55 protein-coding genes (2 of these 55 cut by a window edge) are annotated in these 57,671 nt (G+C 46.9%); 24 read left to right on the top strand and 31 right to left on the bottom strand.

Going from position 1 to position 57,671, the window contains the following annotated elements; all coding sequences use genetic code 11:
* The 9 genes from QZT80_RS21745 to QZT80_RS21705 form a co-directional block, all read right to left on the bottom strand.
* On the bottom strand, window positions 1–501 hold the 5' portion of the coding sequence (locus QZT80_RS21745; protein ID WP_295127183.1) for an HdeD family acid-resistance protein. Its footprint begins 45 nt before the window's first position; only the first 501 of its 546 coding nucleotides appear in the window; it begins with the start codon at window positions 499–501; its stop codon lies beyond the left edge, outside the window.
* Between the two features lie 186 nt (window positions 502–687).
* The gene (locus tag QZT80_RS21740) at window positions 688–1,236 is read right to left on the bottom strand and encodes a DUF4136 domain-containing protein (protein ID WP_295127180.1); all 549 of its coding nucleotides are present in this window, start codon (window positions 1,234–1,236) and stop codon (window positions 688–690) included.
* 116 nt (window positions 1,237–1,352) lie between these two features.
* A complete protein-coding gene (locus QZT80_RS21735) occupies window positions 1,353–2,930 on the bottom strand; it encodes a M28 family peptidase (RefSeq protein WP_295127177.1) in 1,578 nt (525 codons plus the stop codon).
* Between the two features lie 118 nt (window positions 2,931–3,048).
* Window positions 3,049–3,507 carry a ribose 5-phosphate isomerase B gene (gene rpiB / locus QZT80_RS21730; RefSeq protein WP_295127174.1) on the bottom strand — a complete coding sequence of 153 codons (459 nt, stop codon included), beginning with the start codon at window positions 3,505–3,507 and terminating at the stop codon, window positions 3,049–3,051.
* A 36-nt stretch (window positions 3,508–3,543) separates the two neighbouring features.
* Window positions 3,544–4,389, bottom strand: a complete 846-nt coding sequence (gene tatC / locus QZT80_RS21725; protein WP_295127172.1) for a twin-arginine translocase subunit TatC — start codon at window positions 4,387–4,389, stop codon at window positions 3,544–3,546.
* Window positions 4,390–5,108: 719 nt separating this feature from the next.
* Window positions 5,109–6,377 (bottom strand): hemolysin family protein, encoded by a 1,269-nt coding sequence (locus tag QZT80_RS21720; RefSeq protein ID WP_295127169.1) that lies wholly within the window; start codon window positions 6,375–6,377, stop codon window positions 5,109–5,111.
* 90 nt (window positions 6,378–6,467) lie between these two features.
* The gene (gmk, locus tag QZT80_RS21715) at window positions 6,468–7,037 is read right to left on the bottom strand and encodes a guanylate kinase (protein WP_295127166.1); all 570 of its coding nucleotides are present in this window, start codon (window positions 7,035–7,037) and stop codon (window positions 6,468–6,470) included.
* Window positions 7,038–7,115: 78 nt separating this feature from the next.
* Complete coding sequence (gene murA / locus QZT80_RS21710; RefSeq protein WP_295127163.1) at window positions 7,116–8,426, bottom strand: UDP-N-acetylglucosamine 1-carboxyvinyltransferase; 1,311 nt, start codon at window positions 8,424–8,426, stop codon at window positions 7,116–7,118.
* Window positions 8,423–9,157, bottom strand: coding sequence for a DUF4290 domain-containing protein (locus QZT80_RS21705; RefSeq protein ID WP_295127160.1), 735 nt, complete (start codon window positions 9,155–9,157; stop codon window positions 8,423–8,425). The genes murA and QZT80_RS21705 overlap by 4 nt, the downstream gene beginning before the upstream one ends.
* Window positions 9,158–9,396: 239 nt before the next feature.
* On the opposite strand from QZT80_RS21705, the gene QZT80_RS21700 reads away from it, so the two are divergent.
* Window positions 9,397–10,182, top strand: coding sequence for an SDR family oxidoreductase (locus tag QZT80_RS21700; RefSeq protein ID WP_295127157.1), 786 nt, complete (start codon window positions 9,397–9,399; stop codon window positions 10,180–10,182).
* 619 nt (window positions 10,183–10,801) lie between these two features.
* Here QZT80_RS21700 and QZT80_RS21695 read toward each other — a convergent pair.
* The 3 genes from QZT80_RS21695 to QZT80_RS21685 form a co-directional block, all read right to left on the bottom strand.
* A complete protein-coding gene (locus QZT80_RS21695; protein WP_295127154.1) occupies window positions 10,802–11,728 on the bottom strand; it encodes a tryptophan 2,3-dioxygenase family protein in 927 nt (308 codons plus the stop codon).
* Between the two features lie 84 nt (window positions 11,729–11,812).
* Window positions 11,813–12,280 carry an Lrp/AsnC ligand binding domain-containing protein gene (locus QZT80_RS21690; RefSeq protein ID WP_295127151.1) on the bottom strand — a complete coding sequence of 156 codons (468 nt, stop codon included), beginning with the start codon at window positions 12,278–12,280 and terminating at the stop codon, window positions 11,813–11,815.
* A 425-nt stretch (window positions 12,281–12,705) separates the two neighbouring features.
* On the bottom strand, window positions 12,706–14,292 hold the full coding sequence (locus QZT80_RS21685) for a hypothetical protein (RefSeq protein WP_295127148.1): 1,587 nt from the start codon (window positions 14,290–14,292) through the stop codon (window positions 12,706–12,708).
* Between the two features lie 115 nt (window positions 14,293–14,407).
* On the opposite strand from QZT80_RS21685, the gene trmB reads away from it, so the two are divergent.
* The 8 genes from trmB (at window position 14,408) to QZT80_RS21645 (ending at window position 19,628) form a co-directional block, all read left to right on the top strand.
* Entirely contained in the window at window positions 14,408–15,115 is a 708-nt protein-coding gene (gene trmB / locus QZT80_RS21680; protein WP_295127145.1) for a tRNA (guanosine(46)-N7)-methyltransferase TrmB, read from the top strand.
* Entirely contained in the window at window positions 15,087–15,287 is a 201-nt protein-coding gene (locus QZT80_RS21675) for a DUF5522 domain-containing protein (protein WP_367112886.1), read from the top strand. Before trmB ends, QZT80_RS21675 begins: the two co-directional genes overlap by 29 nt.
* Complete coding sequence (locus tag QZT80_RS21670; RefSeq protein ID WP_295127142.1) at window positions 15,217–15,660, top strand: MGMT family protein; 444 nt, start codon at window positions 15,217–15,219, stop codon at window positions 15,658–15,660. Before QZT80_RS21675 ends, QZT80_RS21670 begins: the two co-directional genes overlap by 71 nt.
* Window positions 15,661–15,663: 3 nt before the next feature.
* The gene (locus QZT80_RS21665) at window positions 15,664–16,107 is read left to right on the top strand and encodes an IPExxxVDY family protein (RefSeq protein ID WP_295127139.1); all 444 of its coding nucleotides are present in this window, start codon (window positions 15,664–15,666) and stop codon (window positions 16,105–16,107) included.
* A gap of 121 nt (window positions 16,108–16,228) precedes the next feature.
* Entirely contained in the window at window positions 16,229–16,459 is a 231-nt protein-coding gene (locus QZT80_RS21660) for a 4a-hydroxytetrahydrobiopterin dehydratase (protein ID WP_295127136.1), read from the top strand.
* Between the two features lie 20 nt (window positions 16,460–16,479).
* Entirely contained in the window at window positions 16,480–18,558 is a 2,079-nt protein-coding gene (locus QZT80_RS21655; RefSeq protein ID WP_295127134.1) for a histidine kinase, read from the top strand.
* A 3-nt stretch (window positions 18,559–18,561) separates the two neighbouring features.
* Window positions 18,562–19,305, top strand: a complete 744-nt coding sequence (locus tag QZT80_RS21650) for a response regulator (protein ID WP_295127131.1) — start codon at window positions 18,562–18,564, stop codon at window positions 19,303–19,305.
* Between the two features lie 137 nt (window positions 19,306–19,442).
* A complete protein-coding gene (locus tag QZT80_RS21645; RefSeq protein WP_295127128.1) occupies window positions 19,443–19,628 on the top strand; it encodes a hypothetical protein in 186 nt (61 codons plus the stop codon).
* A gap of 133 nt (window positions 19,629–19,761) precedes the next feature.
* On the opposite strand, the gene rho is transcribed toward QZT80_RS21645, so the two are convergent.
* Window positions 19,762–21,474 carry a transcription termination factor Rho gene (gene rho, locus QZT80_RS21640; protein ID WP_367112888.1) on the bottom strand — a complete coding sequence of 571 codons (1,713 nt, stop codon included), beginning with the start codon at window positions 21,472–21,474 and terminating at the stop codon, window positions 19,762–19,764.
* A gap of 314 nt (window positions 21,475–21,788) precedes the next feature.
* Between rho and asnS the strand changes: the two genes are divergently transcribed.
* The 3 genes from asnS (at window position 21,789) to QZT80_RS21625 (ending at window position 25,057) form a co-directional block, all read left to right on the top strand.
* Window positions 21,789–23,228: an asparagine--tRNA ligase gene (gene asnS / locus QZT80_RS21635; protein ID WP_295127122.1), complete on the top strand. Its 1,440-nt coding sequence runs from the start codon at window positions 21,789–21,791 to the stop codon at window positions 23,226–23,228.
* A gap of 204 nt (window positions 23,229–23,432) precedes the next feature.
* On the top strand, window positions 23,433–23,966 hold the full coding sequence (locus QZT80_RS21630) for a biopolymer transporter ExbD (protein ID WP_295127119.1): 534 nt from the start codon (window positions 23,433–23,435) through the stop codon (window positions 23,964–23,966).
* A 134-nt stretch (window positions 23,967–24,100) separates the two neighbouring features.
* Window positions 24,101–25,057, top strand: a complete 957-nt coding sequence (locus QZT80_RS21625; RefSeq protein ID WP_295127117.1) for a 2-oxoglutarate and iron-dependent oxygenase domain-containing protein — start codon at window positions 24,101–24,103, stop codon at window positions 25,055–25,057.
* Between the two features lie 2 nt (window positions 25,058–25,059).
* Here the strand turns inward: QZT80_RS21625 and QZT80_RS21620 are convergent, their stop codons facing one another.
* Window positions 25,060–26,109: an alpha/beta hydrolase gene (locus tag QZT80_RS21620; RefSeq protein ID WP_295127114.1), complete on the bottom strand. Its 1,050-nt coding sequence runs from the start codon at window positions 26,107–26,109 to the stop codon at window positions 25,060–25,062.
* 207 nt (window positions 26,110–26,316) lie between these two features.
* Here QZT80_RS21620 and chrA point away from each other — a divergent pair, with 207 nt between their 5' ends.
* Entirely contained in the window at window positions 26,317–27,510 is a 1,194-nt protein-coding gene (gene chrA, locus QZT80_RS21615) for a chromate efflux transporter (RefSeq protein ID WP_295127111.1), read from the top strand.
* A gap of 237 nt (window positions 27,511–27,747) precedes the next feature.
* Here the strand turns inward: chrA and QZT80_RS21610 are convergent, their stop codons facing one another.
* The 3 genes from QZT80_RS21610 to QZT80_RS21600 form a co-directional block, all read right to left on the bottom strand.
* The gene (locus QZT80_RS21610; protein ID WP_295127108.1) at window positions 27,748–28,929 is read right to left on the bottom strand and encodes an aldose epimerase family protein; all 1,182 of its coding nucleotides are present in this window, start codon (window positions 28,927–28,929) and stop codon (window positions 27,748–27,750) included.
* A gap of 572 nt (window positions 28,930–29,501) precedes the next feature.
* Window positions 29,502–30,476, bottom strand: coding sequence for a deoxyhypusine synthase family protein (locus tag QZT80_RS21605; protein ID WP_295127106.1), 975 nt, complete (start codon window positions 30,474–30,476; stop codon window positions 29,502–29,504).
* A 158-nt stretch (window positions 30,477–30,634) separates the two neighbouring features.
* Window positions 30,635–31,087, bottom strand: a complete 453-nt coding sequence (locus QZT80_RS21600) for a hypothetical protein (RefSeq protein WP_295127102.1) — start codon at window positions 31,085–31,087, stop codon at window positions 30,635–30,637.
* A 464-nt stretch (window positions 31,088–31,551) separates the two neighbouring features.
* On the opposite strand from QZT80_RS21600, the gene QZT80_RS21595 reads away from it, so the two are divergent.
* The 6 genes from QZT80_RS21595 (at window position 31,552) to QZT80_RS21570 (ending at window position 36,706) form a co-directional block, all read left to right on the top strand.
* Window positions 31,552–32,091: an acyl carrier protein phosphodiesterase gene (locus tag QZT80_RS21595; RefSeq protein ID WP_295127099.1), complete on the top strand. Its 540-nt coding sequence runs from the start codon at window positions 31,552–31,554 to the stop codon at window positions 32,089–32,091.
* 62 nt (window positions 32,092–32,153) lie between these two features.
* Window positions 32,154–32,762, top strand: coding sequence for a DUF2911 domain-containing protein (locus QZT80_RS21590; protein ID WP_295127096.1), 609 nt, complete (start codon window positions 32,154–32,156; stop codon window positions 32,760–32,762).
* A 566-nt stretch (window positions 32,763–33,328) separates the two neighbouring features.
* Window positions 33,329–34,498 (top strand): cystathionine gamma-synthase, encoded by a 1,170-nt coding sequence (locus QZT80_RS21585; RefSeq protein WP_295128105.1) that lies wholly within the window; start codon window positions 33,329–33,331, stop codon window positions 34,496–34,498.
* A gap of 151 nt (window positions 34,499–34,649) precedes the next feature.
* Window positions 34,650–35,420, top strand: a complete 771-nt coding sequence (locus QZT80_RS21580) for a TIGR02757 family protein (protein ID WP_295127094.1) — start codon at window positions 34,650–34,652, stop codon at window positions 35,418–35,420.
* 6 nt (window positions 35,421–35,426) lie between these two features.
* Complete coding sequence (locus QZT80_RS21575; protein ID WP_295127092.1) at window positions 35,427–36,377, top strand: DUF6263 family protein; 951 nt, start codon at window positions 35,427–35,429, stop codon at window positions 36,375–36,377.
* Window positions 36,377–36,706, top strand: a complete 330-nt coding sequence (locus QZT80_RS21570) for a hypothetical protein (protein ID WP_295127089.1) — start codon at window positions 36,377–36,379, stop codon at window positions 36,704–36,706. The genes QZT80_RS21575 and QZT80_RS21570 overlap by 1 nt, the downstream gene beginning before the upstream one ends.
* Window positions 36,707–36,780: 74 nt before the next feature.
* On the opposite strand, the gene QZT80_RS21565 is transcribed toward QZT80_RS21570, so the two are convergent.
* The 4 genes from QZT80_RS21565 to QZT80_RS21550 form a co-directional block, all read right to left on the bottom strand.
* Window positions 36,781–37,446, bottom strand: coding sequence for a sterol desaturase family protein (locus QZT80_RS21565; RefSeq protein WP_295127086.1), 666 nt, complete (start codon window positions 37,444–37,446; stop codon window positions 36,781–36,783).
* A 104-nt stretch (window positions 37,447–37,550) separates the two neighbouring features.
* Window positions 37,551–38,195 carry a polysaccharide deacetylase family protein gene (locus tag QZT80_RS21560; protein ID WP_295127083.1) on the bottom strand — a complete coding sequence of 215 codons (645 nt, stop codon included), beginning with the start codon at window positions 38,193–38,195 and terminating at the stop codon, window positions 37,551–37,553.
* Window positions 38,196–38,251: 56 nt separating this feature from the next.
* The gene (locus QZT80_RS21555) at window positions 38,252–40,030 is read right to left on the bottom strand and encodes a glycoside hydrolase family 9 protein (RefSeq protein WP_295127081.1); all 1,779 of its coding nucleotides are present in this window, start codon (window positions 40,028–40,030) and stop codon (window positions 38,252–38,254) included.
* Window positions 40,027–41,274: a serine hydrolase gene (locus QZT80_RS21550; RefSeq protein ID WP_295127078.1), complete on the bottom strand. Its 1,248-nt coding sequence runs from the start codon at window positions 41,272–41,274 to the stop codon at window positions 40,027–40,029. Before QZT80_RS21550 ends, QZT80_RS21555 begins: the two co-directional genes overlap by 4 nt.
* A 128-nt stretch (window positions 41,275–41,402) precedes the next feature.
* On the opposite strand from QZT80_RS21550, the gene QZT80_RS21545 reads away from it, so the two are divergent.
* Both QZT80_RS21545 and QZT80_RS21540 read left to right on the top strand, forming a co-directional pair.
* Window positions 41,403–42,416: a fumarylacetoacetate hydrolase family protein gene (locus QZT80_RS21545; protein ID WP_295127076.1), complete on the top strand. Its 1,014-nt coding sequence runs from the start codon at window positions 41,403–41,405 to the stop codon at window positions 42,414–42,416.
* Window positions 42,417–42,439: 23 nt separating this feature from the next.
* On the top strand, window positions 42,440–43,321 hold the full coding sequence (locus QZT80_RS21540; protein ID WP_295127073.1) for a flavin reductase family protein: 882 nt from the start codon (window positions 42,440–42,442) through the stop codon (window positions 43,319–43,321).
* Window positions 43,322–43,377: 56 nt separating this feature from the next.
* Here the strand turns inward: QZT80_RS21540 and QZT80_RS21535 are convergent, their stop codons facing one another.
* Window positions 43,378–44,112 carry a DUF4197 domain-containing protein gene (locus QZT80_RS21535; RefSeq protein WP_295127070.1) on the bottom strand — a complete coding sequence of 245 codons (735 nt, stop codon included), beginning with the start codon at window positions 44,110–44,112 and terminating at the stop codon, window positions 43,378–43,380.
* 22 nt (window positions 44,113–44,134) lie between these two features.
* The gene (locus QZT80_RS21530; protein ID WP_295127067.1) at window positions 44,135–44,968 is read right to left on the bottom strand and encodes a universal stress protein; all 834 of its coding nucleotides are present in this window, start codon (window positions 44,966–44,968) and stop codon (window positions 44,135–44,137) included.
* A gap of 716 nt (window positions 44,969–45,684) precedes the next feature.
* Between QZT80_RS21530 and lysS the strand changes: the two genes are divergently transcribed.
* Window positions 45,685–47,208 carry a lysine--tRNA ligase gene (gene lysS, locus QZT80_RS21525; RefSeq protein WP_295127065.1) on the top strand — a complete coding sequence of 508 codons (1,524 nt, stop codon included), beginning with the start codon at window positions 45,685–45,687 and terminating at the stop codon, window positions 47,206–47,208.
* A 65-nt stretch (window positions 47,209–47,273) separates the two neighbouring features.
* Here the strand turns inward: lysS and QZT80_RS21520 are convergent, their stop codons facing one another.
* The 7 genes from QZT80_RS21520 to QZT80_RS21490 all read right to left on the bottom strand — a co-directional run bounded on the left by QZT80_RS21520 (window position 47,274) and on the right by QZT80_RS21490 (window position 55,285).
* Window positions 47,274–49,415 carry a S9 family peptidase gene (locus QZT80_RS21520; protein ID WP_295127062.1) on the bottom strand — a complete coding sequence of 714 codons (2,142 nt, stop codon included), beginning with the start codon at window positions 49,413–49,415 and terminating at the stop codon, window positions 47,274–47,276.
* A gap of 958 nt (window positions 49,416–50,373) precedes the next feature.
* Window positions 50,374–50,712 carry a tRNA-binding protein gene (locus QZT80_RS21515; protein WP_295127059.1) on the bottom strand — a complete coding sequence of 113 codons (339 nt, stop codon included), beginning with the start codon at window positions 50,710–50,712 and terminating at the stop codon, window positions 50,374–50,376.
* A 408-nt stretch (window positions 50,713–51,120) separates the two neighbouring features.
* Window positions 51,121–51,645, bottom strand: coding sequence for an LPS export ABC transporter periplasmic protein LptC (lptC, locus tag QZT80_RS21510; RefSeq protein ID WP_295127056.1), 525 nt, complete (start codon window positions 51,643–51,645; stop codon window positions 51,121–51,123).
* An 81-nt stretch (window positions 51,646–51,726) separates the two neighbouring features.
* A complete protein-coding gene (locus tag QZT80_RS21505) occupies window positions 51,727–52,989 on the bottom strand; it encodes a hypothetical protein (RefSeq protein ID WP_295127053.1) in 1,263 nt (420 codons plus the stop codon).
* Window positions 52,990–53,002: 13 nt separating this feature from the next.
* Window positions 53,003–53,740, bottom strand: coding sequence for a type III pantothenate kinase (locus QZT80_RS21500; protein ID WP_295127050.1), 738 nt, complete (start codon window positions 53,738–53,740; stop codon window positions 53,003–53,005).
* A 7-nt stretch (window positions 53,741–53,747) separates the two neighbouring features.
* Entirely contained in the window at window positions 53,748–54,383 is a 636-nt protein-coding gene (locus tag QZT80_RS21495) for an LON peptidase substrate-binding domain-containing protein (RefSeq protein WP_295127047.1), read from the bottom strand.
* 26 nt (window positions 54,384–54,409) lie between these two features.
* Entirely contained in the window at window positions 54,410–55,285 is an 876-nt protein-coding gene (locus tag QZT80_RS21490) for a glycosyltransferase family 2 protein (RefSeq protein ID WP_295127044.1), read from the bottom strand.
* A gap of 92 nt (window positions 55,286–55,377) precedes the next feature.
* On the opposite strand from QZT80_RS21490, the gene meaB reads away from it, so the two are divergent.
* Entirely contained in the window at window positions 55,378–56,286 is a 909-nt protein-coding gene (meaB, locus tag QZT80_RS21485) for a methylmalonyl Co-A mutase-associated GTPase MeaB (RefSeq protein WP_295127041.1), read from the top strand.
* Between the two features lie 246 nt (window positions 56,287–56,532).
* Complete coding sequence (locus QZT80_RS21480; protein ID WP_295127038.1) at window positions 56,533–56,853, top strand: multidrug efflux SMR transporter; 321 nt, start codon at window positions 56,533–56,535, stop codon at window positions 56,851–56,853.
* Here QZT80_RS21480 and QZT80_RS21475 read toward each other — a convergent pair.
* Window positions 56,825–57,671 carry the 3' portion of a chloride channel protein gene (locus QZT80_RS21475; protein ID WP_295127036.1) on the bottom strand. 503 nt of this gene lie beyond the right edge of the window, so only the last 847 of its 1,350 coding nucleotides appear in the window; its start codon lies off the right edge, out of view; its stop codon occupies window positions 56,825–56,827. The two genes, QZT80_RS21480 and QZT80_RS21475, sit on opposite strands and share 29 nt — an antisense overlap.

The raw sequence follows: 57,671 nt of genomic DNA, 5'->3' as shown, positions 1-57,671 counted from the left end.
TATTAAGAGAATTCCTGCTACGACTGCATAAAATCCAAACATCCAGGTGAGGGTAACTGCTGCCGCAATCGGGTTGATCAGAAACAATACGCCGAAAACTATAGAAATAATACCACCCAGGATGTACCAGCCTTCTCCTTCTATCTTTTTACGGAGGCGTATCGCCACAATAATCTCCATCAACCCCACAAAAATAGCCCAGAAGGCCACCATGTAAATAACGAACTCGCCCAGCGCCAGCGGATTGGTAAACGTGAGAAAGCCCAGTATAATGCCGCAGATGCCGGATAGCAGTATCACCCACCAGTTTTCATTGTACTTACGCGCACCAATCGCACCAAGCACCGAAAAAACGCCATCAATAAAAAGATAAGCGCCCATGAAAATAATGAGCGTAGCGAAAGTAACCACTGGCCAGAACAACGCCATCAGCCCAAAAAAGATGGCCAATACACCCCGCAGGAGAAATACCCACCAATAAGCAGAGAAATAGTTCTTCATATATACCGATGATTTTGGGAATAATCGGGCGCTACTGCCCGGTATACACTCTAACAAGCCTGTTGCGAAAATGTTCGGGCGGCTATTTACAGAACGAGTACCACGTCTTTATAAATATATCTTTGGCTCCAACAACAGAATAAGTATTAAGCCCCCGTTGCGTCGCACACTGCAACAGCAGTAATCCTATTTAATATCTTTAAACAGATTAGCGATAGCGGCAGTTACCTGTTCCTCCCGTTTGGCTTTGCGGGAAGCCACGACCTCTTCCACCACACCGCGCCATACCATTTTGTTCTGCACACGGTCTACCAGGTGTACGGTGGCGGTACCTTCTTTATAGCGGCCTACTTCCACATCTTCGCTCTTCCATGAGTAGTTTCGCTGGCCCACGTAACGGGGCGCATCTGTACGAAAGTCAGTTTGACGGGTTTGTACCTTTTCGGTTACGACCAGCCCAATATTTACCTGTAAATCGGGATTGGCGGCCTGCTGTAAACCATGCAGCGTCAGTTGGCGGGCAATTTCACGCTTTAACAACGTTACCCCCTCCTGGTATGAGTTGCCCGAAATACTAGAATCGCCACTCGTTTCCACATCAAAAAAATTGAAGGTCTTATATTGGGATAACGAAAAACCGTCGGCCGGTTCGCGGTTTACTACGCGCCCGCTGGTACTGCAGCCGGCAACAAATACGATCAGGGTTAGCGCAACACCCAGGAATATTGTCTTCATGTTACGATGGATTGATTATGTATACAGGAACAAACTCTGGGCCTAAATGGTTGGGGATAAAAACAAACAGTCCCGCTTCCTTAAAAAGCGGGACTGTTCAAATATCAATTTATAGCTTATTTCTCGTGCCTGTCTACCTTAATCCGTTCTTCGCGGTTAGCGATTTCCCAGGCGGTATAATACACCAGCCTTGCGCGTTTTTGCAGCATGCCGTATGATATCTTTTCTACGGTATCGGTTGCCTTGTGGTAGTCGGCATGTACACCGTTAAAATAGAAGATGATCGGGATATTATGCTGCGCAAACATGTAATGGTCTGAGCGGTAGTAAAACCTGTTAGGATCGTTAGGATCGTTGTAACGGTAATCCAGCTTCAGGTTTGTGTACTTGTTGTTGGCCTGCTCGCTGATAGGGCGCAGGTCGGAACTAAGTTTATCGTCGCCTATGATGTATACATAGTTAGAATCGGACTGATGCTCGGGATCAATACGGCCTATCATATCGATGTTAAGATCGGTAACAGTGTTGGCCAGCGGGTAAATTGGGTTATCGGTGTAGTACTTAGAACCGAGTAAGCCTTTTTCCTCTCCGCTCACGGTCATAAATACAATGCTCCGGCGGGGACCTTTACCGGCTTTTTTCGCCTTGGTAAACGCCTCAGCTATTTCCATTACCGATACGGTGCCCGAACCATCATCGTCTGCTCCGTAAAATATTTTACCATCATGTTTACCCAGGTGATCGTAATGCGCCGTAATAAAAATGATCTCGTCCTTTTTATCGGTGCCTTCCATATATCCCAGCACGTTGCTCGATTTATTTTCGATAGTGCCTTTTTTGAGACTAAGGTTCACAGGGCCGCTGGTGGCGGAAGTATAAGGACGATTACCTTTTACGGAAGCCGTCATACTGTCTAACACCGCTTTACCGAACACTCCTTCTGCCAATGCAGGCGAAACCAGGTAAGTATTAGGAATGTATTCCATGGTTTGCATGAGGTTCTCCTTCATGTAAAACCGGGTTTTAGACATGCTGGGAGCCATGTATTTTAATACGTCCGGATCGGCCAGGCGGGGCGATATAATAAAAATCGCACGGGCACCTTTACCACCAGCCGTTCTCGCTTTTGCGCGGGCATCGGCGAAGGCAGAAGGGCGTTTGTTTTTGCTCAGTAGGTAATTACCATCTTCACCCATCGGCTCTGCTTCCAGTACCACTACGATTTTATCGTCGAGGTTGCCGAGGTTTTTATAGTCGTCGTACCCTTCGGTGCTGATGCCATATCCTGCAAACACGATCTGTGCATTTTTCACGTCCTGGTCCTTGGCGTCGCGTACACTGATCAGGTAGTCTTTACCGAAAGTAAAGGTCTGTTTGCCTACGCTGAGCGTACTGGCAGTAACAGAATCCTGCACCATGGAAAAGTATTGTTCCCATTGACCATTGGCGCCGGGTTTAAGGCCCAGTTTCTTAAAATGTGCGGCAATATAAGCTGCGGCTACACGCTGACCTTTGGTAGCGGTTTCGCGGCCTTCGGTTTTATCGCCGGCAATAAAGTACAGATGTTTCTTAAGATCGGCAGCGGTAATGCTTTTGCCGTATGTGTCTGCGCCTGACTTTGATGCCGTGGGCGTTTGCGCACAAGCGCAGGTGCTGGCAGCGAGCAGGCTAGTTAACAGGGTAAATGTTCTCATTATGCAGAGATGTTGGTTCAAAAAGATAAGTACCGGTTCAAAAACATACCGGCAATAGTTGCCTATTGCCGGTAAATATCTTGTTCACTGCCGTATTAACGGCCCTAACCGCGGTACGTTAAGCGCAGGCGATCTTGTTCACCCTGTTGGCATGGCGGCCACCTTCGAATGGGGTAGCCATAAAGGTATCCACCATTTGTTGCGCCACCGAAGTGTCTACGAAGCGGGAGGGAATGCTGATAATATTGGCATTATTGTGGCCGCGCGCCAGGCGGGCCAGTTCTTCGCCCCAGCAAATAGCAGCACGTATACCCTGGTGTTTGTTGGCGGTAATCGCCACACCATTGCCGCTTCCGCAAACCAATATACCAAATGCGACTTCGCCCTTCTCCACTGCTTCACTCACCGGGTGAGCATAATCAGGGTAATCTACCGAGTCGGGAGAATTTGTTCCAAAATCTTTAATCTTTATGCCTTTCCCTTCCAGGTAAGAAATGATCTCCTCTTTATATTCATATCCCGCATGATCACTTCCGATAGCTACTGGTAACGACAGATCAAAAGTATTTTGTTCCATATAATGTTCAGTTAAATCTGTTAGTTGATAATGCTGTTACGACCACTCTTCTGCTTCTGCTTCCTCACGTTTGCGGTACACCCTGGCAGAAATGATAATACTGATCTCATACAACATGTACAAAGGTATGAATACAAGTAATTGGTCCAGCACATCGGGCGGCGTAATTACCGCAGCCAGTACCAGCAACACCACAATGGCGTGGCGGCGGTAGGTGCGCATAAAGGTGGGGCCCAGTACGCCGAGTTTTGCGAGGAAATATACCAGTACAGGCAACTCGAACAGTATACCCATACCAAATACTATCTGCGACAGCAAACCAAAGTAATCGTCGAACAGGAATTTGTTTTCTACTTTGTCAGTTACATTATAACCAGCCAGGAAGTTGATGGTGAAAGGCGCTATCAGGAAATAGCTGAAAGCCACACCCAGGAAGAATTGTGAGGATACCCAGAAAATAATGCCTTTGGATCCTTTAAGTTCTCTTTCTTTCAGGGCTGGCTTTACAAATTGCCAGAACTCCCAGAATATATAGGGCAGAGAACCAAGAACACCAACGATGAGGGCTACTTTGAATTGCAACATCACCATACCGGTCATTTTGGTGTTCAGGAAGTCGAACTTCACCGGCGACATACACAGCTTATCGCCCATGCCCAGCAAATTGCTAAGACTGCACAACCAGCGATAGGAAGGGAAGTTGGCATTAGTTGGGCCAAACACCACGTAGTCCAATATCTCTTTGGTATAAATAAAACCTACTATACTCAAGGCTATAATTGCGAAAGCGGATCTAACCAAATGCCAGCGAAGGGCCTCCAGGTGATCAAAAAACGACATTTCGGCCTTATCCTCATTATTGCTGAATAACTTCTTTAACATGTTTCTCCTGATAGTAAAGGACACAAATATAGATGATGGACACCAATATATTGCAACTAAGAAGATGTACGGAAAAAGAAAGGAAATAGTCGGAAACACCGAAAATTAGACAAGCGGACAGTTGTATTGCAAAACCGATTCAGGAAAAGACGGGGAAGGAAGAGTTAGGGCAAAAAAAAGAGCCAGCCCGAGAAGAATCAAGAGCCGGCCTTTCATCCATTGTTTGTTAACCCCAAAAAAGTTGAATTCGAGAATGTCTTTATTGCTTCTTAAATAATCACTTACACATTTAATTGGCAAGCTAAATTTCTGTAAGTCATTACTGTCAGAGAGCGTTCAAATTTCTAAAACAAAAATAGAAAGAAATCTTGTATTATCAATGTTACAACAAAGTTTTTTACAACCTTTTAACAAAAATCAAATCATAGTGTTAGAAAAAAATAGATGAATTAATAATCCGAAGGTTAAATTACTACTACTTTTTAGAAAACCTCTAATCTTTTGAGAATATGATAATTTGAATTAATTCTTAAAAAATAATATCCCTAACGTCTTGAACTACTGAGTCTAAAAGACGGTCGCGGATGGGTCCGTATTTCACTAAAAGATCTATAAAATCACCTGCAACATTATCGCACCTTCATTTTCACCTGCTGTGGGCTTATTTAGTACCATACCTTTCGGCGTAGTAAAAAAATGTGCCTTTCATACGCGTTTTATCAGTTCAGAATCTTCAATTTCACCATTTCGATACGTGTATCAGTGACATTAAGCACGTCAAATTCGTAGTCATCGATGATAATCCGCTCCTTTAACTTGGGGATTGTTTCATGATGAGTGATGATATAACCGCTTAAAGTTTCACTTTCATCCTCCGGAAAATCGAATCCGTACTTCTCATTCAGGTAATCGAGTTCGAGCCTGCCGGAGAAAATGTATTCTTTTTCAGCAATCTGTTTCTCTACAAACTCTTCTACGTCGTGTTCGTCTTTAATATCTCCGAATATCTCTTCCAGCACGTCTTCAATCGTCACAATACCGGCTGTACCGCCAAATTCGTCTACTACCCAGGCAATGCTTCTTCTTTCCTTGTTAAACTTACTCAGCAGGTCGATGGCGCTCATGGTTTCAGGCACCGCCAGTATCGGATGGATCACCGAACGGATATCTGACGGGTTCTTAAACATATCCAGCTGGTGAACATAACCAAGTATGCTGTCGATGTTTTGTTCGTAGATGATAATTTTAGACAATTTAGTTTCCATGAACTTCTTCCGTGCGTCGGAAATCGGACTCGTAATGTCCAGAGCTTCTATTTCCTTGCGGGGAATAAGGCAACCGCGGATTTTAACGTGTACCAGCGACAGCGCGTTTTCGAATAATTCGGTGTTAAGGTCCTGACCTTCGCCCATATGCTGGTGCGACTGGCGGATGTAATGTTCTACGTCTACGCGTGCGAAGGAACTCTTATTTTCAACAATACGTACATTAAACAGGTACTTCAGTATCCATTCTGAAATAGATACCAGCACGTTGCCGAGTATATAAAGTGGTTTGGTAAGCAGGGAAATAGGCAGGGCGAAAAAGCTCAGCAATGCCTCGGGGCGGGAACGGAATACGCTGCGCGGGATAAAAAAGCCAAAAAACAGGATGATGAGCGTAGCCACCACAATTTCTATGAACAACAGGATAGGCAATAACCGCGACGTATCCTGCTGCGGAATGAAATAATCCCACAAAGGATCCAGCAAACCGGCAAACAGCATGCTGTATATTACCGTGGAAATAGTAAGACCAATAAGGCTGGTGGCCAGTATTCTCGCGGGGTTTTCATTGAAGCCGGCCAGTATCTTACCTGTAGCACGTCCCTGTTTTCTCTTCAGTTCTATGCTCAGTTTATTCACGTTGGCAAAGGCTGTTTCCATACCGGCAAAGAAGCCGGCAAGTAAAATGAGGGCCGCTAATAAGATTATAGTATAAATATCCATCCTAACAAAGATAAAGGATTCTTGTTATTTGTACGCAGCCTTAAAACCTTGCCGCTATCCGGCCGGTTAGTCAAAAAATGTACCGTACGTTTAGCTTCGCAGAAATCCTTCCACGATATCCTTTACCTCGTTGTAAGCCGCGTCCAGGTGTTCGTTCACCACAATCCAGTCGAACTCGTGCGAAAAGGACAGTTCGTAGCGGGCTTTACCCAACCGCTCTTCCAGGGATGCCTGGGTTTCTGAACCGCGGCCACCCAGTCTTTCACGAAGCGCATCTATGGAAGGGGGCTGTATAAATATCGTAAGGGCATGACCGTGGTACTTTTCTTTAATGGAAAGCGCCCCTTTTACGTCTATATCCACCATTGGCACCTTTCCGGCAGACCAGATACGTTCCAGTTCGCTCCTGAGGGTACCGTAGTATTTGCCGGCATACACCATTTCGTACTCGGCAAATGCGTTTGCTTCTATTTTTTGCTGAAAGTCATCCGGGGTAAGAAAGTAGTAGTCCCGGCCATGCACTTCCCCTGCGCGGGCTTCGCGGGTAGCGGCGGATACGGAAAAAGCCAGGTCAGGCATTTCGCTCAGTAACTTCTTTACGATGGTGGTTTTTCCTGCGCCGGAGGGGGCGGTAATGATAATGATCTTTCCTGCTGTCATCGTGCAAAAATAACGCAGAAAATAAAAAAGGAGAAAAGGTTGTTGGCCTCTTCTCCTTTTTCTATCAGAATATTTTTATTAGATACGTTTGATATCGGCGCCCAGTGCAGTAAGACGGGTATCGATATATTGATACCCACGGTCAATCTGGTCAATATTGTAGATGGTACTCTTACCTTCGGCGCTTAGTGCAGCGATCAGCAGGGAAACACCGGCACGTATATCGGGTGACGACATTGTTATACCGCGCAGTTTATGCTGACGGCCCAAACCGATAACAGCGGCGCGGTGCGGATCGCAGAGAATGATCTGCGCGCCCATGTCTATCAGTTTATCCACGAAAAACAGGCGGCTTTCGAACATCTTCTGGTGGATCATCACCGAACCTTTCGCCTGCGTGGCTACTACCAGCACAATGCTCAGCAGGTCGGGCGTAAAGCCGGGCCATGGGTGGTCAGAAATAGTGAGAATAGAACCGTCGATGAATGTTTGGATTTCGTACATGTCCTGCTGCGGGATATAAATATCGTCGCCACGGAACTCCATTTGTATGCCCAGTGATCTGAACTTTTCGGGAATGATACCCAGGTTCTCGATACCCGCATTTTTAATGGTGATCTCACTCTGCGTCATGGCAGCGAGACCAATGAAGGAGCCGATCTCGATCATATCGGGCAGCATGCTGTGCGTGGTGCCTTTAAGGCTGGTAACGCCTTCGATAATAAGCATGTTGGAACCAACGCCACTGATCTTGGCACCCATGCGGTTCAGCATTTTGCTCAACTGCTGGAGATAAGGTTCACAGGCTGCGTTATATATGGTAGTAGCACCGCTGGCCATTACCGCTGCCATCAGAATGTTGGCGGTACCGGTTACAGAAGGTTCATCCAGCAACATAAACGTGCCTTTCAAACCATCTGTTTCCAGGCGGAAGTAGTTATCATCATTATCGTACACGAACTTTACACCCAGTTTTTCAAAGCCGATGATGTGTGTATCGAGCCTGCGGCGACCGATTTTGTCGCCACCGGGTTTAGGAATATAAGCTTTTCCGAAACGGGCCAGCAGTGGACCGGCTATCATAACAGAACCGCGCAGGCGACCTGATTTCTTTTTGAACTCGGCGCTCTGGAGGTAAGGAATATCGATGTTATCGGCCTGGAATTCGCATGTATCGCGACTGGTGCGGTTAATCTTTACACCCATATCGCCCAGTAATTCGATCAGCAGATTTACGTCTACAATGTCGGGGATGTTGCTGATAGTAACTTTCTCGGGGGTAAGCAGAACTGCGCTTATAATTTGTAATGCTTCGTTCTTAGCGCCCTGCGGAATAATTTCTCCTTTCAAACGGTTGCCACCGCGTACTTCAAAAGCGTTGCTACTCACTTGTTCCTATTTTTGTATTTGTTGTTGTTGTGTTTGTTGCCTTGCTTGTTGTTATTGCTATTGCCGCCGTTGTTATTGTTCTTGAACTTGTTCTGCTGGTAGTTTTTACGCTTACCGGAGTTACCGCTGGCTTGTGCCGTTTGCTGACGGAACGCTGCCTGCTGTTCAGATGCGCTGGCGCTGAAGTTATCGACAGGCGTTTTGCCGCCACCACCAGGGTGATATTCCAACTGACCTTTACTGATCGTATTCAGTTCGGTGCGGATGGCATCGTCGTGTACACTTTCTTTATGCCAGTTGGTATACGCCAGTTTCATGTAGTTGCCTACGCACTGGGTAAACCCTTCTTTCTTTTCCGGATTTTCTTCTTTAATAGCCTTGTCCATAATCATCTCCAGGTTTTTACCAAAGTGACGGTTACGGGGATATTTTTTCGGATAAGCCAGGCGCTCCGGCTTTCTTTTCAGCGTTTCGCGGGTGGGAATGGGATAGGGCGATTCTACATTCAGTTTAAAATCTGATATGAGGAACAGGTGATCCCATAATTTATGACGGAAATCTTCTACGTTGCGTAAATGCGGGTTAAGTGTGCCCATCAGCTCTATCAACGCCATAGCATTAGCCTGGCGATGTTCATCGTTCTCTATCGTCAACAGGTATTGCACCATTTTCTGGATGTTCCGGCCATACTCCTTCATGATCATATGGCTTCTGGTGGTATTATATTCCATCACGCACTTTTAAGTAATCGAAAATATGTGTTTTGCTTAATAACCGGCATCCTAAACGCGAGGGAACACAGGAGGTTTTCTTTGTGCCTTGGTAGCGGATTGCCGTAAGTGTAAGTTTAAATTGCGGTAAACCTATATATTTTGCAAACGTAGTGAAAAATACCGATAAAAACCGAAATTCCAAATTCGTGCTGCATTTAACGGTTGGCGGAAAGGCCGCAGGGTGTTAATTTTAACAAATGGAACTATCATTAAAAGGAAAAACGGCCGTGATCTGTGGCGGCTCACAAGGGCTGGGACTGGCCTCCGCACGCGAACTGGCCCTGTTGGGCGCTAACTGCATATTGGTTAGCCGTAACGAAACCTCCCTGTTAAATGCCCTGCAAACGCTGGATACTACCCAGGAACAGCAACACAGTTACGCAACAGCCGATTTCACCGACCCGGATAGCGTAAAGGCTGCTATTACAGGTATTACGGCCCAAAAAGCGGTGAATATCCTTGTAAACAATACCGGTGGCCCTGCTGCCGGCCCTATTACCGAAGCCGAGCCCGAGGCCTTCGTCAAAGCCTTTTCCATGCACGTGGTTTGTAACCAGGTACTGGTGCAGACGGTGTTGCCGGGTATGAAAAGCAGTGGCTACGGTCGTATCATCCAGGTAATTTCTACTTCTGTTAAAACGCCCTTAAAAGGCCTGGGCGTGTCCAACACTACCCGTGCCGCTGTAGCTGGCTGGGCCAAAACCCTGGCGACCGAACTGGCGCCCTTCGGCATTACAGTAAACAATGTATTACCCGGCTCCATGACCACCGACCGCCTCTTTTCGCTGTTCGAAACCAATGCGCAGAAGCGTGGGGTTGACAAATCGGTAGTCGAAGCTGAATGGAAAGCGGAGATCCCAATGCAGCGGTTTGGCGATCCGGCTGAGTTTGGCGCAGCGGTGGCATTCCTCGCTTCGCCTGCAGCAGCTTATATTACCGGCATAAGTTTGCCCGTGGATGGAGGGAAGATCCCGGCGCTTTGAGTTGAAAGGTCCATCTGGACGCCGCCACTGCCAGCTAGACATATCCACTGCCATCCAGGCATCGCCAGATGAACAATGGATGTTGACAGATGAACAATAGGTACCGCCAGATGAACAATAGGCCTTGACAGCTGCCATCTAGACATGGTAAGATGAACAAAAGACGTTGACAGATGAACAATAGGCATCGCCAGATGAACAATAGATACCGCCAGCTGCCATCTAGACATGGCAAGATGAACAAAAGACATTGACAGATGAGCAATACGCATCGCCAGATGAACAATAGATACCGCCAGCTGACATCTAGACATGGCAAGATGAGCAAAAGACGTTGACAGATGAACAATAGGCATCGCCAGATGAGCAAAAGACGTTGACAGACGAGCTTTAGCTATTGCAAGACGAACTTTATGCATCGTTAGAGGAGCTTTAGACGCCGGCAGCGCTACTTTTTAATACAAGATGGCTTTCGGGCTTTGACAGCGTGTTTCAAAATCTGCCCATGAGCCATCTACAGATGAGCAGTAATCACGCTGTTTGACACAAAATAACAACGGCAGCCTCTTGCGAAGCTGCCGTTGTCAATCAGGTTATTTTAACGGTTGGTAATGTTGGTTTAGATATCAATTACTTTGCCCCAGTTGGCTATTTCCTCTTCGCTCCAAACGCGGGGGAAGAACAGGATGCGCTTGTTTTTGGGAGGCAGGTATTGCTGCCAGTTTGTACCACCGGTGGCGGCTATATCTTCCGGCTTTTTGTGCAGGTAACGTACAGCAGACTTGTAGTGCATAAGCGGCCAGCGAACGTTGATGTTCAGGTCGTAATCCTTTACCAGCGGGGCCAGACGCTCCCGGGCATCGGCAGGCAGGGAGTAATAACGATCGGCCACCGTGCGGCCTTCGTACTCGGCAGCGAGTTTCAGGAACTGGTCCATGTACTTGCCTTCGAACTGGCGCAGGGTGAGTGTTTTTTTACCGGTAGCCAGCTCTGTTGCGCCGCCACGCCAGTAAATTTTGTCCAACACCCCTTTAAGATCGTTTGCTACCAGGCCTTCGCGATGAGGTTCGTATACCAGGTGCGTAAGTGGAGCGGATGTAATTTCGATCATCCTGAACTGGCCGCTCTGGAAACCGCTGGCAGGCAGCAGCGCCATACGGAACTGCAGGAACTGGTCCTTATCCATCCCATCCACCATGATCTCGAACGACCGGATGAGGTTGCGGAAATAGTTGTTTACACGCCTGATCTGGGTTTCAAACGTTTTCTCATCTACCGTGTCGGGCAGGCACACTTGTGCGATCGCCTGGAGACTGAGCTTAAAATACAGCTCGGTGATCTGGTGGTAGATAATGAAAATGTTCTCGTCCGGTATTGGCGTACGCGGATGCTGCAGGTTAAGCAGCACATCCAGACTGATGTAGTCCCAGTAAGTAAGATAATCTGCATATAGCAGGCCGTCCAGGTAGGAGGACAGGTCCTGGCCCATGGCGGCATACTTCTCTTCCAGCCGCTTGATTTTCTCGGCAATTTCTGTTGTAACCATGCGGCAAGAATAAGAAATTACCCTGACATTTACCAGTGGGCAGGGCCACCGGTAAAATCAGTTCATAACGGGATCATGACAGGGTTATTCTACTACGTTGATCGTACGGGTGAAGCTTTCTTCCAGGGAAATAAAAGTTTCGGTGCGTTCAATGCCTTTGATCTTCTGCAATTCGTCGTGCAATACGTGGCGCAAACCGGAAATGTCTTTACAGATAATTTCCGCGAACATGCTCCAGTCGCCGGTGGTGTAGTTCAACCTTACTATTTCAGGGATTTTTCGCAGTTCTTTAGCCACGGAATCGTACATGGAGCTCTTTTCGAGGTATATGCCGATAAACGCAATTACATCATAGCCGATCATTTTCAGATCTACATGTAATTTTGTACCTTTAACAATACCCAGCTCTTGCAGTTTCTTCATCCTAACATGGATGGTGCCCCCGGAAACAAACAGTTTCTTACCCAGGTCGGCATAAGATATCTCCGCATTGAACATCATCTCACTGATGATCTGTAAGTCCAGTTTGTCAATATTCAAATTGTGGCTCATTTTGACAAAGTGTTTTTGAATGTTTTAAAACTATATGCAAATATTTAAAAAAATTCGAAATTTCAAAAATTTTTATTAAAAAATTTGCAAAAAACTCCACCTCCCTTTAGATTTGCATCATATTACTACGGTAAACGGCTTTGCAAAAGGCAAAATATACAGCCCGTAAACTTTGTGGGATGATGAAACTGGCAGACATGCCCTCTTGTCTCGGGGGTGAGGATCACGGAATAAACACAGCGTAATGGGTTGACCACTAATCTTATTTGTGCTGCGGCTAACCGCCTCGTGGAGGTTCGAATCCTTCTCCTACAGCAAAAAAAGCGCTCAGAAACGAAAGTTTTTGAGCGCTTTTTTATTGCCCCAAAACACCCGGGCCCGCAAACTTCCGTCGCGAGCCCGGGGAGAGATTGCTAAAAATAGCTTTATTCGGTCAATTTACCGCCATATTTCAGTTCATATATCTTTCCAATACCATCCTCACCCGGATTCATTAATACGAGATATTGCCTGTATTTCTGCACGAAAACAGCCGTTTTCTCATACGTTTCGGGATCGCGGAATTTCACCGCCTCATCGCGGTTGATCATATCGTCGGCTATATATACACGGTGACCAGCTGCAATGGTCTTTTCCGCCTCCTGCATACATTTATCAAACACCTGCTCCGGCGAACAGATACTGGCCGGCGTGCTGTATACGATGTACGCCAGCATGCTGCCGGAACCAAGTGACAGTACCAGGTCGCCCGGCTGTGTATTCTTTTGCAACCACGCAGCCCTGTTTACGATGTAGTCACTTTTTTCGGAACGGATGAGCAGGTAACCGCCCACCAGGTTGTGGAAAGCCAGCAGGCCAACGGCCAACCATGGCAGGAACGTCAGTTTTTTCTCGAACAGCGGGGCCACCAGCCATGAATTGAATAACAATACAATAGGTACCAGTAGCATGGTCCACGGTTCGGGAGAATTAGGATCGAGGTAAAGTAATACCATACCGTATATCACAATCCAAAGCACCAATAACCAGTTTTCGCTGCGGAAACCTCTTTTCGTAAAGTGCCTGAGCCCTTTGATAATGAGCCAGAGCAACACGATGCCCGTTATCACAAGGGTAATGCAGGCCACATAGTTCCAGAAACCGTTCGTGTTGGCGGCAAACACCTCCTCCACGATCATATTAGCCGGAAAGTGTCCGCGGATGAACGTTTCAACAGTATCAATGCCGTAAAGGAACCCGGTTGACAATATATTACTCACCAGTACAAAACCAGTAACGAAGATAGAGCCGTACGACTGCGAGGCGCCGTCCATCAGGAAGGCGGTGTAAGTTTGCTGGGGCGACAGGGCGTTGTATACAATATAATATCCGCCGATAACTACCGCTACGCCTACAATTCCATATACGAAAGCGGCTATCCAGTATCTCCGCAGGAAAAAAGCAAACGGGAAACAGAAGAACAGCGGGATAGCATTCGGTTTATACACCAGCACCCCCAATCCCCCGATTAAACCCGCCACAAGCGCGAGCAATAAGGGGTTCATTTCCCTTTTTGACAAGATTAAATAAAGCACGCCTATGCAAAACAGGTTGGAGATGGCGTAAACCTCCGCCTCCACCGAATAACGCCAGTAACCGTAAGCAAATAACAGCAGCGCACATCCGCAAAGGCTGGCACTGCGACCGAGCTTCAGTACGCGTTCCTGAAAACGGAAGGCAAGGATGAGCGTGAGCGCACTGCAGGCGGCGCTCACGGCGCACATCAGCCAATAAGCATCTATCCGGCCGCCAAACAGCTGGTAAAGCGCTTTTGCCAAAGGCAGGAAAAACAGGTATCGTGGCTGAAACAGGTAGGCGTAACCGGAGTTACGGACCAGGTAAGCGTAATGGTAACCATCGTCGGCCTCGCTGCGGTTGCCCGGAAAACTGAGGATAAAAAATAAAGTAAGCGCCACAAAAGCAATGCTGGCATAGATAAGGGACGATCGTTCGGGGTTTGTTTTTGCAGTCATAATTAGCGTTTATCACATGATTTGCGCCCTAAAAGTAAGTTCTATTTTTAAAAAAGGAAACGAAAGAGCAGAGGTACGTAACAGCAACGCAGGCTTTTACTTACTTTTGCAGGGCATGGGACAAAAAAAATTACAACGTTTTGCAGATATAGAAACCTTCCCGAATGTATTGATATACCCGGAAGGCATGCAAGGAAAATGGCAGGAACATTTTGGTAATAACCAACCGGTTACGCTGGAACTGGCCTGCGGTAAAGGCGACTACGCATTGGGACTTGGCCGCATGTTTGCGGAAAGAAACTTTATAGGGGTAGACCTTAAAGGCAACCGCATCTGGAGAGGCGCTAAAACAGCGCTGGACGAAAAGCTGGCGAATGTGGCGTTTTTGCGTACGCAGATCGATCACCTGGAAGATTATTTTTCGCCGGGCGAAGTAGCCGAAATATGGATCACTTTCCCCGACCCATTTTTACGTGCGTCTAAGGCTAAAAAGAGACTTACGCACCCTAAGTTCCTCGCACTTTACCAGAAAGTGCTGGTGCCAGGGGCTACCATCAATTTAAAAACAGATTCGGCAGAACTCTATAAATTTACGCAGAACGTAATAGAAGCCGTAGGCTGCGGGCTGATAGAAGACATTGGAGATGTGTACGCAAACCCGCAAAATATTACGCCGGTGCTTAAAATACAAACCTTCTATGAAGGCATGCACCTGGCCGATCGCCGTACGATCCGTTACCTGAAATTTACCCTGCCTTCGCAACCAATCGACTGGCGAGCTATAAAATTGCCCGATGAAAACACCGTTGATCGAGAAGATTGATTTCTACTATAACGAGCAAGGATTAATGGTGCTCACGGCAAAGTTCCACCTCGACCGGGGAAGATGTTGCGGAAATGGCTGCAAACACTGTCCGTACGATTATGAAAACGTACCCGAAAACAAAAAAGCCCAGCTCCTCACCGAGCGGGAGCAAAACCAAAACGAAAGATGAGAAGGAAAACCCTTCTTTTTTTGATACGGTGTATAAACTGGTAAGAAAGATACCAAGGGGCCGCGCCACCACGTATGGCGCCATTGCAGAATGTGCCGGCATACGCCTGTCGGCCCGCATGGTAGGCTGGGCCATGAATGGCGCGGGCAATATGAAACCGCCTGTTCCCGCACACCGCGTGGTAAACCGGAACGGCATGTTAAGCGGCAAACATCATTTTGAAACACCTACACTAATGCAGGAGTTACTCGAAAGCGAAGGAATTACGGTTAAAGACGATACGATACAGGATTTTTCAAAAGTTTTCTGGGACCCGGCAGGCAACAAAAAGAAACCGGCGACATCAGCAGTTAAGAAAATCAAAAAAGCATAAGCAATGTCCGTACTCAAACTCAAACTCGACCAGGACCAACTGGTAGAAGATTTTTTTGATGAAACATTTCTCGTAGGCATTGCTTCCGCTGCCCGCGATTACCAGCTATGCTGGCAATTGAACAGGCAGTTACACTACGACTTCAGGGTGAATAATTCGCTGGAAATAAAGCTCACGAAAGGGGCACGCTCCTTCTATTTCCCGATATTCGACTTTATGGAGCCCACCAAAACCATCGAACATTACCTGTATAATAATCACTGTAAAGGAGAATTCCTGTTGCCGGAACTCAAACACATCCATTACATATGGCTAATTAAGGGAAATTACTATCAGCAGGACGATATAAAAAAATTAATTGAACATTTGCGCTATGTAGAGATGGTACAATTAGTATCTTTATTAGATATTAGAGATATTAAGAATAAGATGAATTTAATTTTTTGATTAATACTTTTGCCGTCAGCATGAATGTTCGGCTTTTTAGTATAACCATAAGGACACAAAACAGGTGAACGCCGACCCCGAAATTTATCTATCTGGTATCTAATCCTAAATCATTTTTGTTATGTGGCAGGAAAAAGATCAGCAGCTTTACCGCTCTTTTCAGTTTAAAGATTTTAAAGAAGCATTCGCCTTTATGACTAAAGTGGCGCTTTTAGCCGAAAAGATGGATCACCATCCGTATTGGACCAATGTTTATAATAAGGTAGAAATATTCCTTTCCACGCACGACGCGGGTAATACCGTTACCGATAAAGACCACCGCCTGGCGAAAGCCATAGATGGCCTGTTGTAATCAATAAATATTCCACATCAGTGACGAGATTATTATTTTCCCTTCTCTTGTTCTGTTGTACAGTTCAGGCATATGCAGGCTCAACTTTAGAAGAAAAGTTCATTACTGTCTTTGACACACCGTTGCAGGGGGTAGACCTGCGCAACAAGATAGGTGTGCTCGAACGCAAAGGAGGCGGCCCCTACACTATACACGAAGTAGCCCAACTTCCCTTTAAAGAAGACACCAACGTTTTCCATGGCAACAAACGCAACAACAACGGAGTAAAAGATATTTGGCTTAAACTTACGGTACATAATAACGGCAGCCGGGATAGCAGCGCCTTGCTTTTCACCGGCTGGCACGACTATATGTATTGGTACGAGCCGAACAACCGCGGCGAATACAGCCTGCGGAATGAAACAGGCCTGATGCTGGACAAAGCCGGCATCGAACGCTGGGACCACTTTGCTTTCCCGATACTCGTAGAAGCCGGGCAAACCAAAACCTATTACCTGCACATCATTAACCATTACTACCGCGAAAACCCAATGCAGCCGGTGTTGTACGATGCGCTGGAGTACGCCAATTTCCGCCACGAAACATCTAACTATTATAAACAGGAAGCGCTGATCATCCAGATCATTATCGGGATGCTGCTGGTGTTCCTGAGCATCACGATCATTAACTATACGCAATTGCCCGACCGCTCATCGCTGTACTTCGCGGGGTATATACTTGGCCTTATCTTTTACTTCGGCCTGCGGCTCGATGCAAAACCATACCAGCTTTCGTTTTCGCACCACTGGCCAAAACTTAAGTATTACTGGGACATACCTGCGTTGTTCTTTTGCTTTTATGTGATGTATTTCCTGTTCGGCAACATGTTCCTGAGCCTGCGCGAACGTTACCCCCTAATGGAAAAAATATTCCGCTGGGCTGCCTGGTGCGCTTCGGTATTAATGTTGTTATCGGTGTATTGCATTTACAGGGGCTGGTACGATTTGCCGGGGAAAATTTATACGTACTTCTATTACATTACGCTTATTCCGCTGGGTATTGGACTGGTGGCGCTGGCACAGCGATCGAAACACCATCCGCTGATCCGCTTTTTCCTGTTCGGGTCCATTTCCATTTATATACTTTCTCTCTGCGCGTTCCTGTTTAACCGGGAAGATGTTGGACTTACCGCTATTCCGGAACTGGTTACGCCGGCAGGAATGCTGGTAGCGGGTGTGCTGTTACAGGCGTTATTTTTTGCGGCGGGGCTTAGCTATCGTAACAAGCTCGTACACCAGGAAAAAACTAAAACACAGGAACTCCTCATCAAACAGTTGAATAAAAATAAAGAGCTGCAACGTAAACTCAACGAGCAGTTAGAAGAACTGGTGAAGGAGCAAACCACGGAAATACTTCGCAAAAAACAGGAGTTGGAAGAACAGCGTAAGATCCAGCTGGAAATAGAGTATGGCAAAAAGTTGTCGGAAATTGAGTTAAAAGCAATACGCGCACAAATCAATCCGCACTTCATTTTCAACTGTCTTAATTCCATACAGTTGTTCGTCATGCAGCGCGATTATGAGTACGCGCAAAAATACCTGTCCGATTTCTCGTACCTGATCCGTAAAACACTCGACTTCTCACGTCGTAACTTCATCTCTCTTTCTGATGAAATTACTTACCTTAATACTTACCTGGGCCTGGAAAAGATGCGTTTTGAAGCTAAAATGGAATACGAGATCATTATAGATCCATCCATCCCCACGGGTGAACTGGAAGTGCCTGCGATGTTGCTGCAGCCATATGTCGAAAATGCGGTGAAACACGGCATGAACAACGAAGCGCATACCACCGGCAAACTCACCATCCGCTTTAACCAGGACGCAGATGAGGTACTGGAATGTGTGATAGAAGACAATGGCATAGGTATTGAGCGATCTAAAGCGTTACGCCAACTGCCGGCACATCATCAATCCTCTGGCATGGAAATAAGCCTCAACCGCGCGGAGTTGCTGAACAAAATGTACAACACCGAAATCCAGATTGAAATCATCGATAAAACGGAAAAACAACACTCAGAAACCGGCACCATCGTTCGCATTCTGTTACCTCAATTATAATTTATGATCCGGGCCGTAATTATAGACGATGAAAGAAACAGCAGGGATATTATTACGCTCATGCTGGAAAAGTATTGTCCGCAGGTGCAACCTGTGGCCACTGCCGCTAATTGCCGCGATGGTATTGCCCAAATCAAAGAACATCGCCCGCAATTGGTTTTTCTCGACCTGGAAATGCCTGACGGTACGGGTTTCGACGTATTAACCGGTGCATACGACGAATCGTTCGAGGCCATATTTGTGACGGCATTCGAGAAACGTTTTCTGCATACCATCCGTTTCTCAGAGGTAGAACTCATTCTGAAACCGATCGACAAGGAGAGTTTAACGAATGCAGTAAACATAGTATCACAGCGGCTTAGCTCCAACGCATCCAAACAACGTTACAACATACTGCTCGAAAATTTCGCACTGGAAGAGCACCGCGACAAAAATATCATCATCCCCACAGCCGAAGGTGAGCTGCCGGTAGTGGCTATCAGGAACATTGATTACCTGGAGGGCGCAGGCGACAAAGTGATTTTTCATTTGCAGGATAACAACGCCATCACATCCGTTCGCGGGTTCCGCTTTTACGCGGAGTTGTTCAACTCCATGAAATTTTACCAGGTAAACAACCAGCAAATGGTGCAACTTTCACACATCCGGAAGGTAGAGCCGGACACGAACCATGTGTTGCTCGAAAGCGGGGCACGAATGGAAAGCACCGAACGCAGGATCAAGGAATTAATGACGATCTGGAAATAGGTGTTGGCACCAACAGTTATTTATTATTGAGCCGCCGTTGCGTCGCACACTGCAACAGCAGTAATCCTACCCCACAAATGTCCCATTTTACTTTGGCAAAGAATTTGGATATACCCCATAACAAAACAATCAACAACATGAAAAACCATTTTTCTGCCCGCCTGCTTTTACTGGCTGCAGGCATTGCCATAGCCACTTCCTGCGTAGCGCCCAGAACGCCGCCCAGGCCACCCAAACCACCACGCCCACCAAAGCCACCACGGCCCGCAGCCATGTTGCAGCCTGTAACTGTACAGGCACAATACGTGTACATGGCGGGTTAAAATCAAACACACATCATCCACATATATATAAGTAGCAGCCTGTTACCGGGTTGCTGCTTTTTTCATGCCATCACACAACAAAAAACCCGTTCCATATTGCTACGGAACGGGTTGTGCATTTATAGTGTAATTACTATCTGTTCATGGAAATCAGGAACTCTTCGTTGCTACGTGTACCACGCATATGTTGCAACATAAAATTCATGGATTCTTCTGTATTCATATCCGCCAGGTGATTGCGCAGGATGTAAACGCGGGAGAGCATTTCTTTATCCAGCAACAGGTCGTCGCGACGGGTAGAAGACGCGGTAACGTCGATAGCAGGGAATACACGTCTGTTGGCCAAACGGCGGTCCAACTGCAATTCCATATTACCGGTACCTTTAAATTCCTCGAAAATCACCTCGTCCATTTTAGAACCGGTATCGATAAGTGCGGTAGCGAGAATGGTGAGTGAACCTCCATTTTCTATTTTACGGGCAGCACCGAAAAACTGTTTAGGCTTCTGCATAGCGTTTGCTTCCACACCACCGGAAAGTACCTTACCGGAAGCAGGAGCAACCGTGTTATGCGCACGGGCCAGACGGGTGATCGAGTCGAGCAGGATAACTACATCGTGACCACACTCTACCAGGCGTTTCGCTTTTTGCAGTGCAATAGCCGATACTTTTACGTGTTTCTCGGCAGGTTCATCGAAAGTAGAAGCAATTACTTCCGCTTTAACACTACGCTCCATATCGGTCACCTCTTCCGGGCGCTCATCGATGAGTACTACCATCAGGTAAATGTCGGGGTGATTGGTGGCGATAGCGTTCGCTACTTCTTTCAACAACATGGTTTTACCCACTTTCGGTTGCGCCACGATCAAACCACGCTGCCCTTTACCGATAGGTGTAAACATATCAATGATACGGGTAGAATAGTTGTTCGGTGTAGTAGTAAGGGTCAGCTTTTCGAAAGGGAACAGTGGGGTAAGATAATCGAAAGGTACACGGTCGCGTACTTCTTCCGGCGTTTTACCGTTAATGGTTTCCACTTTCAGCAAAGCGAAATATTTCTCCCCTTCTTTCGGCGGACGAACGGAGCCACGTACAGTGTCACCCGTTTTAAGGCCGAACAGTTTTATCTGCGAGGGGGAAACATAAATATCATCCGGAGAACTAAGGTAGTTGTAATCAGAAGAGCGAAGGAAGCCGTAGCCATCAGGCATCATTTCCAGCACACCTTCACTTACGATAATACCATCAAATTCTATATTAAAAGCTGGTTCTTTTTTATTGTTGAAACGCTGCTGATTTTTCTGTGAAACCGGCGGTGCCACAGGCTCTTCCACGGTTACAAAGTCATTATCAAAATCCTCTTCCTCATCATCAGCCAGCACTACTTCTTCCTCTTCTTCATCCGGCAGCTCGTCCGACAAAGCTGGTAATACGATATCGTCGTCGTCGTCAAAAGTTAAAGAAGGAATATCGAGATCTAGTTCTATTGTGCGCTTTTTGGGAGGTTCCGGGTTTGCAGGTTTTACTGGAGTAGCTTTTTTAGGCTCAGGGGCAGGAGCGGCTGCGGGCTTTCTTCCTCTTTTCGGTTTATCGTCTGAAGCAGAATCATCGTTTGTTGCCGGGGTTTCTTCTTTTTTTGAGGATGTTGTTGCCACTTTACGTTTTCTGCCTTTCTTCTCTTCGCCGTTCTCCGCCTGATCTTCAGATGCCATTACCGCCTGTTTATCTAGGATTTTATAGATCAGTGCCTGCTTGTCGAGTTTTTTGGAATTTGGAATTTCGAGCTTCTCGGCAATGTCAAGCAGTTCAGGAACGAGCATGTCGTTCAATTGTAAGATGTCGTACATCATCGTGAGTTGTTCAAATTTTTGAAGTGTCTAAAGGCGGGTACCACTGCATACCAACATACACACACCAATTAATAAATAATTGTTTTGAGTCAAGTAAAACTTGTTTGAAATCATTAAACTTGAAGGAAGTTTGAGTTTAGGACTGCTGATGAAGATGGCAAAATGGAAACTTGATCAGACAGATTATAACGCAAGATTAAAACAACTTTTACTATTATCCAAAAAAAAAGTGCTTTTTAGGGGGTCAAAGCAGCCGGGAAATGGGATTTAGGCCTATTTTTGCAATCCTTAAATCTTAAAAAGAGATATTTATGAGCCAAAGAGTGAAAGTCAAACAGATACTGTTAGACGACAAAACGAACTACGAAGTTACAGTAAAGGGTTGGGTGCGCAGTTTCCGCAACAATCAATTCATAGCTTTGAATGATGGCTCTACCAATAATAATCTCCAGGTGGTAATAGCCCAGGACAGCCTGGATGCCGCGCTGGTAAAGCGTATTACAAGTGGTGCCTCCATCAGTGTTACCGGCGAGATCATTCCATCTTTAGGTAAAGGTCAAAAGGTTGAACTAAAAGCACAATCACTGGAAGTACTCGGTGACTGTGATCCTGAAAAATACCCGCTGCAGTTAAAGAACAGGCCCAGCCTTGAGTACCTGCGCGAAATAGCGCACCTGCGTTTCCGCACTAATACATTTGGTGCTATTTTCCGCGTACGCCACACGCTCGCATTTGCCGTACATAAATTCTTTAACGACCGTGGCTTCGTGTACCTGCACACACCGATCATTACCGCATCGGATGCTGAAGGCGCCGGCGAAATGTTCCGCGTAACCACGCTGGACATGAAAAAGCCGCCTTTAGACGAATCAGGAAACATCGATTATAAACAGGACTTTTTCGCACGCAGCACCAACCTTACCGTATCGGGCCAGCTGGAAGGAGAATTAGGCGCTATGGCCTTTGGTGATATATACACCTTTGGCCCAACTTTCCGTGCCGAAAACTCTAACACCGCACGTCACCTGGCAGAGTTCTGGATGATTGAACCAGAGATGGCTTTCTATGAACTGAAAGACAACATGGACCTCGCCGAAGCCTTCATCAAATATGTGATAGGTTATGCACTCGAACACAACCGCGAAGACCTTGAGTTCCTTGCCCAGCGCCTGGAAGAAGAGGAAAAACAAAAACCACAGGCCGAAAGAAGCGAGCTTAAACTGATCGATAAACTGGAGTTTGTACTGAATAACGAATTCGAACGCCTCACTTATACAGAAGCTATCGACATTCTCAAAAACAGCAAACCCAACAAGAATAAGAAATTCAACTACCTCATTGAAGAATGGGGTGCCGACCTGCAGAGCGAGCATGAGCGTTACCTGGTAGAAAAACACTTTAAGAAACCCGTAATTCTTACTGATTATCCAGCCGCTATCAAATCGTTTTACATGAAACAAAACGACGACGGCAAAACCGTTCGCGCGATGGACATCCTGTTCCCGGGCATTGGTGAGATAGTAGGAGGTTCGCAAAGGGAAGAGAACTACGATAAACTGGTAGCGCGCATGCAGGAACTGCACCTCCCTACTGAAGAAATGTACTGGTACCTGGACACCCGCCGCTTTGGTACTGCACCGCATGCAGGCTTCGGTTTGGGTTTTGAAAGACTGGTGCTGTTCGTAACCGGCATGACTAACATCCGCGACGTAATTGCGTTTCCAAGAACACCGGGAAGCGCCGATTTCTAAACATCACTTTATTATCAGCATAAAAACGCCGTGTACTTATTTCAGTGCGTGGCGTTTTTGTTTTATGGAAAATAAAAACACCTGCATCCTAATAACACTTAGAGCAATTTAAAATGTGTGTTTAACACCTTCGGCGGCGGGTTTCGCACCCGGCGCCGGGGCCAACACATCAACACTTTTATTCATCCCTTAATACTTTTTCCCATGGCAGAGATGAACAGCAACAACAGTAACGACAGGCATGGAAAACCACGTACCAAAAAGAATTCTACCCGCGTAGATATGACACCCATGGTAGATCTTGGCTTTTTGCTGATCACGTTCTTTATGCTTACCACCACACTGGCACAACCCAAAACCATGAACTTATTAATGCCGGCAGAAGGTCAGAGTATGCCTGTTCCCGAAAGCAAAGCATTAACTGTATTACTCACCGCAAACGACCGCGTGGCCTGGTATGAGGGCGACGGCTCCGATGTGGAAGCCGGTAAAAATTTACAATTCACCAGCTTCGCCAACAAAAATGGTATTGGCGACGTGATAAGAGAAAAACAGCAACGGGTAGCCGCGCACTACGGAGGCAAAAACGAACTAACCGTATTAATTAAAGCGGACGACAAAGCCCGCTACAACAACATTGTTGATGTGATGGATGAGATGCTGATTAACCGCGTAGAACGCTACGCTATTGTGGACATTACGTCCACCGACCTTGGTTTTCTTAACCCTATGCCATAACACTACACAACTAAAAAATAAGCCGGGAGGCGGGGGCAGCTTACGTTGCGCCCGCCTCCCGCATTTAAAGGCGGTAGCTGCATTTTTGTGCGGCGCATTTATCGTATATTTATTTCTGCAAAACAATTTGAACCATGGCAAACGTTAATTCCATTCCTTCCGTAGACCTCGCAGATTTCATTTCCGGCGATGCTGCTAAAAAAGCAGCCTTTGTACAGCAACTTGGTAAAGCGTACGAAGAGGTAGGTTTTGTAGCCGTTAAAAACCACGGCATACCCGACGAACTGATCGCTGATCTGTATAAATATGTGCAGGACTTTTTCAAATTGCCCTTTGATGTAAAACACAATTACGAAATACCTGAACTGGCCGGCCAGCGCGGTTATACATCCTTTGGTAAAGAACACGCCAAAGGATTTGATGCGCCTGATCTGAAAGAATTTTTCCAGTTCGGCCAAACCGTTGCAGATAATAGTCCCTTAAAAAATGAATACCCTGATAATGTGCAGGTAAAAGAAGTAGCACCATTCACACCTACGCTGCACAAGGCCTACCAGGGTTTTGAACGGGCGGGCAAATACCTGTTGCAGGCTATCGCGCTGTACCTTGGCCTCGATGAACATTATTTTGATAGTAAGATAGATGAGGGCAATTCCATTCTTCGCGCCATTCACTATCCGCCCATTACCCAGGAGCCTAAATCGGCTATCCGTGCGGAACAGCATGAGGACATTAACCTGATCACTTTACTGGTAGGCGCATCGGCCGACGGTTTGCAGATACTGGACAAACAGGACAACTGGGTGGCCGTAACATCGTTGCCCGAACAGATTGTTGTGAATGTAGGCGACATGCTGCAAAGGCTCACCAACAACCGTCTTAAATCAACTACACACCGCGTGGTCAATCCACCAAAAGAAAAATGGGGCACTTCCCGTTTCTCCATCCCCTTCTTCCTCCACCCACAATCCACCATGGACCTTAGCTGCCTTGGAAGCTGCGTAACGGCAGATAATCCGCTGCAATACGAACCTATCACCGCAGGTGAATACCTTGATGAAAGGTTAAGAGAAATTGGATTGAAGAAATAGGATTATAATCTGGTCGCACTTAGTTCTTTCTCCTTCCGCACCACTAACAGGCTGGCCGCGGTGGTGGAAGATATGCCTTCGCCTGTAAGTAACTTCGAGAAGTACTTCACCAACTCGGGGGGAATACGGTAATCGTTATACGGGAAGTTCATGAAGTAAGTGTGTTTAAATCCTACTGCATTGTGAAAGTTAACGTATGTGGCGTTGGGAGCTTTGCGACCGCTGATCTTTTCGCCGAGTTGCTTTTTCATCGTAAGCAGGTGGGCGCCTTTCAGTTGAATATCTTTACGGTTATGATGAATGTATATGCTACGCGCAAACTTCATTTGCTCCACCCATTCCGCATGGTCCTTTTGCGGCACACAGGCAGCATTTAATACCAGGTTATCTACAAAAGGGTAATCGTTTAAGGGCTGCAGATTTTGTGTGAGCATCATCTCACGCATCATAATATTGCCCATACTGTGACTAAAGGTGGTAAAGCGCACACCGCTTATCCAGGGCTCATCCGCCCTGCGGGCCTGCTGTATCTGTAATAAAAGGTTGTAATACTGCCCTGCAGACAACCTGGCATTTTCCCTGGCGAAATTAAAGTTCTTTGAAGGTTTGTAAGTCGTATTGGTACTGGCGTAATCGAACATCACCACGTTCACGTTGTACTGCGTATTCATCAGTTGCGCCCTCAGCACATTAGCCGTAAAAATTTTGCCCATGCCTTCGGCATACAGTACAATATCCCGTTTAGCCGGTAATCGCAACATCGCTTCCGCCAGCGTAGGTTCCTGGTAAACTTTCCATTTACCTCCCTGGCGTTCCAGGAAAAAGTATTTGAGCGAGGTAGTATCTACAAACTGATCCACAAACCTGAGACTGTCCGGCATCAGGTGCCGGTTGCTTACAAACACCAGGCAGGTATCCGTAGCAACGGCAGGCGGTTCGTTACCCACCTCGAAATGAAACTGCGACCATGCTGCAACACTGTTAAAATCAGTCGTTTGCGCCGAAGCAACGGACGAAATCAGCATCATCAACGCCAAAAGGAACTTCCCCATATGTCAGTCAATATTTACCTAAAACGTCTAAACGAAATATTCTGTTCTGTAAAAGAACATCCCCAACGGGGGAGTATATCAACTTTTATGCCCGCCATTTGGTCGCACAAACCGGGTATTTGGCAGCTAAATGCTTCCCCGGCAGCATATTAAGTTTGAATAATTCAGTATTTATCTTGAAATTCGACCACCTGAAACATGCGATAAGTGTTTTTACGTCATATCTCATTCCTGAAATCAGTATTTTTTCACAGCATCACTGCTTATGGAGGCCCCCAGGGCCATCTGGCTATGATGTTAAAGACGTTTGTGCAGGAGCGTAAAGACGTAACGGAGAAGGAGCTAATGGAGTACAATGCGTTTTGCCAGCTGCTGCCGGGTGCCTCCTCTTCCCAAACACTAACCCTGATCGCCTACAAACGGGGCGGCCTGTTACTTGCCATTACTACCCTGCTTATCTGGATTGCGCCGGCGTGTATACTTATGGGCTCCCTCAGTTTCCTGCTGCAGTTTTTCGATAAAAGTGCGCTGGAGGTAGATATCTTTAAATACGTGCAGCCCATGGCCGTTGGTTTTCTGGCCTATGGCGGTATAAAGGCCTACACGATCAGTATCCGTAACGGGGCGGCCGTATTTATTATGTTACTGGCGCTGGCCGTCACCTTCTTCCTTAAATCCCCATGGACCTTTCCCGCACTCATTATCGTGGGGGGCTTTATATCAAACTTCACCAATAAGAGTATTCCCGATGCCATAGAAAAGCCAAGGAAGATCAAGTGGGCCAACCTCTGGTTGTTCGCCGCGTTGTTCATACTGGCGGGCACCCTGTCCGAACTGGCCAGGATAAACGATTGGGACATCAAGCGCCCCTTTAACATGTTCGAACATTTTTACCGCTTTGGCACCCTGGTGTTTGGTGGTGGCGACATCCTCATTGCGATGATGCTCGAACAGTATGTAACCCGCGCCAAAACACAGTTTATGACTGCGGAGGAGCTGCTTACCGGGGCCGGCATTATGCGCGCCATTCCCGGACCCACGTTTTCGGTATCGGCCTATGTGGGCGGTATGGTTATGCGGAACATGGGACCTGGCTTCCAGTTGCTGGGTTGTATACTGGCACCGGTGGCCATCTTTTTACCAAGTTTGTTGCTGGTATTGTTCTTTTTCCCCGTATGGAACAACCTGAAGAAGTACGCGGTGATTTACCGTGCGTTGGAAGGTATTAATGCGGTGGTAGTGGGTATTATGTGGGCGGCTACTTTTATTTTGCTCTTCTCTATCTCTATAACCTGGTACAATGTGCTTATTATCCTGCTCACACTGGGTTTCCTTTATCTTACCAGGGTACCGTCCCCGTTAATCGTAGTGGCGTGCCTGCTGCTGGGCTGGTTATTTTAGAACAGTTGTAGGTATAACACAGCGTTTTAACGAAAATGAAATTATGCCAACAGTGTTTACGGCACCACCACTACGAACGATTGAACGGGAAAAAACCGAAACCTTTCGCTCCGGCTAAGGGCCGCAATATATCAAATTATTCCAGCTAATTGCTGATATGAAATTGTTACTACGGCTTATTTTAATGGCAAACGCCGGGATTTTACGTCCCGGCGCTGCTTTATGATGTTTGATATGTTATTTCTTTACGTCGAACTTGTAAACACATACGTGTTTGTAAGTCTGGCCAGGCCTTAACACGGTAGACGGGAAAGAAGGCTGGTTCGGAGAGTCGGGGTAGTGTTGTGTTTCCAGGCACAGTGCGCCGCGGAAGTTGTATACTTTACCACCTTTGCCCGTGTCTTTACCATCGATAAAGTTACCACCGTAGAACTGAACGCCGGGCTCTGTCGTCCATACTTCCATAAAACGGCCGCTGGTGGGTTCCTGAACGGTTGCCGCCAGTGTCAGCGAATCGCCTTTTTTGTTCAGCACCCAGTTATGGTCGTAACCTTTACCAAACTTCAGCTGCTCGTTATCTTCACCAATACGGGCACCGATAGCGGTAGGTGTGGTAAAGTCGAACGGCGTGCCCTTAACAGGCTCCAGTTTGCCAAAAGGGATCAGCGTACTGTCTACCGGTGTATACTTGTCTGCATTAATGTGCAACACATGGTCGTTAACGGTACCATTGCCTGCACCAGCCAGGTTAAAGAAAGAGTGATGCGTAAGGTTTACGATCGTAGGCTTATCGGTAGTAGCGCTGTAAGACACTTTAAACTCGTTGGCATCGGTCAGTTCGTAAGTCATGGTAATATCCAGTGCACCTGGGTAACCTTCCTCGCCATCGGCCGACAGGTAATGGAATACCACGGTTTTAGGATCTTTCTGCTCCATGTCCCAAACTACTTCATTATAGCCTTTTTTACCGCCATGCAGGTGGTTAGCGCCATTGTTGGTGAACAGTGTGTATTCTTTTCCATCGAGCTTAAATTTCCCCTTGGCGATACGATTGCCGTAACGGCCTACAACACCGCCATAATACTCCTCATGACCGGTCAGGTAACCTTTCAGGTCGCTGTAACCCAGCACGATATCTTCTTTTTTACCGTCTTTATCGGGCGTAAGCAGCGACACCACTTTAGCGCCGAAGTTGGTAACGGCCATTTCCACACCGTTGCTGTTTTTAAGGTAAAACAACTGCACCTTTTTACCGTCGATAGTAGTATCGAAGCCGGCAGCCGGAGCAATAGCTTCTACAGTGGTGGCAACAGCAGTGGAATCAACATGAGTACTGTCTGCAGCCGGTTTGTTACCGCCCTGCTGGCAGGCGGCGGCTCCTAAACATACGGTGGTTAAAAGCGGAAGAAGCTTTCTCATACGTGGGAAAATTTGGTTTTTATTGGTTTAAAAATGTAAAGTCATTGATAACAAGTGTCTAATATACACAATCTGGGGATTACCAACTAGACAGTAATTAACAGAAAGTTCGCTAAAAAGAAAAATATATAAGGGCGGAGGGAGGAAAGGTGTTTGTTTTTAAGTGAAGCTGGTGTGTAGCCCAACATATAGTGGTGCTGGACGATAGTCGGTGTACACATGGCATTTCCTGACAGCGCTGGGCGATAACCGATGTATACACCGCATTTCCAGATGATGCTCGCCCATAGTCTGTGTATGAACCACATTCCCTGATAACAGTTGGCGATAACCGATGTATACACGGCATTTTCTGATAGTGACGGCCAAGAGCCGTGTTCATTCTGCTAGATGCTGGTCCCCAGCTGTATATACACCGGATCTCTTGATAGCGCTGGGTAATAGTCACTATATACAAACCGCACTTCCCTAAAGTAACTCATAGCCAGTATATACACCGGAAACCGCCTTTACCTCACCCCAAAACAAAAGGCCCGGCAAAACCGGGCCTCCTGAACAAATATTTTAAACGCTTACCAGCCTAATACCCACGCAAAAATCAGCGGCGCTACGATGGTGGCGTCAGATTCTACAATGAACTTAGGTGTATTGATATCGAGCTTGCCCCAGGTGATTTTCTCGTTAGGCACTGCACCGGAGTAAGAACCGTAAGAAGTAGTAGAGTCAGATATCTGGCAGAAATAGCTCCAGAAAGGAACATCATGCCATTCCAGGTCCTGGTACATCATCGGCACCACACAAATCGGGAAGTCGCCGGCAATACCACCGCCAATCTGGAAGAAGCCCACGCCTTTACCGGCACTGTTGGCCCTGTACCACTCGGTGAGGGTTACCATGTACTCAATACCGCTTTTCATTGTGCTGGCCTTCAGTTCTCCCTTAATACAGTAAGAGGCGAAGATGTTGCCCATGGTGCTGTCTTCCCAGCCTGGTACTACGATAGGAATATTTCTTTCTGCAGCGGCGATCATCCAGCTATTCTTTGGATCGATCTCGTAATGTTCTTTCATTACGCCGCTAAGCAGCAGTTTGTACATATACTCATGCGGGAAGTAACGTTCGCCCGCCGCTTCAGCATCTTTCCAGATTTTGTAGATATGCTTCTGGATGCGGCGGAAAGCCTCTTCCTCGGGAATGCAGGTGTCGGTAACACGGTTAAAACCTTGCTCCAGCAGGTCCCACTCTTCCTGCGGACTCAGATCGCGGTAGTTAGGTACTCTTTTATAATGGCTGTGTGCTACCAGGTTCATGATGTCCTCTTCCAGGTTAGCACCTGTGCAGGAAATAATGTCCACTTTACCCTGGCGGATCATCTCCGCGAAGGAAATACCCAGCTCGGCCGTACTCATGGCGCCCGCCAGCGTAACCATCATCTTACCGCCTTCCAGCAAATGCGTTTCGTACCCTTTGGCAGCATCTACCAATGCCGCCGAGTTAAAGTGGCGGTAATGATGCTGGATAAACTGTGAAATCGGTCCTTTGTTCATGTTCATTTTTCTGTTTACAAATTCAGAGCGGCAAAGGTAGCCATTTTTTCAGGAAAGGGGCCGCCCCGGCTAACAGGCACAAAAAAAGACCGCAGGAATTACCTGCGGTCCTAAACACTGATCTTTAAATTTCCAGATTGGCGGAGACTCCAAACAATTTATGCTTTCCTGAGCTTCCTGTAAGTGCTAACCGAAGTTGAAGTAGCCCTTACGGTAGTCCAATGCGAATCATTTTCCAAAGTAATCATGTAAGTAGTGTAGCCTTCTGCAGCATACTCCACGATGTTGTGAATGTTCTGGTCAGGATACTTCTTCATTAACCTGGTAATTACGTTCAGCGGCAATTCGCTGTCGGTAAGGTAACGGGAAGTAGCCAGCAGGTTACCTTCGTTGTCGAAGTGTGCAGTTACTTTTGATGATTTGATGGTAAACTTGGCCACATAATTATCTTTCTGACCGGTGTACCAGGTAACATTTGCAGCGCCTGCAAATTCTCTTTCAAAAGATTCCATTACCTTTTTGTTACTAATAGAAATGCCGTCGAAGGCATTGGCTGTGCTGGTGGTGAAGACAACAACAGCAACTGTTAGAATGGCGATTAATTTTTTCATGGCGGAAAAATTTAATTGTTGCTTTTTTGTTTAAAAATTATTGTTTGATTTGATACAGCAAAGGTATATCGCCCGCAAAGCTATGTAAAGGGAATAGGTAAGAGTGGCGACGCTACGTTAAGTGATTGTGAAGCATGTTTAAACACCTACTACAAAAGGAGTATTTTTTAGCCGCAAAACCTTTACCAGCAAAGGAGTTGCAAGGAAATAAGGAATGTTGCAAACGCTGATGTTAAGCTTGTGTTAAAAGGGTTTTGTGATGACGACTGGTAAACGCTCCAAACGCTGTTCATATGCGTACAAGGTAAGTTCGAAATCGAACAATCCACTGAAATTATATTATATTTGATCCTCGCGAATGCTGTATACACCTGCGTTTCAGGCAATTCGCATCATTGTTGTATATGAACTATCTGGCCCACGCATATTTATCATTTAACCATACACCGTTCATAATCGGTAACATGATTGCCGACTTTGTGAAAGGCAAACAACTGCTGCAATACGCGCCAGCCGTGCAACAGGGCATACGCCTGCACCGAGCTATCGATAGTTATACCGATCATCATCCCGCCACGGCAAGCGCGAAGGTTTGCCTGAAAGGAGCCGTGGGCGCATATAGCGGTGTATACGTCGATGTTATTTATGATCACTTCCTGGCTAACGACGAGGCGCATTTCACTGCCAGCTCTCTCGACACCTTTTCGCAGGATGTGTATGGAGTCCTTACCAATCATCACGACATGCTGCCGCCAATGTTCCAGCAGATGTTCTCATATATGCGCCAGCATAACTGGCTGCTGCGTTACCGCGACATGGACGGTATTTCCAGCTCGTTCAACGGTATTACCCGCCGCGCCAAATACCTGGAGGTGCCGGGGGCTGTTCCTTTTAAAGCCTTTGAAGATCATTACGATACGTTAAAGGATTGTTACACGCAATTCTTCCCCGACCTTTTGCGTTATGCTAAAAGTTATCTTGAAGAACCCGGCAGCGTCTCCTGATTTAAGGATTTTGCGTACGTTTGGGTAATATTTGCTGTTAAACATTCAATCCACCGTAGAATATGAGGAAATTAATTGCATGCATCGCATTGTCATTATTATGTGCAGGCCATTCTTTTGCACAGGATAAGAAATTACCACCGCTGGACCCCAGCCCCATGGATATGGCTTACTACCCTGCCATGTATCCTTATGTGGTAAAAGTTAAAGGGGAGCCAGGCAGCCTGGTAGCCCGTGTGTTGTACAGTCGCCCGCAGAAAAAGGGACGTACCATTTTCGGTGACCTGGTAGAATATAACAAAGTATGGCGCTGCGGGGCCAACGAAGCTACGGAAGTAGAATTTTTCCGCCCGGTAACCATCGGCGGAAAATCCGTTCCAAAAGGCCGCTACACCGTGTACGCCATCCCTGCCGAAAGCAAATGGACGGTGATACTCAATAAACAAACCGACATCTGGGGCGCTTATAAGTATGAACCAGGTATGGACGTGGTACGCACCGAAGTGCCGGCCGATAACAACGCCGAAGAAACGGAAGCCTTTACCATGGCCTTCGAAAAAGCCAGCCAGGGCGCCAATATGGTAATGGCATGGGACAGAACCAAGGTAACCGTACCTATTAAATGGTCGGAAACGGTGGCCAAACCAGCCGTAAAGAAAACAACGAAATAAGTATTAAAAGCCTCACTAGAAAGGGCCCCGGCAATCGCCAGGGCCCTTTTGTTTATATAGTAGTTAAATTGGTACGAAAGAAAAAAGCGGTAAGAATACCGCCTTCAGAAATTTTAACCATATCCTATGAAAAACCTACGGTAAAGTTACTCCAATACCCCCTGCGGGAAAACCCGTTTCTGGTGAACGCTTAAAAAATGTTCGTAAGCGTAGCCAATCTCCCGGAGTCCGTATTTTAACCCCGTTTTTCGCTGCCAAACGTACGTAAATACCCGTCTGCGTAGTACTACGTAGCAAAATGCACAATGGGTGCAGGCATATCATAAACGCTTTAATACCAGGGAATAAAGAATGATCATGAAACAGGCATTGGCCCGCTGATCAGCCGCCGTTGTGTCACTCCCTTCAACTGCATTTCTACTATCAGCAACATCAAATTTTGCTGTCGTAAATACACCCGCATGCTCGAAACTGGCCTTAACGTCCGCTCATCCTCCGCTTCATCCTACCCCGCGGCATGACTATTGCGCAATTTTCCACACTGCAGGATTAATGAAAACCAGTACATTGCAAATACGAAACAAACACCGTCGACTATGAAGCTAGGCACCAAACTTATACATGCAGGCGTATCGCCCGATCCATCTACCGGCGCTATCATGACGCCCATCTTCCAAACTTCCACCTATGTACAAAACGCCCCCGGCGATCACAAAGGTTATGAATATGCACGCACCCAAAACCCTACCCGCAACGCCCTGCAGGATGCCCTGGCCGCCATTGAGAACGGCAAACATGGTCTTAGTTTCGGCAGCGGGCTGGCGGCTACCGATGCTGTACTTAAACTGCTAAACCCGGGCGACGAGGTGATTGCCTCTAACGACCTGTATGGCGGCACTTACCGCATTTTCACCAAAGTATTTCAGCGTTATGGCATAAAATTCCACTTCGTGGATATGCAGGAGGCTAAAAACATGGCCGCTTATATCACCCCGCAAACAAAACTGGTTTGGATAGAAACACCTACCAACCCTATGCTCAATATCATCGATATAGCCGCTGTGGCTAAAATCGCGAAACAGCACCAGTTGCTGCTGGCGGTGGATAACACCTTTGCGTCGCCCTACCTGCAAAATCCGCTGGACCTTGGCGCAGACATCGTAGTTCACTCGGCTACAAAGTACCTGGGTGGCCACAGCGATGTGGTGCATGGCGCTATTATCGTAAAAAACGATGAACTGGCGCAACAACTGGCCTTTATTCAAAATAGCTGCGGTGCCGTACCTGGCCCGCAAGACTGCTTCCTGGTGCTACGCGGTCTTAAAACCCTGCACGTACGCATGCAAAGGCATTGTGAGAACGGAGAGGGCATTGCCCGGTTCCTGCGTGGCCATGCTAAAGTTGGTAAAGTTTATTGGTGCGGGTTCGACGACCACCCCAATCATGCTGTTGCCCGCGAGCAAATGCGTGGCTTCGGCGGCATGATCTCCTTTACCCTTAAAAACGACGATATTGAAGCCGCCAAAAAAGTGCTGAGTAACACGCATCTCTTTTCCCTGGCCGAAAGCCTCGGCGGCGTAGAGTCGTTGATCGGCCATCCGGCTTCTATGACCCACGCCTCTATTCCAAGGGAAGAAAGGCTCAAAAACGGGCTCACCGATTCGTTGATAAGACTGAGCGTTGGCATCGAAGATATAGATGACCTCATAGCGGATCTGGAGAAGGCAATCGGATAAAATTCAAGAAACACGGGCAAAAAGGAGCTAACTCTCGCACAAACAATGTATTTTTAGCCTGTTTCGGCTAACGAGCCGTAGATTTTACCATTACACCTATGAACCGGCGCTGACATGTAAACATGAACCGCTAGTTTGCAATAAACTAAAGATGAAGGCCCAGTTAAAACCATTCCTGGAGGCTAAAGTAGCCCACTATAACCAGCCGGCGTTTATCGACGGCGATCCGGTGTCTATACCACACCGTTTCACAAAACTGCAGGACATCGAGATTGCCGGGCTTTTTGCCGCAATCCTTGCCTGGGGAAACCGAACTACGATCATCAACAAAAGTAAAGAACTCATGGGGCTTTTTGACAATGCCCCGTACGACTACATCCTCAATCATCAGCCCCGCGACCGGATGAGCCTGATGTCGTTTACACACCGCACCTTTAACGGCCTGGATTTACTCTATTTCGTTGAATACCTGCAACACTATTATACCAACGTTACTTCGCTGGAATACGCTTTTAGCGGGCATATGGACCCCAGCGACCCCACCGTGGAAAAAGGACTTATCGGCTTCCAGAAGATGTTTTTCATGTTGGAACACCCCGAACGTACCCGTAAACACATTAGCACACCCGCTAAAAACTCCGCCTGCAAGCGGCTTAATATGTACCTTCGGTGGATGGTGAGAAAGGATGAAAATGGCGTGGATTTTGGTATATGGCAGCATATAAAACCCAGCCAGCTCGTATGTCCTATGGATGTACACGTGGCCAGAGTAGCCGCCCGCCTGGGAATGATAGAAAAAGCCGAAGCCAACTGGCGCACTGCCGTAGAACTCACAGAACAGCTGAAGGAAATGGACCCGAAGGACCCTGTGAAATATGATTTTGCCTTATTTGGCCTCGGGGTTGTTGAAAAATACGTTTGATAAAGTATGATGATGAAAAAATTATGGACGGCCGCGCTGCTTACCATCGGTAGCTTTTCTCTGCAGGCGCAGGACCAGAACTATGTTGATCTGAACTACAAATTCCAGAACGCACAACAGTTCGAACTTAACATGGAAAGCCGCAGCGAAACGTACATAACCGTAAATGACATCGTGCAGCGTACCACCCGCGACTTTAACGGCAAAATGAATGTAGAGGTCACCTCCATCAGTGCAGGCGTTACCGTACTCACCTGGAAATACCAGCAAATCCGCTTCAATTACAACTCAAGGAACGTAAATGCCCTGGTAGACGCCAGCATTGCTAACGATAAAGAACCACTCACTGCGGCCCTCGCCAAATTACTGAATCAGCCCTTTACCGTAGAAATCCAGAACACTGGTATCATCAACAAGGTAGAAGGACTCGATCAACTCACTCAACAAGCTGCCACCACCTTTGCTTCTCTTAAAGAAGATGAAAGGGCCGCCTATACCAAACTGCTCACCGACCAGTTTGGCACCCAGTCCTTCCGCTCATGGCTGGAGCAACTGTTGGTAATTTATCCGGCCCATGGCATTAAAACCGGCACTCAGTGGGAAGAAAGTGTGCCGTTACGCACAGGCCTGGTAGGCCGCACAGACCTCTACTGGAACCTGCAAACCTGGGACAACCAAACCGCTAAGATTGGCGGTACGGCTAAAATCAAAACCGATAAACTGGAAGTACTTACCCTCGACGACGATATTAAAGCTACCGCCGAAATTAACGGCGACATGCAAAGCAATTACCTGATTAACCGCGAAAGCGGCCTGCCCAGCATTTGCATCCAGACTACAGAAATGAAGGGCGAATACATCTACAAGGTGAATAAAAAGAAAAGGATCAAAAACGAGATCAAAGTACCCGTGAAGGTGATTACCAACGCCTCCTACAAGTTCAAGCAAATAAAGTAATGCCGGTAGACGTACTGTTACAGGAAACAGGCAAGCTGCTTAAAAAGGAAGCCGACCTTAAGTTCCGTGGTAATGTAACCATGGAAAAACTGGAGCAGGCCCTCGCTTTAAGGCTGGAGCAGCTGATTAACCAGGACTTTCAACAGTTCGTGATGCTGTTGTATACGGTAGATGTATCTGAAAGAAAAATAAAAGAAATACTGGCCGGCGAAGGTCAGGACGATGCTTACCTGCTTATTGCCCGCCTGATCATTGAACGGCAGTTCCAAAAAGTAAAATCAAGGGCAGAAAGCCGGGAGAACAGCCCCGGGGAATGGCTCGACTGTTAGATGACATGCAACATATCAACATAAAAAAAGCCGGCTTATAACAAGCCGGCTTTTTCGTTTATATCAATTCCTTATTATGATTTCTTATCGAACATCAGTTCCTGAGATTTCTCTTTATCCTCCTGAACACCGATGAAGAAGGTGCCAAATACATGGTCCCAGATGGAAGTGCTTACACCAAATCCACGATCATGGTCTTTGTAGTGATGCAGGTGGTGGTTGCGCCATAAAGCTTTCATCCATTTAAAAGGAGGATTAAAAGCATGTATAGCATAGTGCATGGTACCGTAAATGAGGTAACCCAAGATAAAACCAGGGAAGAACATAAACGTTGCCTGGCGCAGGAAAATCCAATGAAGCGCGAACAGCACCGCTGCCAATATAAGGCTCGGTACCGGCGGCATAAACAGGCGCTGACGGTCGCGCGGATATTCGTGGTGGTTACCGTGTAACAGGTAAGCCAGCCTGGCTATAGCTTTGTTTTCGCTCACAATATGGAACACAAAGCGGTGCAGCAGATACTCTGCCAACGTCCAGAACAGGATAGCCCCCAGGAAGGTAAGCATAACCGTTTGGCCCGAATAACCAAGACTATTGTAGGCAAACCACAGGCTCCAGATAATCAGGGGAAGGTACATACCCCAAATGATCAGCGGATGCGTCTTGGTCAGTATCTCCAGATACTCACTCTCAAATAATCTTGCTTGCCCCTTATTCTTAACTTTTGTTTCTACCTGCATGACTCCAGTTAGTTTTTTAAATTTTGTGATTGATTGTAAATTCCGGTGACAGTAGTAGGTTTTTACAGTCAATTAGCCGTAACCATTTGTTTTTAAGCTCCTTATCATAGCCGTAGTAACTCCGGCACAGTTTGCAATCGATAATTTCCCGACTGTAAATATCGCACCATTTTGCTCAACTTAAAATAAAATTTATCTGTCCGTTTCGGATCGGTCCCGATATGCACCAGCAGCATAAAGCCATTTAAGCCAGATGGTTGCTGCGATTCATAGGAAACCACCGACTCATAAATCTCCTGGCTGCTCCGGTACCGGTTACCCATTTCCGGCCAGGTATAGTCTGCATTACTACGGGTCCCGGGTGTAAAGTTAACCAGTTTTAAGCCACTAGCAAGCGTCCAGGCCGTAATTGTGTCATTATACCACTCGTACGGAGGCAGAAAATAAGCCGCCTCGTCCTTACTAACTCCCCACTGCGCAAGGGCTTCATAGCTGTCTGTAAGATCTTTGTCAAATTCCTCACGGGTCACCAGCAGACTGTCGCGCTTCGTCCAATCGTTATATAACAGGTGCTGGTCGGAGTGCGAACCCAGGTAATGGCCGTCCTTTTTGAGGGTAGCGATCAGTTCCTTAAAAGCAGGATTGCGATAGAAGCGGCCGGTAAAAAAGAAGGAAGCCTTCACTTTATGCTGCCTAAGCACCTTCGCAATGTGCATACCGCCATCCGCAAACTCATCCCCGGTAAACACCAGTGCCAGTTGCTTTTTAGTACTGTCGCCCCGTATAATGCCGCCATGGCTATAGGTCAGGGCTTTTTTTTTACATGCGCGGACTCATACTCCTGGGCTGCCATCAGGTAAATGAGGCTGGCGGTACCGTCCATCGTAGGCTCGTTGGTGGAGTAGTCGCCAAAATCATCGTGGTACACGGCCAGGTCCGACTGGAAAGGAGCGTATTCGTCACCATTATTGAGTTTAATACCTAAAAGGCCTTTATAAATACTGGTATACACAGGCCCATCCACCAAACCGCCCGACACCGGGTAGTTGTACAGGTGAGAGAAAGAGGAATGCGGATCCTCCGGCATATCGCCCATAAAAGGCAGCCCTACTACCATACTGGTGCCCCAGGGATTACAGCCCAGCAGCCAGTCGATACAGGCCTGTTCCAGTTCGCGGTAAGTATTATCGCCGGTAGCCTTGCGGTAAAGGCCGCATTGGATGGCAAAAGAGGCCGTAAGGTTATTGGAACACCAGATAAAGGGGATACCGCGGTAAAACGCATTACTACGGCTCTTTTGCCAAACAGCGTCTATTCCTTTGCGGTACATCTCCATCCATTCTTTTTTATCACCCTGTACTGCCAGCTCGTAATGCCCGAAGTTGTGAAACGGGTACCACTGATAGTGCCTCGCCGTATCGGCCCCCATCCAGGGAGTTACTGGTTCTTCCCTCGCCCACACCTTTGCCTGGTCTGTAATGGCGTTATCTTTCTTTAACAAACCGAGCTGCGTGGCAGCCAGCTCCATATCGTCTTTCCAGTTGTCTTCTTCATAAAAATAGGGGGCGCCGCAGGGGGCGGTCTGGCATACACCGGGCTTAGCCAGGCCCAGTTTGTAGGCCGACAGAGCCCGGGTTTCGAGCTGCGATGCGTACCCCTGGTCGGTTTTACCGAGCAGGTTAGCGCCGAGTGCGAACGCGCTGGTGAACTTACCGGCCGTGGAGGCCAGTCCTGTAGAACGGTTCTGGTACTTTTTCAGCCCCTGCGGTTCGCCGGTGCAAAAGTATACCGGCCGCTCCATGCCATTACCGCCGTAAGTAAGCGTGTCCTGGTTAGGCAATCGCATACCGCGGTGGTCGCGGTCATCAGCAATCTGGTTAAACAACTGATCTTCCTGCGGGTGCATACGCAACATCCAGTCGAGGCCCCAGCGGGCTTCATCCAGCACATCGGGTACTTTGTTCATACCATCTTCGCCGCTGGCGGTGTGCTGATCGGTAAACACCGGCGCAAAATCACGGTAAGCGGCCAGTAAATGATAAGTCGCGTTGGCGGACGTGGTTACGTATTGCAGGTAGTCGGTGGCATCGTGCCAGCCGCCCCTTGCATCTATGTGTGTGCCATCGGGCATGGGACCATAAACAGTAAACCCGTCGTCCCTGTGACAACTATCTTTTAAAAAAGGATTATAACCGCACCGCTGTTGACGCATGTACTGTAAACAAAAATCTGCGGTCCCTTTATATACATCGCTGGCAATACGGAATTCGGGCGAACGGGCTGCGCCGGCCTTCAGATAATAATTGCCGCTTTTCTGAAATGCCGTGAACGGCAACCGCCAGCTATGTACAAATGGCCCCCAGGCACCAAAATCGTTGCCTGTTTTACCTTCGAATACAACTTTGTTACTCCCTGCTTCGCACAGCGCAAACGTTTTTACGGTCGCATCATTCTTAATGCCTAATACTGCCACCTTCACCCCTCCGGGTGTATACCCCAGCTGGTTGATCCGTATCCATGCCGTCGCACTGTCTGCGCGGGCCTGTGCTATAAAGGGTAATAATAGTAAGGCGAGTAACTTCATAACGCGTTTTTATAATCGATCTTAAATTGCCGCAAGTCGGGTTTATTAGCCCGCTTACGCTTTAATTCGTAGTTGTAAATAATGTTACCTACTTCCTTGAAAAAGGGATAACCAATCTCCTCGTACTCATATTTATTATCGTTTAAAATACCATCACGGTTTACATAGATAACCCCGCTCAGCATAAATTCTACGTTGTGCTTAAAGTCAACAATGTAGGCTACATCGGTAAGAAAGCCGTACGACCAGCCGGTTTTATTGAACACACGCATGTAGTCCGGGATCTTACTTTTACCGGCTTTAAACAGGAAGAACTTGGTATAACTGTCGAAATATTCTGCAGTATCGTAACGCGGGTAATCCGACTCAGAAGGAAGTTCGGACATGTAACGGTACAGGAATTTATAATCGGCCGGTGTTAGGTGGAAGCGTTGCTTCGCCGGCACAGACGCCGGGAATAATGCAGACTGTAATATTTGCTGTAAATCGGCCAGCGGTACATTGTTATGCCTGCTAAAGTCCATAGGCTGGTTGATCAGGCTATCGTTTTTATCCCAGTGACCTTTGCCCACCATCAGTTGCCTGCTGTAATCATACTTCAAACTACTATAAGCCGCCGGCTGTGTATACACCGCACGTCCATCTGCTTCAAACCTCACCGGGTTCGTATGCCTGTTTCCTTCCTCGGTTGCCGGGGCAAAACGTCGTACAATACGGATGTCTTTATACCCCTTCGCCCATAACTGTTCGTGGATAGTTTGCTGGCCAATAAACTCGTACAAACGATTGTACGCGTCGTTATCACTTACTAAAAACACCTTTTTAATATAGTGCGCTATACTGGCCAGGCCATTGGCCGAAGAGGTATCGCCCGTTACTTTCGTTTGCCCGGCGTATGCACTATCTATAAACAGGGGTGTGTTCTTATCCACTTTTATCGCATTCAGCTTTTCCAATGCCAGAAAGGCCAGTGGCATCTTTACGGTGGAGGCGGGATTAAAGTAGCGCTTCGCGTCCACATCATAATAAAAGTGCTGAAACGTGGGTCGATTACGTGCATCGCGGTCGATACGGGTGTAGATGATCTGGCATTGGAACGAGTCGGGATATTGCAGCACATGCCTCAATAAAGGGGAGGCCTGCTCGTGCAGCAAGTCGTCTAAAAACTTAGACGTGCGGGATTGTGCATGAATTGACCCCATGCAACCGATCCCTAAAAACAGTCCCAGAACACATCTAAACATACTACTGTATTGGTAAATATCCCTAAATCTAATAAACTATTGTTACATATCCCAACGGCTAAAAACGCAAAAACCGGCATCGATAATCTCTTTATATTTGGCCCCTCATACGCCACAAAAAAATTGATATGAAATTAGTTACTTACTTAAGAGAGGAAGTAGACCAGTTAGCCATGCTGGTCGACGGTAAACTGTATAACATGCAGGACCTCCATCCCGACCTTCCTACCACGATGCACATGTTCCTGTTAATGTGGGACGAGGTGATAGAAGTGGCCAAGGCCATTGATCTTGGACTGAAGGAAGGCCGCAAATCCACCAGGGCTATAGGTATTCCTTATGAAGATGTTCAGGTACTGGCGCCCGTACCATTCCCTACCTCCTGCCGCGATGGTTATGCCTTTCGCCAGCACGTTGCTGCCGCCCGCCGCAACCGTAAAGTAGATATGATAGCGGAGTTTGATCAGTATCCCATCTTCTACTTCACCAACCATAACGCCATCCAGGGCCCGGGTGCTATTCAGTGCATGCCCGATCACTTCGACAAACTGGACTTTGAACTGGAAGCTGCCATCGTTATTTCCAAACGTGGCCGTAACATTACTGCAGCCGAAGCCGACGATTACATTGGCGGTTACATGATCATGAACGACATGAGCGCACGTACCCTGCAAATGGAAGAAATGAAACTGAACCTCGGCCCCGCTAAAGGCAAAGACTTCAGCACCGTAATAGGCCCCATGCTGGTTACGCCCGACGAACTGGAAGCATTTGAAGTGCCCGCCAAAGAAGGTCATACCGGTAAAGCATATAATCTTAAAATGAAGTGCTGGGTAAATGGTGTGCAGGTAAGCGAAGGTAATATGGGCGATATGGACTGGACTTTTGCCGAAATCGTTGAACGTTGTGCATATGGCGCCGATATTATGCCAGGCGATGTAATAGGCAGCGGCACCGTAGGTACCGGCTGTTTCCTGGAACTGAACGGTACAGGCAAACTAAACGACCCCAATTATAAAGAGCAATGGTTACAGGCAGGCGATGTGGTAGAAATGGAAATAGACGGGCTGGGCAAATTGTCCAACACCATTGTAGCAGAAGAAAGTAATTTCTCACTACTGGCCATTAAGAAAAACGTGTAAGATCAATACCAAAACCGACCATCATGAAAATTATTCCGGGTGAGGTAAAAACCAGCGAGCTGCATGCCTATCTCTTAGGCGCAATAGCTCCACGGCCCATTTGTTTTGCCAGCACGGTGGACGAAAACGGCCAGCCTAACCTCTCACCCTTCAGCTTTTTTAACGTGTTTGGCGCCAACCCGCCAACACTCATATTTTCCCCCGCCCGCCGCGTGCGCGACAATACCGTTAAACATACCCTCGAAAATATTTATGCCACCAAAGAGGTGGTCATTAATGTGGTGAGTTACGATATGGTACAACAGGCATCGCTCTCCAGCTGCGAATACCCGAAAGGTGTAAACGAGTTTGAGAAGGCGGGCTTTACACCGATCGCCTCTGAAAAAGTAAAACCTTTCCGTGTAAAGGAAAGCCCTGTTCAGCTGGAGTGTATCGTAAAACAGGTTATCGAAACCGGCCAGGAAGGCGGTGCCGGCAACCTGGTGATATGCGAGGTGGTAGCCATGCACATTAACGACAACATTCTGAATGAAGCCGGTAAAATAGATCCGCATAAAATAGATCTCGTTGCCCGCATGGGTGCCGACTATTACTGCAGGGCCTCCGGCAGCGCTGTGTTTGAGGTTGATAAACCGCAAACGAAACTGGGCATCGGGGTAGATGCATTACCTGCCGCTATCCGTAACAGCCATGTGCTTACGGGCAACAATCTTGGCCAGTTAGGCAATGTATACGAAATACCGGTAATCGATCCGGCATTTCACGATGATCATTTGAAAAACATCATCCAGTACTATAGTATTAGTCCGGATGAAATGGAGAAGGAGTTACATACTTACGCTAAAAAACTGCTGGATAGTAACCAGGTGCACAACGCCTGGCAAATACTACTCGCCTCTAACTAAAAATAATGGCCGTTACGCTTACACGTTAACGGCCATTTCTATCTAAAGTAAAGCGTTTACGATTTACCAAACACCTTTTTAAGCAAGGCAGAAGTTTGTGCAGCAGGGTTAGCCCTGATGTTGGCTTCCTCTTTCGCGATCTGGTCGAACAGGGCTTTTACAGCCATATCTGTTACGTATTCGTCCAGGTTCGGATTTACCTTGTTCATGGTAGTAGGCAGACTGTTATATTTCGTAACCAGGTCGCCGTAATAGCGGGTAGCGCTTGTTTTTTCGAGTGATGAAGCGATAACCGGTTTAAACGCGCCGCGCAGTGTGTCGGTAGTTTTGCCTTTAAAGTAATCGGTAGCAGAAGTATTGCCGCCGGTTACCAGTTTCAGCGCATCGGTAATGCTCATTTGTTTGATCGCATCTACGAAAATGGGCTTGGCAGAACCTACTGCTTCTTCGGCTCCACGGTTAATTTGCATAATGGCTTTATCCACCATACTGCCCATACCCAGGCTGCGTAATGTTTTTTCCACTTTCACCGCGTCTGGTGGCAACAACACTTTATACAATTCACTTTTGTAGAAACCATCTGTTTTGTTCAGGAATGAAATACCATTAGCCACACCTTGTGCCAGGGCTTCTTTAATGCCCGAGCCGGCTTCGCTTTCGGTAACACCGGCACCTGTTGTGCTGCCGGTAGCTTTGTTCAATGCCTGCGAGGCTTTCTTTAACAGTTGTGCCTGCGAAACCTGTACTGCCAGGACGCCGGAAAATAGGAACAGGAGAGATTTTTTAAGCATAGCTTGATGTCGGTTTAAATAACTATTGATGTATGGATAGTAACGGTATCGTGGTATGAAATGCGAAACGGGATGCATGGCTGCGTTTGAAAATACTTTCGAACAAACCGTGTTTGCGTGGTACAATTAAAATGATATCTGCACCGTGACTTTCTGCAAATTCCGTAACGGCGTCCACTACGCCGTTGCTATCTATGAAATGATATTGCGGATTATATCCTTTAAGCAGCTGGTCCAGTTGCTGGCCTTCTGCAGAAAGGCTGCCGTCGTTCTGTTTATTGTCTGTGCTTACATTTACCACGTGCAGCTCGGCGTTAAACAGGTCAAGCAGTTTCTTTAATGGTTCGATAGGAGTGGTTTTGACTACATTTTTCAGGTTGCAGGCAAAAGCGATCCTTCTTACCGGTTTAAAAGTAGCTCCATTGGGTACTACTACTATCGGGTAGCGACTGTTTTTCACCACATCGACCGTATTAGAACCCACCAGGATCTCTTCCAGCTGGCTCCCACCGGTGATGCCCATTACTACCAGTCCGGCGCCTTCCTCGTTACAAATATTGTCGAGGTTAGCGGCCAGCAAATGATTTTCGGCCCGGGTTTCCAACACAATACCTGCGGCCAGTTCGGCGGCCAGTACTTTTCTCATAGTCTCCAACCCTTCGTTACTCGCCGCGCGCAGCTCATCTATATCCACCATCGGCACGGCCGTTGGCAAATCGGGAATCGGCACTATCAATTCGTAGGCGTGATACAGGAGTATACGGCCTGCGCCCAGCTGATTAGCCAGTTGCAGTGCATACCTGGCTGCGTTGTAAGCGGTTTCAGAAAAATCGGTGGGTACAATGATCGTCTTCATGGGTGTTGATTTTTAAAATTTCCGTTCAATTCCAATGCTCTGCTGTCAATCTTCAATTATATCTAATAGCAATAATCTTACCACATCAATACATTAGTAAAAATAACAATTTATTTGATATTTCAGGTATCAGTACACATTCAAAGCTAGGACTCGGGCATTGATTTCCAACGTTAAAATTTGTTAAATCGGCGTAGTGGGAAAATTAGGGGGCAGCCCGGCAGAATACCGCTATTAAACCGCCGTTGCGTCGCACTCTTCAGCAACAGCACAGGTATTGGGCAGAGAGGTTCAGGCATCCCTGCACCATCTAAGCAGGATCGTTATAGAATACTTCGTACATATTAGGTAGATCTAAGGTTCATTGTAGGTTCATTCTAGGCTAAAATACCTAGAATGAACCTACAATGAACCTAGAATGAACCTAGAATACACCTTAGATGGAGCAAGGATCGTCATACGGGGTAGCCAGCATCTTACTTAGGAGGTTAATAGGAAGGAGGGTTAGTGTTAACATTTTGATTTACTGAAGGTTATGCGTAATATGGAAGCTGCGCAACCGCCAATGGCCCGGTTCAGTATCAAAAGTTGAAGGGAGTGACACAACGGCGGCCGGGGAGCGGGCTAATGCCCGTCCCAATCCCTTATCATAATACGGGCGAAAACGACTATTTTTGCACTCCGTTAAATTAAAAATCAGGCTTGATTAACATACAATGAGCACAATTACACAAAACCTGTCTGAACAGGAACAGATACGCAGGGATAAATTGAAACAACTGCAGGAACTGGGAATCGATCCGTACCCGGCGCCGGAATACCCGGTAAATGCAGTGTCTACCGATATTTTGGCCAGGTACAGCGAAGAAACCAAGGAACAGTTCCAGGACGTGTGCCTTGCAGGCCGCATCATGAGCATCCGCGACATGGGTAAAGCCTGTTTCGTGAAGATCCAGGACGGCGCCGGCCGCATACAGGGCTACATTCGCCGCGACGATATTTGTCCTGGTGAGGATAAAACCCTGTTTGATGTAGTGTTCAAGAAACTGATGGACATTGGCGACATCATCGGCATTAAAGGCTATGCCTTTGTTACCAAAACCGGCGAAACATCTATCCATGTAAGGGAACTGGAGCTGCTGTCGAAAGCGTTGCGCCCGTTACCGGTGGTGAAAGAAAAAGATGGTGAAACTTTCGATGCGGTTACCGACATCGAGTTCAAATACCGCCAGCGTTATGCAGACCTCATCATTAATCCGCAGGTGAAAGAGGTATTTGTGAAACGCACCAAATTAATGAAGACCATCCGCGACTTCTATAACGACCTGGGTTACCTGGAAGTGGAAACACCTATCCTCCAGCCTATCCCGGGCGGCGCCGCTGCACGTCCGTTCATTACGCACCACAACACACTGGACATGCCTTTGTACCTGCGTATTGCCAACGAACTGTACCTGAAACGCCTGATCGTAGGTGGTTTTGAAGGTGTGTACGAGTTTGCAAAAGACTTCCGCAATGAGGGTATGGACCGCACGCATAATCCTGAATTTACCGTAATGGAAATGTACGTGGCGTACAAAGATTACGAGTGGATGATGCGTACCACCGAAAGCCTGCTGGAGAAAATAGCGATTACGTTACATGGTACTACCGAAGTGCCTGTAGGCGATAATATCATCAATTTTAAGGCACCTTTCCGCCGTGTAACCATGTACGAGGCCATCCAGGAACATACCGGCATCGACATCAGCAACATGAACGAAGAGCAGCTGCGCGATACCTGCCGCACACTCGGTATCCATGTAGAACCAAGTATGGGTAAAGGCAAACTGGTAGATGAGATTTTTGGCGCCAAAGCCGAAGGCCACTACATTCAGCCGACCTTTATTACCGACTACCCGGTTGAAATGAGTCCGCTCACTAAAAAACACCGCAGCAAACCAGGACTCGTAGAGCGTTTCGAGTTAATGGCAAATGGTAAAGAAATTGCCAACGCCTACTCCGAGCTGAACGATCCTATCGACCAGCGCGAACGTTTCGAAGAGCAGCTTGGCCTGGCACAACGCGGCGACGACGAAGCGATGTTCATCGACCACGACTTCCTGCGCGCACTGGAATACGGTATGCCGCCAACCTCCGGTATCGGTATCGGCATCGACCGTTTGACCATGCTGATGACGAACCAGCCGTCTATCCAGGATGTACTGTTCTTCCCGCAGATGCGTATTGAGAAAGAGTAGTTTTTATACAGATAAAAAAATGGCGGCACTTATCAGTGCCGCCATTTTTTATGCTTATCAACTTATTATTTCAGCAAAGCTTCCGGAACCGGTTTGCCCAGCAGGTACTGGTAGTAAAAACGGTTCGCTTCGGCACGTGAGTGTGCGCCCTTAGCGCCGCCCCAGCCATGCCTTTCACCCGGATATACCATGAACTCGAAGTGTTTATTCAGGTCTTCCAGTTTATCGACCAGCTGAATGCTGTTTTGCAGGTGAACATTATCATCCATAGTGCCATGCACAATGCGCAGCATGCCTTTATATTTATCAGCATACGTCATAACCGAAGTAGCTTTGTAACCTTCCGGGTTTTCCTTTGGTGAATCCATGAAGCGTTCTGTATAATGACTGTCGTACAGGTGCCAGTCGGTTACGGAGTAACTGGCAATACCGTAGTTAAATACATCTGCGCCGTAGGTGAGGGCCATGCAGGTCATGTAACCGCCATAGCTGCCACCCACCATACAAATTTTGCTGCCATCTACACCAGGCTGTGTTTTGAGCCAGTTAGCCGCGTCCATAAAATCTTCAATTTCATATTTACCCAACTGGCGGTGAATGTAGTTCATACCCACTTTACCAAGATGTCCGGCAGCGCGGTTATCCACCACTACCTGGATGAGACCTTCTTTAGCGTACCATTGCGGCATTAAGGAAGGTTTCCAGGTATCGTAAATAGTTCCTGCATCGGGGCCGCCGTAGATGCTGATAAGGACGGGGTATTTTTTACCCTGCTCCATGTTCAGCGGCCATACGATAGTGATAGGCAGCGTGAGACCGTCGCGGGTTTTATATGTTTTTAATTCAGGCAGCGCGAGTTGGTATTCGTCCATAGCGGCTGTTTTGCTATCGCCCAGTTCGCGCACCACTTTACCTTTATCATTGAGCAAAGCCATTTTAGTGGGCGTGCGCATGTTTGAGTAAGAAGTGATGAAGTAGCCGCCGCCTGGTGCCACCTTTACATCGTGCGAGTAGTCGCCGAAGGTGAGGCGGGTAATAGGGCCGCCGTTGAGGCTTACTTTGTAGAGGTCGTAACGGGTAGAGTGTTCTTTACGGGCCGTAAAATATACGAGTTGTTTTTTCTCATCTACCTCTACCAGGTCTTTTACACGCCAGTCGCCCGTAGTCAGTTGCTTTTTCAGCGAACCGTCCATATTCAGCAGGTATAAATGGTCCCAGCCCGACTTATCACTCTGGATAATAAACCCTTTATTGTTAGCCAGGAAAGTGAAAGGTTTAAACCAGTCGATCCATGTCTTTTGCTTTTCGTCGTATACTTCCTTTTTAGCGCCTGTTTTAGGGTCTACGGAGTAAATCTTCAGGTTGTCTTGTCCGCGGGGCATCCACTGCAGCCAGAGGCTTCCATCGGCCGCCCAGAAGGGGGTACCGAAGTATTGATCGTCCTGGGGATTGAAGTCGGCCCAGGTAATGTTGCCACCGGTAACAGGTACAATGCCCAGTTTTACCTCCGGGTTATTGTCGCCCGACTTAGGGTAACGTGTGTTTTCGAGGTAGCCGTGCTGGCCAACCTGGCTATAAATCGGGAACACAGGCACCTTGGTATCGTCAAACCGCATGAACGCAATGCTTCGGCTGTCGTTACTCCACCAGAAAGCCTTGTAACGTGAAGAGCGACCAAGTATTTCCTCGTAATATACCCATGATGCCCATCCGTTATAAATCACGTCAGAGCCGTCGGTAGTATACTGAGTCTCCTTTTTAGAAGCAATATCTATTGAATAAAGGTTGTTGTTACGGGTAAACGCCACGTATTTGCCATCGGGCGAAAGGGTGGGGTTCTTTTCTTCCTCCCTGGTATTAGTAAGCTGTGTTTCACCGCTGCCGGGCGTTTGCAGGTAAACGTCGTTATTACGCACACTTACTGACTGGCCGGTAACGGGTGGCGGAGTGTAAGCTTCTGCCTTACCGGTAGCCGCATTCACTTTAAATTGTTGCAGTCTGCCACCTTCGCGGCGGTTCTCAATGTAATGGTCCTTATCCAGCCAGCTGTTGATGAACGGTAAAGGTTTGGATAACAGCGAAGGCTGTTTCAGGATAACATCCAATGTAAGTTCCTTTTTCGTTTGTGCATGCGCCCGGGGCATAGCAAGGGAAAGGAGTAATACGCCGGCTACTGCTACCGGGTATCTGTTAAGCTTAATACTCATATACCTGCAGGTTGATTTTGATTTGTTGTCAATGCAGCTAAATTAAATAACCGTGGCCAAATTGTTAAGTATAATTACACAGGCGTTACTCCTGCTTTACAAGCTGCAATCCGCCCCCACCGGATATTGTCAAAAAACTACCGGTTATGCAACCATTGCCTGCAATTAAGAAATGGGGCTGTGTTGTGAGTTTATAGCATGTAAATTTGAATAGGTTTTTCATAGGATATGGTCGAAATAAGTAGGGCAGTACTCTTACTGCCCTTTTTTTATGCAATAAGGTATTAGTGATGCGCCAGCATCAACATTAATATTTTCGAACATATAATCTGGAAACATTAAAACACCTATTAACCTGTATAATAAATGATGCCTGGGAATTGAGAGAAGCAGAGAAGCTTGAGGTAGGGGCAAAAAAACAGGGCTGCAAGAATACAGCCCCGAAAAATTTTAACCATATCTTTATTGAAAAACCTAGAACGAATTTCTATAATTTAGAAACACCTTTAATTTGGAATCTAGCGAACGATGTATTTTATCTGGTGAACGATGAGAAACTGCCAATGAACGTTTAGCCCTTCTTTTAGAAAACTCCCACTCGTTTTAAGAATTTAACAATCAATAAGTTAGATGATATATAAAAACACATCATTTAATACTTAATTATGTTCTTGTATATCTATCACGTATTTAAATTTACGCAACGAATGTAATTTGATTTAGGCGAGCAAGAAGTGAGTGAGGGAAAAATGGGGTTAAGTGAAATAGAAAAGGCGGTAAGAATACCGCCTTTGTAATAATTTTAACCATATCCTATGAAAAACCTGATGCAAATATATAGTCCACATATATCGTTTTTTTTACGATTCCCGTGAACGTATGGTTTTTGTTCGTAAATGTCATTTTTTAAGCGGGGAGAACACGCATTATAATTAATATCAAATTAATATTAATCACACTAAGACACGCGTAATCCATTCTTTACCTCCCGGTCAGGTTGTAATAAAGTCACCTCTTTATCGTCGCCAACGGCGCCAAGCACCAGGCATTCGGAAAAGAAGTTAGCGATTTGTTTTACGGGGAAATTAATCACTGCAACTACTTGTTTACCTATCAGTTCCTGCTCGTTATATAAACGCGTGATTTGTGCCGACGAACGTTTTATGCCTATTACCTGGCCAAAGTCTATTTCGAGCTGGTAAGCGGGATTGCGGGCGTTAGGGAAAGGGTGTACGGCAACGATAGTGCCTATGCGCATTTCTATCTTCTCAAAGTCGTTCCATGTAATTGTTTCCATAGCGGTTAAGTTACTGTATTGGGGGGAAAAAATAAAGGGCGGTAAGAATACCACCCTCAGTTATTTTAACCATATCCTATGAAAAACCTTAACAAAGGTAGGCAGCTGCGTCAGCCCGTCAACCCCAAACTCGTGAAATGTCTTTTTTAGTTGGTGAATGCGATGGATTGGCAGCTGTTAACAAGCATTTAACGAGTAACGTATTTCTCGCATATAAAGCATTTTAACCGTAACGCATTAGACGTCAATATGCGGCTGACAGGCCTATAAATAAAGGCCTTCCATAGAGGAGGCTGGCATGGTTGTTGCCCGTTTAGTACTGAAATTTTAGATTAAAAAAATAGGTTAAAGCGAAAAAACCAATCAGTTTAAACTGATTGGTTTTTTTCGTTATAGTAATGACTACTGTTATTTCGGAATGGTATCGCGTGCAGGCGTTACCGGTATTGCTCCTGAATCGGGAGCGGGAAGTGGTTGCTCGAATTGGAAATCGCCGTGGGCTTTTTCGAGTGACATGTCCGAGAAGTCGCTGTTACTTACGAACGATGTGCCGAACATAGGCGCTCCATCTTTGATGTAACGTACGGCGGTATCAGACGAAAACTTCTGGGTAAGGGCATCGTATTTCAAACGGTGGCAATCCATGCGGGCATGTGTTACCGTGTTAATAAACACAACACTGTCTCTTAAAAATATATCGCCGTTACTTTCAAAGTACTTGCCGTATTTGGCGGTAAGGGTGCTGGTGAGGTTCAGGGAATCGTCGTAGAACAATACTTTCATTCCCTTCGAGAACTCCACAAAAGCCGGGTGTTGCAGGTGACGTTGCATATAAGGACCCGTAAGCTCAGCCTTTACATGGCCTGCCTGGCTGATGATCACTTTAATATCAAAGCCTTCCTCTACCCCTATAGCGCTTTTATCAAGCGCCATGATCTGCTCGAGTTTATTCTCGCAGCTACAAAGCAAAATGCCCAGAGTAGTATATAACAACAGCTTTTTCAACGGAAAACCTTAGTCGTATTTTTGTTTGATGAACCAGCGGTCGCTAAGGCTGAAGCCGAGGCCTACGCGGTAAAAGTTCTCTTTTAACAACGTATTGTTATCGCCCCTGCGGCCAATTTCAAACGAAAGGTTCACAATAGAGAACTGGTTAGAGTACATCATTCTTCTAACCGGCAACCCTGCACCGAAGGTTACAGCCATGGCCGACATGTCCTGTCCGCCCAGTTTGATGTAATCCTGGCCATAGTAACCACCCAGGCGGTAAGTTACCCTGTTCCAGTAGCCTTTAAGCGCCAATACGTTTGGTGTAAACTGGCCACCTACTGCCACCTTCCAGGTATCGCGGGTAGAATCGGCCTCTTTATAGTTGCGGTATTCGGACCATTTACCGGAGGTAAAGTCAGCACCGAACTGCCACTTGTCTATCTTTTTAAACATGATACCTGCACCAAACTGCTGCGGGTACACGATATTTCCGCGGTCGCCACTGGTATAGGATACTGTATCCTGTGTACCGTAGTCGTTGGAACCTGCATCGTAGTACAGCGTTTCGCGCAATACTTCGCGTCGGGCTTTAAGCTTTTGCTCAAAGTTACCGGAAGCACCCAACACCATACTGGTTTCCTTGTTCAACTTAATTTCATACTGCAGCCCAATGTTATAGAAGAAACTCTGGTAGGTAGTACGTTTGCTATGTTGCGAAGGAAAAGTATTGGACTCAAGGGGATAAATTGCCTTGGTACTGTTCTGAATGTTGCCAAAAATGTACCCTGCATTAAACCCTACGCTGATACCCTTCCAGCCAAAACCAGAACCGATGTAAGCCTGGTAAACGCCACCGGTACCCTCGTATTGGTAAAGTACAGGCATCTGTAAGGTATCGAAGAAGATGCGTTCCTCGCTACGCGTAATGTTGTAAGAAACGTTGGTCATAGGCCTCAAACCTGCTACAACGCCCCACTTATTACGGAGGGGAATGCCGAGCTGGAGGTAAGCCAGGTTTCCAAGTCCTGAGCTAAAGGACTGATCTTTATCTGTGATCTTTTTAACGCCGCCTTCTAAAGCCACGTCATAAGTCACCAATTTCAGGTTCGAGTAGCTGGCCGGATTCGTAAAGTTAACCGACTGAAAATCGCTGTAAGCCTGGGATACTCCACCCATACCGCGGTTTACCACGTGCTGTGTGTTGTACAGATCACCAAGGCCATAACGCGAGTAAGGAGAATTCTCCTGCGCTTTAACATCGTTCGCTACTACGACACACCCAGTCAAGCAGCAAATAATGCTAATTTTTTTCCAATGCATTGATTTCTAGTATTGAATTTAAACCCTCATATAACAGATAAGGGCATGCAAATATCTTATTTTTAAGACGGGAAGCAAAGAATTCCAAATTTCCCCCTGTTAAAAGGACGTTAAAGTTCCGGTATCGCGCCTGGTACAGGTTTATGATGCCATCCACTTCTTCGAGCGCGCCTTGTTGCACACCGCTGAGAATAGACTGGCGCGTATTGTAGCCGATCAGCGAATACTGAGCATCAGCAGCCACCTGGGGTAATTTGTCGGTAAAAGCATGTAAGGCCTTAAACCGCATGTCTATACCGGGACTAATCCCCCCGCCCATAAATTCCCCGTTTTTATGCAAAAAGTTATAGGTAATGGCCGATCCGGTGCCTATTACCAGGTTGTGACTGGCAGGGAACCTGCGGCTGGCGCCACAAACCAGGGCAATACGATCTACCCCCAGTGTTTCGGGCTTTTCGTAAGCCAGTTTAACCGGGAAATGTAACTGGTGACCCAGTTTCACGAACCTCGTACGACCTGCCAGCAGCGCTTCCACGGCGGGAGGGTGATTAATTACGGAGGCCAGGATAGCCCCCTGCGGCGCGTATTTGTCCAGCAGAACGGTTAATTCCTCCTCCAGTGTGTTTTCCAGGAAAAATACTTCCTCCTGTAATTTACCGTCCCGCATAACGGCGCATTTAAGGCGCGAGTTACCCAGGTCTATACACAGATTAATCATGGGCGCATTAAAAATTATCGACAGACAAACTGCGGAAATGACCGTTAAGCTTCACCCTGTCTTTGAGTTTTTCCATTTGGGCCATTAGTGGAATGGCTTTGTAGAGATGACGTTTGAGGTATTCGAGACGTTGCAGTTCATGAAAAAGATGCAGCAACTCGTATTCTTCCTCCATTGAAAGCCCGGCATGGTGCGCCATATCGTACGACAGCAACTGCTCATCTTCCTTCTTAAAATCTTTATCTACCTGCAAAATTCTGTGTAGTTCGCGCACCGCATGTAATACCTGCCTCAGCAGACTTTCATTCGATTTATAACCATTTTCGGGATAGTTAACGATAGCGCCGGAGTACAACTTACCCGGAATTTCACGCACCACTTCCAGTACACGGAACACGCGCAGGCCTTTAGTCCGGATATCCAGTTCGCCGTTCTCATATTCGTGCGCCAGGCTGCAAACCTCTACCACAGTACCAAACTCGGCTACTTTCTGGTCTATCACCACCGGGATACCGAAATTTTTCTGTTCCGCAATACATTCACGCACCAGTTCTTTGTAGCGGGGCTCAAAGATGTGGAGGTTCAGCGGTTCGCCGGGATAAACCACGGTAGCCAGCGGAAATATGGGAATGAAATTGGTCATACAGACAAAGGTAGCAAATCACGGACTTACCTCAATATCTCGTAGTTGCGATAGTCGAAGGGGCGCCATCCTGTTCTTTTTTCAACCCAGTACAGGATGCGGTCTTTAAAACCAAAACGTTTGCGGCTAATATCGTGTTCGAACTGCCAGTTAATACGGGCAATACGCTCCTGCATAAATTGCGGATGCCTGCCCGTAAAACGTTCCAGCGAATCCACCACCGAGTAGTCAAACGCCTCACCTACTTTCCGCTTTTCATACTTCTCTTTATCGTTACCATAGTAGAGACTGCGCGCATTGTTCACTTTCACCGCCTGCTTCTCCGGACTTTTCACCCATCCATAATGAGAAACGGTAGCATCTACCCGTTTTACACGCAGTTTGCGGCCTTCTTTACGAAAGCCCTGTGCGTCGCGGTAAGAGCGGATGTTTTTATCGGCGCGTATAATGCGGATCTCGTTTTTGTACCAGGTGCGGCTGTCGCCCACATAGTCGTAACTACCAAAAAAATGGCGGTATTTGAACAGCAGGCCTTCAACCTGCGGATTGCCGGCATGTTGCTCCATAGCAGCCCTGATGGCCGGGTAATCGTCCTCGTGCAACACCTCGTCTGCCTGTATATAAATAGCCCAGGTAGAAGCAGGATCTACTTCATCGAACGCTTTATCTGTTTCGATGGCCAGGATGCGGCCGCCTTCCTTAAGACTATCGTCCCAAACGGAATGTGTAATACGGATTTTGGGAGAATTGATAGACTGAATAAGTTCCAGGGTACCGTCTGTAGAATCGCCAACACTTACCACTACTTCGTCGCACAGCGGCAAAATAGAACGGATAGCTTCCAGCACGGGGTAATCGTATTTAACAGCGTTACGCACAAAGGTAAACCCTGATATTTTCATGGGAGACAGTTATATAGTCCACAAAGATGATAAAACCACATTCAAATGCCAAATAGCATTTAGGTTACCGAATTTGCGTTTACATTTGTTGTATGTCGCCTGCATACATCAACGGCCTGTTAAGTGGCCATATAAAAACGCTGGCCCGCTGCATATCCCTGGTGGAGAACGAAGCGGAAGGGTACGAGGCATTGCTGGAGCAACTGCCCGCGGCAACAACTACCCGTATTGTTGGTATTACGGGCCCTCCCGGCGCAGGCAAAAGCACATTGGTGAACGCGCTCATTTCCGAACTGCTGGACCAGCAGAAAAAGGTGGCCATCATCGCGGTGGACCCATCCAGCCCGTTTAATTTCGGCGCATTGTTAGGCGACCGGATACGCATGAGCCAGCATTTCAACAATCCGGACGTATACATTCGTTCATTAGCTACACGTGGCGCACTGGGAGGCTTAAGCCCGAAAGTGATAGAAGTGAGTGACGTGATATGTGCTGCAGGTTTCGATTACCTGTTTATCGAAACGGTAGGTGTGGGGCAAAGTGAAGTGGAGATTGCAGGCATTGCCGACAGCACCGTGGTGGTAGTAGTGCCCGAAGCCGGCGATGAAATACAAACCATGAAGGCCGGGCTAATGGAAATTGCAGATGTGTTTGTTGTAAACAAAGCCGACCGTGATAATGCAGATGAATTTGTAAAGAACCTCCGTTTATTAGCGCATAGCCGCCAAACTTCCAGTTGGGAAATACCCGTGGTGAAAACCGTGGCCACACATTCGAAGGGTGTACATGAGCTGATAGCAGCATTGGAAAAACACCAGCAACAATTGCAGGGCAGCCATGTAAGAAAATCGATGCTGATGGCAGAAAAGGCATACCAGCTTATTCAACACCGCCGTATGCGGGATGTAAATAAAAAAGCGTTGCAGCAGGATATTGCGGGTGTACTGGAACAAGGGGGCTTTAACCTGTATAAGTTTGTGAGGGAAAATTATTTTAGTTGATGACTGATGCGGTATAAACTGAACATTGCCCAATGTAGTTACTGCCGCAGAAGGGAGTGACACAACGGCGGCCCGATAGTAGTACTTCCGACCGTCCCCCCTTTATTTAAAAACCCTTACCTTTGCCTCATGTTTACTACAAACATATTCCGCTTCTACTTCATTTACGCTGCATTCAACTACGGCGGCTAATTCCCTGTTATCTTATTTTACTGTATTTATTTTACTGTTTAAATCACATGGTTTATGGCATGGATATTCCTTTTTATCGGGGGACTGTTTGAGGTATGTTTTACTATTTCGCTGAAGTATTCCGCGAACTTTACGAGGCTGTGGCCTTCGATCGCTTTCTTCATCTGTATTTCACTGAGTTTCTTTTTTCTGAACAAGGCGATCAACAATGGTTTGCCGATCGGTACATCTTATGCGGTATGGACTGGCATTGGTGCTGCGGGCACTGCTATTGCGGGCATGCTGTTATTTAAAGAACCTGCTACAGTAATGCGGCTGGTGTTTCTTGCGATGCTGATCGGTTCTATTATTGGGCTGAAGTTTGTGTCGGAGTAGTTTGTTTTTTAAGGAAGAGATACGCGGAGAAGTATGCTGCTGTACAGGCTAACGCCAATGGCAGTAAGGCATTGGGCGATCGTGTTGCTTCCAGCGCAAATACAACTGCAGCCACCCATGCACGGGAGGCACCAGCGAACATAGCAGCCATACCAATGATGGCGGCGATGTAAACGTTTAACTCTACGCCACGGAACGTGAATTGTAGCAGTGCTGTAAGTAACACACCCAAAGCCGCTCCCATTACGATAAGCGGAAATATTGAACCTCCCGGTGTGCCACTGGCTTGTGCAAATAACCAGGAGAGAAACTTAAACACAATTAATACAATGACCAGGTGAAAAGTAATGTTGCCATTAAGGATCGTGCGCGCCTGGTAATAACCCGGGCCAAATGTTGCCGGTTCAAAGTAACCTATCACACCTACTAACACAGCGCCTATAACGGGCCACCAGTAAGGCCTTAGCGACATTCTTGCAAACAGACTGTGCACAAGCCCCTCCGCCCTTACCAACAACCCCGCCATCACACCTGTTACCAATCCAACTATCGTGTAAAACAACAAATCTATTAATTGTGGTTCGGTAATAGCAGGTATTACAAACAGTGGTGCCGGACTCCAGAACATTTGCCGGAACGTTGCACCAGCAAGGGCTGCCAGCAACACCGACACACCACTAAGTAGTGAAAATTCAACCATCCATAATTCTGCCGCAAGCACTACAGCCGCTATGGGCGCACCAAAAACAAATGCAACGGCTGATGTACTGGCCGCTACCATCAATACTTTTGTTTCATTGGCTGATATATCAAAAAGC

This window comes from uncultured Chitinophaga sp. (assembly GCF_902168175.1).
Taxonomy (GTDB): Bacteria; Bacteroidota; Bacteroidia; order Chitinophagales; family Chitinophagaceae; genus Chitinophaga.
This window is presented reverse-complemented; position numbering and strand designations above follow the sequence as displayed.

Bases quoted from the DNA above. Each gene is read 5' to 3' on its own strand.
- QZT80_RS21645 (WP_295127128.1), top strand. From the start codon at position 19,443: ATGAAAAACCATTTTTCTGCCCGCCTGCTTTTACTGGCTGCAGGCATT.
- QZT80_RS21685 (WP_295127148.1), bottom strand. From the start codon at position 14,292: ATGACTGCAAAAACAAACCCCGAACGATCGTCCCTTATCTATGCCAGC.
- QZT80_RS21495 (WP_295127047.1), bottom strand. From the start codon at position 54,383: ATGACCAATTTCATTCCCATATTTCCGCTGGCTACCGTGGTTTATCCC.
- rho (WP_367112888.1), bottom strand. From the start codon at position 21,474: ATGTACGACATCTTACAATTGAACGACATGCTCGTTCCTGAACTGCTT.
- QZT80_RS21670 (WP_295127142.1), top strand. From the start codon at position 15,217: ATGAAAACGTACCCGAAAACAAAAAAGCCCAGCTCCTCACCGAGCGGG.
- QZT80_RS21650 (WP_295127131.1), top strand. From the start codon at position 18,562: ATGATCCGGGCCGTAATTATAGACGATGAAAGAAACAGCAGGGATATT.
- QZT80_RS21660 (WP_295127136.1), top strand. From the start codon at position 16,229: ATGTGGCAGGAAAAAGATCAGCAGCTTTACCGCTCTTTTCAGTTTAAA.
- QZT80_RS21480 (WP_295127038.1), top strand. From the start codon at position 56,533: ATGGCATGGATATTCCTTTTTATCGGGGGACTGTTTGAGGTATGTTTT.
- QZT80_RS21675 (WP_367112886.1), top strand. From the start codon at position 15,087: ATGAAAACACCGTTGATCGAGAAGATTGATTTCTACTATAACGAGCAA.
- QZT80_RS21740 (WP_295127180.1), bottom strand. From the start codon at position 1,236: ATGAAGACAATATTCCTGGGTGTTGCGCTAACCCTGATCGTATTTGTT.
- QZT80_RS21520 (WP_295127062.1), bottom strand. From the start codon at position 49,415: ATGAGTATTAAGCTTAACAGATACCCGGTAGCAGTAGCCGGCGTATTA.
- trmB (WP_295127145.1), top strand. From the start codon at position 14,408: ATGGGACAAAAAAAATTACAACGTTTTGCAGATATAGAAACCTTCCCG.
- rpiB (WP_295127174.1), bottom strand. From the start codon at position 3,507: ATGGAACAAAATACTTTTGATCTGTCGTTACCAGTAGCTATCGGAAGT.
- QZT80_RS21595 (WP_295127099.1), top strand. From the start codon at position 31,552: ATGATTGCCGACTTTGTGAAAGGCAAACAACTGCTGCAATACGCGCCA.
- lptC (WP_295127056.1), bottom strand. From the start codon at position 51,645: ATGGCGCTTGATAAAAGCGCTATAGGGGTAGAGGAAGGCTTTGATATT.
- QZT80_RS21720 (WP_295127169.1), bottom strand. From the start codon at position 6,377: ATGGATATTTATACTATAATCTTATTAGCGGCCCTCATTTTACTTGCC.
- gmk (WP_295127166.1), bottom strand. From the start codon at position 7,037: ATGACAGCAGGAAAGATCATTATCATTACCGCCCCCTCCGGCGCAGGA.
- QZT80_RS21575 (WP_295127092.1), top strand. From the start codon at position 35,427: ATGATGATGAAAAAATTATGGACGGCCGCGCTGCTTACCATCGGTAGC.
- QZT80_RS21565 (WP_295127086.1), bottom strand. From the start codon at position 37,446: ATGCAGGTAGAAACAAAAGTTAAGAATAAGGGGCAAGCAAGATTATTT.
- QZT80_RS21490 (WP_295127044.1), bottom strand. From the start codon at position 55,285: ATGAAAATATCAGGGTTTACCTTTGTGCGTAACGCTGTTAAATACGAT.
- meaB (WP_295127041.1), top strand. From the start codon at position 55,378: ATGTCGCCTGCATACATCAACGGCCTGTTAAGTGGCCATATAAAAACG.
- lysS (WP_295127065.1), top strand. From the start codon at position 45,685: ATGAGCACAATTACACAAAACCTGTCTGAACAGGAACAGATACGCAGG.
- QZT80_RS21700 (WP_295127157.1), top strand. From the start codon at position 9,397: ATGGAACTATCATTAAAAGGAAAAACGGCCGTGATCTGTGGCGGCTCA.
- QZT80_RS21545 (WP_295127076.1), top strand. From the start codon at position 41,403: ATGAAATTAGTTACTTACTTAAGAGAGGAAGTAGACCAGTTAGCCATG.
- QZT80_RS21705 (WP_295127160.1), bottom strand. From the start codon at position 9,157: ATGGAATATAATACCACCAGAAGCCATATGATCATGAAGGAGTATGGC.
- QZT80_RS21625 (WP_295127117.1), top strand. From the start codon at position 24,101: ATGGCAAACGTTAATTCCATTCCTTCCGTAGACCTCGCAGATTTCATT.
- QZT80_RS21530 (WP_295127067.1), bottom strand. From the start codon at position 44,968: ATGAAGACGATCATTGTACCCACCGATTTTTCTGAAACCGCTTACAAC.
- QZT80_RS21555 (WP_295127081.1), bottom strand. From the start codon at position 40,030: ATGAAGTTACTCGCCTTACTATTATTACCCTTTATAGCACAGGCCCGC.
- QZT80_RS21540 (WP_295127073.1), top strand. From the start codon at position 42,440: ATGAAAATTATTCCGGGTGAGGTAAAAACCAGCGAGCTGCATGCCTAT.
- QZT80_RS21600 (WP_295127102.1), bottom strand. From the start codon at position 31,087: ATGAAAAAATTAATCGCCATTCTAACAGTTGCTGTTGTTGTCTTCACC.
- QZT80_RS21690 (WP_295127151.1), bottom strand. From the start codon at position 12,280: ATGAGCCACAATTTGAATATTGACAAACTGGACTTACAGATCATCAGT.
- QZT80_RS21620 (WP_295127114.1), bottom strand. From the start codon at position 26,109: ATGGGGAAGTTCCTTTTGGCGTTGATGATGCTGATTTCGTCCGTTGCT.
- tatC (WP_295127172.1), bottom strand. From the start codon at position 4,389: ATGTTAAAGAAGTTATTCAGCAATAATGAGGATAAGGCCGAAATGTCG.
- QZT80_RS21580 (WP_295127094.1), top strand. From the start codon at position 34,650: ATGAAGGCCCAGTTAAAACCATTCCTGGAGGCTAAAGTAGCCCACTAT.
- QZT80_RS21605 (WP_295127106.1), bottom strand. From the start codon at position 30,476: ATGAACAAAGGACCGATTTCACAGTTTATCCAGCATCATTACCGCCAC.
- QZT80_RS21515 (WP_295127059.1), bottom strand. From the start codon at position 50,712: ATGGAAACAATTACATGGAACGACTTTGAGAAGATAGAAATGCGCATA.
- QZT80_RS21695 (WP_295127154.1), bottom strand. From the start codon at position 11,728: ATGGTTACAACAGAAATTGCCGAGAAAATCAAGCGGCTGGAAGAGAAG.
- asnS (WP_295127122.1), top strand. From the start codon at position 21,789: ATGAGCCAAAGAGTGAAAGTCAAACAGATACTGTTAGACGACAAAACG.
- QZT80_RS21570 (WP_295127089.1), top strand. From the start codon at position 36,377: ATGCCGGTAGACGTACTGTTACAGGAAACAGGCAAGCTGCTTAAAAAG.
- QZT80_RS21550 (WP_295127078.1), bottom strand. From the start codon at position 41,274: ATGTTTAGATGTGTTCTGGGACTGTTTTTAGGGATCGGTTGCATGGGG.
- QZT80_RS21535 (WP_295127070.1), bottom strand. From the start codon at position 44,112: ATGCTTAAAAAATCTCTCCTGTTCCTATTTTCCGGCGTCCTGGCAGTA.
- QZT80_RS21665 (WP_295127139.1), top strand. From the start codon at position 15,664: ATGTCCGTACTCAAACTCAAACTCGACCAGGACCAACTGGTAGAAGAT.
- QZT80_RS21590 (WP_295127096.1), top strand. From the start codon at position 32,154: ATGAGGAAATTAATTGCATGCATCGCATTGTCATTATTATGTGCAGGC.
- QZT80_RS21610 (WP_295127108.1), bottom strand. From the start codon at position 28,929: ATGAGAAAGCTTCTTCCGCTTTTAACCACCGTATGTTTAGGAGCCGCC.
- QZT80_RS21630 (WP_295127119.1), top strand. From the start codon at position 23,433: ATGGCAGAGATGAACAGCAACAACAGTAACGACAGGCATGGAAAACCA.
- QZT80_RS21500 (WP_295127050.1), bottom strand. From the start codon at position 53,740: ATGATTAATCTGTGTATAGACCTGGGTAACTCGCGCCTTAAATGCGCC.
- QZT80_RS21735 (WP_295127177.1), bottom strand. From the start codon at position 2,930: ATGAGAACATTTACCCTGTTAACTAGCCTGCTCGCTGCCAGCACCTGC.